Annotated in this window: 59 protein-coding genes and 1 other RNA gene (2 of these 60 running past the window's edge); 24 read left to right on the top strand and 36 right to left on the bottom strand. The window is 64.1% G+C overall.

Annotation, left to right across the window (positions count from 1 at the left end; all coding sequences use genetic code 11):
• The 5 genes from J1C52_RS01660 to J1C52_RS01640 all read right to left on the bottom strand — a co-directional run.
• Positions 1–2004 carry the 5' portion of a sarcosine oxidase subunit alpha family protein gene (locus tag J1C52_RS01660; protein WP_227426176.1) on the bottom strand. 1011 nt of this gene lie to the left of the window's left edge, so only the first 2004 of its 3015 coding nucleotides appear in the window; its start codon is at positions 2002–2004; its stop codon lies off the left edge, out of view.
• The gene (locus J1C52_RS01655) at positions 2001–2324 is read right to left on the bottom strand and encodes a sarcosine oxidase subunit delta (RefSeq protein WP_227426175.1); all 324 of its coding nucleotides are present in this window, start codon (positions 2322–2324) and stop codon (positions 2001–2003) included. The genes J1C52_RS01660 and J1C52_RS01655 overlap by 4 nt, the downstream gene beginning before the upstream one ends.
• A 36-nt stretch (positions 2325–2360) precedes the next feature.
• A complete protein-coding gene (locus J1C52_RS01650; protein ID WP_227426174.1) occupies positions 2361–2549 on the bottom strand; it encodes a hypothetical protein in 189 nt (62 codons plus the stop codon).
• A 112-nt stretch (positions 2550–2661) separates the two neighbouring features.
• Positions 2662–3174: a hypothetical protein gene (locus J1C52_RS01645; protein WP_227426173.1), complete on the bottom strand. Its 513-nt coding sequence runs from the start codon at positions 3172–3174 to the stop codon at positions 2662–2664.
• The gene (locus tag J1C52_RS01640) at positions 3171–4418 is read right to left on the bottom strand and encodes a sarcosine oxidase subunit beta family protein (protein WP_227426172.1); all 1248 of its coding nucleotides are present in this window, start codon (positions 4416–4418) and stop codon (positions 3171–3173) included. The genes J1C52_RS01645 and J1C52_RS01640 overlap by 4 nt, the downstream gene beginning before the upstream one ends.
• Positions 4419–4635: 217 nt before the next feature.
• On the opposite strand from J1C52_RS01640, the gene ccmI reads away from it, so the two are divergent.
• The 3 genes from ccmI (at position 4636) to J1C52_RS01625 (ending at position 6655) form a co-directional block, all read left to right on the top strand.
• A complete protein-coding gene (gene ccmI, locus J1C52_RS01635) occupies positions 4636–5880 on the top strand; it encodes a c-type cytochrome biogenesis protein CcmI (protein WP_227426171.1) in 1245 nt (414 codons plus the stop codon).
• 47 nt (positions 5881–5927) lie between these two features.
• Complete coding sequence (gene ruvX, locus J1C52_RS01630; RefSeq protein ID WP_227426294.1) at positions 5928–6356, top strand: Holliday junction resolvase RuvX; 429 nt, start codon at positions 5928–5930, stop codon at positions 6354–6356.
• A gap of 65 nt (positions 6357–6421) precedes the next feature.
• Complete coding sequence (locus J1C52_RS01625; protein ID WP_227426170.1) at positions 6422–6655, top strand: DUF1289 domain-containing protein; 234 nt, start codon at positions 6422–6424, stop codon at positions 6653–6655.
• Here the strand turns inward: J1C52_RS01625 and J1C52_RS01620 are convergent.
• The 5 genes from J1C52_RS01620 to ectA all read right to left on the bottom strand — a co-directional run bounded on the left by J1C52_RS01620 (position 6652) and on the right by ectA (position 10996).
• A complete protein-coding gene (locus J1C52_RS01620) occupies positions 6652–7149 on the bottom strand; it encodes a DUF523 domain-containing protein (RefSeq protein ID WP_227426169.1) in 498 nt (165 codons plus the stop codon). The two genes, J1C52_RS01625 and J1C52_RS01620, sit on opposite strands and share 4 nt — an antisense overlap.
• Positions 7150–7239: 90 nt before the next feature.
• Positions 7240–8670: an aspartate kinase gene (locus J1C52_RS01615; protein WP_227426168.1), complete on the bottom strand. Its 1431-nt coding sequence runs from the start codon at positions 8668–8670 to the stop codon at positions 7240–7242.
• A 42-nt stretch (positions 8671–8712) separates the two neighbouring features.
• Positions 8713–9099: an ectoine synthase gene (locus J1C52_RS01610; RefSeq protein WP_227426167.1), complete on the bottom strand. Its 387-nt coding sequence runs from the start codon at positions 9097–9099 to the stop codon at positions 8713–8715.
• Between the two features lie 5 nt (positions 9100–9104).
• Positions 9105–10385, bottom strand: a complete 1281-nt coding sequence (gene ectB, locus J1C52_RS01605) for a diaminobutyrate--2-oxoglutarate transaminase (protein WP_227426166.1) — start codon at positions 10383–10385, stop codon at positions 9105–9107.
• A gap of 68 nt (positions 10386–10453) precedes the next feature.
• Positions 10454–10996: a diaminobutyrate acetyltransferase gene (ectA, locus tag J1C52_RS01600; protein ID WP_227426165.1), complete on the bottom strand. Its 543-nt coding sequence runs from the start codon at positions 10994–10996 to the stop codon at positions 10454–10456.
• Between the two features lie 261 nt (positions 10997–11257).
• Here ectA and J1C52_RS01595 point away from each other — a divergent pair, with 261 nt between their 5' ends.
• Positions 11258–11743: a MarR family winged helix-turn-helix transcriptional regulator gene (locus J1C52_RS01595; protein WP_227426164.1), complete on the top strand. Its 486-nt coding sequence runs from the start codon at positions 11258–11260 to the stop codon at positions 11741–11743.
• Between the two features lie 10 nt (positions 11744–11753).
• Here the strand turns inward: J1C52_RS01595 and J1C52_RS01590 are convergent, their stop codons facing one another.
• From J1C52_RS01590 to surE, 3 genes are read right to left on the bottom strand one after another with little or no spacing between them, the layout of a single operon-like run.
• Entirely contained in the window at positions 11754–12890 is a 1137-nt protein-coding gene (locus J1C52_RS01590; protein WP_227426293.1) for a peptidoglycan DD-metalloendopeptidase family protein, read from the bottom strand.
• 56 nt (positions 12891–12946) lie between these two features.
• Complete coding sequence (locus J1C52_RS01585) at positions 12947–13603, bottom strand: protein-L-isoaspartate(D-aspartate) O-methyltransferase (RefSeq protein WP_227426163.1); 657 nt, start codon at positions 13601–13603, stop codon at positions 12947–12949.
• Positions 13600–14385 (bottom strand): 5'/3'-nucleotidase SurE, encoded by a 786-nt coding sequence (gene surE, locus J1C52_RS01580; protein WP_227426162.1) that lies wholly within the window; start codon positions 14383–14385, stop codon positions 13600–13602. Before surE ends, J1C52_RS01585 begins: the two co-directional genes overlap by 4 nt.
• 116 nt (positions 14386–14501) lie before the next feature.
• On the opposite strand from surE, the gene rnpB reads away from it, so the two are divergent.
• An RNA gene (rnpB, locus tag J1C52_RS01575) (RNase P RNA component class A) lies at positions 14502–14897 on the top strand.
• 58 nt (positions 14898–14955) lie between these two features.
• The gene (locus J1C52_RS01570; RefSeq protein ID WP_227426161.1) at positions 14956–16398 is read left to right on the top strand and encodes an exopolysaccharide biosynthesis polyprenyl glycosylphosphotransferase; all 1443 of its coding nucleotides are present in this window, start codon (positions 14956–14958) and stop codon (positions 16396–16398) included.
• Positions 16399–16410: 12 nt separating this feature from the next.
• Here the strand turns inward: J1C52_RS01570 and J1C52_RS01565 are convergent, their stop codons facing one another.
• From J1C52_RS01565 to J1C52_RS01550, 4 genes are all read right to left on the bottom strand, one after another.
• Positions 16411–16707 (bottom strand): FtsB family cell division protein, encoded by a 297-nt coding sequence (locus J1C52_RS01565; RefSeq protein WP_227426160.1) that lies wholly within the window; start codon positions 16705–16707, stop codon positions 16411–16413.
• Positions 16708–16824: 117 nt separating this feature from the next.
• Positions 16825–17040 (bottom strand): hypothetical protein, encoded by a 216-nt coding sequence (locus tag J1C52_RS01560; protein ID WP_227426159.1) that lies wholly within the window; start codon positions 17038–17040, stop codon positions 16825–16827.
• Positions 17041–17043: 3 nt separating this feature from the next.
• Positions 17044–18234 (bottom strand): phosphoglycerate kinase, encoded by a 1191-nt coding sequence (locus J1C52_RS01555; protein ID WP_227426158.1) that lies wholly within the window; start codon positions 18232–18234, stop codon positions 17044–17046.
• Positions 18235–18324: 90 nt separating this feature from the next.
• On the bottom strand, positions 18325–18756 hold the full coding sequence (locus J1C52_RS01550) for a hypothetical protein (protein ID WP_227426157.1): 432 nt from the start codon (positions 18754–18756) through the stop codon (positions 18325–18327).
• A gap of 156 nt (positions 18757–18912) precedes the next feature.
• Here J1C52_RS01550 and J1C52_RS01545 point away from each other — a divergent pair, with 156 nt between their 5' ends.
• Both J1C52_RS01545 and J1C52_RS01540 read left to right on the top strand, forming a co-directional pair.
• Complete coding sequence (locus J1C52_RS01545) at positions 18913–19419, top strand: peptidylprolyl isomerase (protein WP_227426156.1); 507 nt, start codon at positions 18913–18915, stop codon at positions 19417–19419.
• Positions 19412–20029: a peptidylprolyl isomerase gene (locus J1C52_RS01540; protein ID WP_227426155.1), complete on the top strand. Its 618-nt coding sequence runs from the start codon at positions 19412–19414 to the stop codon at positions 20027–20029. The genes J1C52_RS01545 and J1C52_RS01540 overlap by 8 nt, the downstream gene beginning before the upstream one ends.
• Before the next feature lie 61 nt (positions 20030–20090).
• On the opposite strand, the gene J1C52_RS01535 is transcribed toward J1C52_RS01540, so the two are convergent.
• The 6 genes from J1C52_RS01535 to J1C52_RS01510 form a co-directional block, all read right to left on the bottom strand.
• A complete protein-coding gene (locus J1C52_RS01535) occupies positions 20091–20471 on the bottom strand; it encodes a DUF4168 domain-containing protein (protein WP_227426154.1) in 381 nt (126 codons plus the stop codon).
• A gap of 99 nt (positions 20472–20570) precedes the next feature.
• Positions 20571–21752, bottom strand: a complete 1182-nt coding sequence (locus tag J1C52_RS01530; protein WP_227426153.1) for a vWA domain-containing protein — start codon at positions 21750–21752, stop codon at positions 20571–20573.
• Between the two features lie 5 nt (positions 21753–21757).
• Positions 21758–21922 (bottom strand): apolipoprotein acyltransferase, encoded by a 165-nt coding sequence (locus J1C52_RS01525; RefSeq protein ID WP_227426152.1) that lies wholly within the window; start codon positions 21920–21922, stop codon positions 21758–21760.
• Positions 21923–21942: 20 nt separating this feature from the next.
• Positions 21943–23283: a DUF2927 domain-containing protein gene (locus J1C52_RS01520; RefSeq protein ID WP_227426151.1), complete on the bottom strand. Its 1341-nt coding sequence runs from the start codon at positions 23281–23283 to the stop codon at positions 21943–21945.
• Positions 23280–23714: a GNAT family N-acetyltransferase gene (locus J1C52_RS01515; RefSeq protein ID WP_227426150.1), complete on the bottom strand. Its 435-nt coding sequence runs from the start codon at positions 23712–23714 to the stop codon at positions 23280–23282. Before J1C52_RS01515 ends, J1C52_RS01520 begins: the two co-directional genes overlap by 4 nt.
• A gap of 3 nt (positions 23715–23717) precedes the next feature.
• On the bottom strand, positions 23718–24560 hold the full coding sequence (locus tag J1C52_RS01510; protein WP_227426149.1) for an AAA family ATPase: 843 nt from the start codon (positions 24558–24560) through the stop codon (positions 23718–23720).
• 200 nt (positions 24561–24760) lie between these two features.
• Between J1C52_RS01510 and dksA the strand changes: the two genes are divergently transcribed.
• The 6 genes from dksA to J1C52_RS01480 all read left to right on the top strand — a co-directional run bounded on the left by dksA (position 24761) and on the right by J1C52_RS01480 (position 29572).
• Complete coding sequence (gene dksA / locus J1C52_RS01505) at positions 24761–25183, top strand: RNA polymerase-binding protein DksA (RefSeq protein ID WP_227426148.1); 423 nt, start codon at positions 24761–24763, stop codon at positions 25181–25183.
• A gap of 95 nt (positions 25184–25278) precedes the next feature.
• On the top strand, positions 25279–26433 hold the full coding sequence (locus tag J1C52_RS01500) for an FAD-dependent monooxygenase (protein ID WP_227426147.1): 1155 nt from the start codon (positions 25279–25281) through the stop codon (positions 26431–26433).
• On the top strand, positions 26430–27011 hold the full coding sequence (locus J1C52_RS01495) for a retropepsin-like aspartic protease family protein (RefSeq protein ID WP_227426146.1): 582 nt from the start codon (positions 26430–26432) through the stop codon (positions 27009–27011). Before J1C52_RS01500 ends, J1C52_RS01495 begins: the two co-directional genes overlap by 4 nt.
• Before the next feature lie 72 nt (positions 27012–27083).
• The gene (gene trpB, locus J1C52_RS01490) at positions 27084–28310 is read left to right on the top strand and encodes a tryptophan synthase subunit beta (RefSeq protein ID WP_227426145.1); all 1227 of its coding nucleotides are present in this window, start codon (positions 27084–27086) and stop codon (positions 28308–28310) included.
• Between the two features lie 338 nt (positions 28311–28648).
• On the top strand, positions 28649–28996 hold the full coding sequence (locus tag J1C52_RS01485; protein ID WP_227426144.1) for a hypothetical protein: 348 nt from the start codon (positions 28649–28651) through the stop codon (positions 28994–28996).
• A 66-nt stretch (positions 28997–29062) separates the two neighbouring features.
• Positions 29063–29572: a helix-turn-helix transcriptional regulator gene (locus J1C52_RS01480; RefSeq protein WP_227426143.1), complete on the top strand. Its 510-nt coding sequence runs from the start codon at positions 29063–29065 to the stop codon at positions 29570–29572.
• Here the strand turns inward: J1C52_RS01480 and J1C52_RS01475 are convergent.
• Genes J1C52_RS01475 through pth form a run of 3 tightly spaced genes read right to left on the bottom strand, consistent with a single transcriptional unit; the run spans position 29569 to position 31725 of the window.
• Complete coding sequence (locus tag J1C52_RS01475; RefSeq protein ID WP_255618333.1) at positions 29569–29952, bottom strand: DUF2237 family protein; 384 nt, start codon at positions 29950–29952, stop codon at positions 29569–29571. The genes J1C52_RS01480 and J1C52_RS01475 overlap by 4 nt on opposite strands.
• 34 nt (positions 29953–29986) lie before the next feature.
• On the bottom strand, positions 29987–31039 hold the full coding sequence (locus J1C52_RS01470) for a DUF2332 domain-containing protein (protein ID WP_227426142.1): 1053 nt from the start codon (positions 31037–31039) through the stop codon (positions 29987–29989).
• Positions 31036–31725, bottom strand: a complete 690-nt coding sequence (pth, locus tag J1C52_RS01465) for an aminoacyl-tRNA hydrolase (protein ID WP_227426141.1) — start codon at positions 31723–31725, stop codon at positions 31036–31038. The genes J1C52_RS01470 and pth overlap by 4 nt, the downstream gene beginning before the upstream one ends.
• A gap of 120 nt (positions 31726–31845) precedes the next feature.
• Here pth and J1C52_RS01460 point away from each other — a divergent pair, with 120 nt between their 5' ends.
• Positions 31846–32166: an antibiotic biosynthesis monooxygenase family protein gene (locus tag J1C52_RS01460; protein ID WP_227426140.1), complete on the top strand. Its 321-nt coding sequence runs from the start codon at positions 31846–31848 to the stop codon at positions 32164–32166.
• A 57-nt stretch (positions 32167–32223) separates the two neighbouring features.
• Here J1C52_RS01460 and J1C52_RS01455 read toward each other — a convergent pair whose 3' ends face one another.
• The 3 genes from J1C52_RS01455 to J1C52_RS01445 all read right to left on the bottom strand — a co-directional run bounded on the left by J1C52_RS01455 (position 32224) and on the right by J1C52_RS01445 (position 34767).
• Positions 32224–32844: a 50S ribosomal protein L25/general stress protein Ctc gene (locus tag J1C52_RS01455; protein WP_227426139.1), complete on the bottom strand. Its 621-nt coding sequence runs from the start codon at positions 32842–32844 to the stop codon at positions 32224–32226.
• Positions 32845–33009: 165 nt separating this feature from the next.
• Positions 33010–34179 (bottom strand): alpha-hydroxy acid oxidase, encoded by a 1170-nt coding sequence (locus tag J1C52_RS01450; RefSeq protein ID WP_227426138.1) that lies wholly within the window; start codon positions 34177–34179, stop codon positions 33010–33012.
• A gap of 63 nt (positions 34180–34242) precedes the next feature.
• Entirely contained in the window at positions 34243–34767 is a 525-nt protein-coding gene (locus J1C52_RS01445) for a CoxG family protein (RefSeq protein ID WP_227426137.1), read from the bottom strand.
• A 164-nt stretch (positions 34768–34931) separates the two neighbouring features.
• On the opposite strand from J1C52_RS01445, the gene J1C52_RS01440 reads away from it, so the two are divergent.
• The gene (locus tag J1C52_RS01440) at positions 34932–35600 is read left to right on the top strand and encodes a GntR family transcriptional regulator (RefSeq protein WP_227426136.1); all 669 of its coding nucleotides are present in this window, start codon (positions 34932–34934) and stop codon (positions 35598–35600) included.
• Here the strand turns inward: J1C52_RS01440 and J1C52_RS01435 are convergent.
• Genes J1C52_RS01435 through gyrA form a run of 3 tightly spaced genes read right to left on the bottom strand, consistent with a single transcriptional unit; the run spans position 35597 to position 39074 of the window.
• On the bottom strand, positions 35597–35914 hold the full coding sequence (locus J1C52_RS01435) for a hypothetical protein (protein WP_227426135.1): 318 nt from the start codon (positions 35912–35914) through the stop codon (positions 35597–35599). The two genes, J1C52_RS01440 and J1C52_RS01435, sit on opposite strands and share 4 nt — an antisense overlap.
• Entirely contained in the window at positions 35911–36342 is a 432-nt protein-coding gene (locus J1C52_RS01430) for a DoxX family protein (RefSeq protein WP_227426134.1), read from the bottom strand. Before J1C52_RS01430 ends, J1C52_RS01435 begins: the two co-directional genes overlap by 4 nt.
• Positions 36342–39074 (bottom strand): DNA gyrase subunit A, encoded by a 2733-nt coding sequence (gene gyrA, locus J1C52_RS01425; protein WP_227426133.1) that lies wholly within the window; start codon positions 39072–39074, stop codon positions 36342–36344. Before gyrA ends, J1C52_RS01430 begins: the two co-directional genes overlap by 1 nt.
• Before the next feature lie 192 nt (positions 39075–39266).
• On the opposite strand from gyrA, the gene J1C52_RS01420 reads away from it, so the two are divergent.
• Positions 39267–39572 (top strand): usg protein, encoded by a 306-nt coding sequence (locus J1C52_RS01420; RefSeq protein WP_227426132.1) that lies wholly within the window; start codon positions 39267–39269, stop codon positions 39570–39572.
• A 169-nt stretch (positions 39573–39741) separates the two neighbouring features.
• On the opposite strand, the gene J1C52_RS01415 is transcribed toward J1C52_RS01420, so the two are convergent.
• Positions 39742–43383, bottom strand: coding sequence for a vitamin B12-dependent ribonucleotide reductase (locus tag J1C52_RS01415; protein ID WP_227426131.1), 3642 nt, complete (start codon positions 43381–43383; stop codon positions 39742–39744).
• A 463-nt stretch (positions 43384–43846) separates the two neighbouring features.
• Here J1C52_RS01415 and J1C52_RS01410 point away from each other — a divergent pair, with 463 nt between their 5' ends.
• Positions 43847–44848 (top strand): ligase-associated DNA damage response exonuclease, encoded by a 1002-nt coding sequence (locus J1C52_RS01410; protein ID WP_227426130.1) that lies wholly within the window; start codon positions 43847–43849, stop codon positions 44846–44848.
• The gene (locus J1C52_RS01405) at positions 44848–46410 is read left to right on the top strand and encodes a cisplatin damage response ATP-dependent DNA ligase (protein ID WP_227426291.1); all 1563 of its coding nucleotides are present in this window, start codon (positions 44848–44850) and stop codon (positions 46408–46410) included. The genes J1C52_RS01410 and J1C52_RS01405 overlap by 1 nt, the downstream gene beginning before the upstream one ends.
• Before the next feature lie 39 nt (positions 46411–46449).
• Here J1C52_RS01405 and pdeM read toward each other — a convergent pair whose 3' ends face one another.
• Together pdeM and J1C52_RS01395 are read right to left on the bottom strand one after the other, a co-directional pair.
• Positions 46450–47139 carry a ligase-associated DNA damage response endonuclease PdeM gene (gene pdeM / locus J1C52_RS01400; RefSeq protein ID WP_227426129.1) on the bottom strand — a complete coding sequence of 230 codons (690 nt, stop codon included), beginning with the start codon at positions 47137–47139 and terminating at the stop codon, positions 46450–46452.
• The gene (locus J1C52_RS01395; RefSeq protein ID WP_227426128.1) at positions 47136–49556 is read right to left on the bottom strand and encodes a ligase-associated DNA damage response DEXH box helicase; all 2421 of its coding nucleotides are present in this window, start codon (positions 49554–49556) and stop codon (positions 47136–47138) included. Before J1C52_RS01395 ends, pdeM begins: the two co-directional genes overlap by 4 nt.
• 124 nt (positions 49557–49680) lie before the next feature.
• Here J1C52_RS01395 and J1C52_RS01390 point away from each other — a divergent pair, with 124 nt between their 5' ends.
• The 5 genes from J1C52_RS01390 (at position 49681) to J1C52_RS01370 (ending at position 54168) form a co-directional block, all read left to right on the top strand.
• Complete coding sequence (locus tag J1C52_RS01390) at positions 49681–50631, top strand: Bug family tripartite tricarboxylate transporter substrate binding protein (protein WP_227426127.1); 951 nt, start codon at positions 49681–49683, stop codon at positions 50629–50631.
• A 67-nt stretch (positions 50632–50698) separates the two neighbouring features.
• Entirely contained in the window at positions 50699–52198 is a 1500-nt protein-coding gene (locus J1C52_RS01385) for a tripartite tricarboxylate transporter permease (RefSeq protein ID WP_227426126.1), read from the top strand.
• 3 nt (positions 52199–52201) lie between these two features.
• Positions 52202–52654 carry a tripartite tricarboxylate transporter TctB family protein gene (locus J1C52_RS01380; protein WP_227426125.1) on the top strand — a complete coding sequence of 151 codons (453 nt, stop codon included), beginning with the start codon at positions 52202–52204 and terminating at the stop codon, positions 52652–52654.
• A 20-nt stretch (positions 52655–52674) separates the two neighbouring features.
• Positions 52675–53598 carry a hydroxyacid dehydrogenase gene (locus J1C52_RS01375; protein WP_227426124.1) on the top strand — a complete coding sequence of 308 codons (924 nt, stop codon included), beginning with the start codon at positions 52675–52677 and terminating at the stop codon, positions 53596–53598.
• 90 nt (positions 53599–53688) lie between these two features.
• Positions 53689–54168, top strand: coding sequence for a VOC family protein (locus J1C52_RS01370; protein ID WP_227426123.1), 480 nt, complete (start codon positions 53689–53691; stop codon positions 54166–54168).
• A 3-nt stretch (positions 54169–54171) separates the two neighbouring features.
• Here J1C52_RS01370 and J1C52_RS01365 read toward each other — a convergent pair whose 3' ends face one another.
• A protein-coding gene (locus tag J1C52_RS01365; protein WP_227426122.1) for a PaaI family thioesterase crosses the window boundary here: on the bottom strand, positions 54172–54586 show its 3' portion. 2 nt of this gene lie beyond the right edge of the window; the window shows 415 of its 417 coding nt (coding positions 3–417); only part of the start codon is in view: it crosses the right edge, with 1 base visible at position 54586; its stop codon occupies positions 54172–54174.

The raw sequence follows: 54586 nt of genomic DNA, 5'->3' as shown, positions 1-54586 counted from the left end.
CAGCAGCCCGATATTCGTGCGCGCATTGGTGACTTCGCGGTTCACCGCCTTGTGCCGATCCTCGCCCGCGCGGATATAGGTATAGGGGCGGCGCCACTGGCCCACAGGTTCCCAATCGGCCCCGTTTTCCGCGTGCCAGTCGTAAAGCGGCGTGCGGCGCAGGGGCTGGAACACCGGCCCCGTCGCCCCGCCCGCGATCGCGCCGATGGAAATGGGCGTATAAGGCGGGCGGAAGGTGGTGGTGCCAGTCGCGGGGATGGGCTGGCCAAGCGCGTCCGACAGGATTGCCAGGCCGTTGATATTGCTCAGCTTCCCTTGGTCGGTCGCCATGCCAAGCGTGGTGTAGCGCTTGGTGTGTTCGACGCTTTGGTAGCCTTCGCGCGCGGCCAGTTGCACGTCAGAGACTTTGACGTCGTTCTGGTAGTCCAGCCACATCTTCATGCGCAGGTCATATTCGGCGTTGCGCGGCATCATCCAGACGGCATCCATCGGGGCCATGTCGGGCACTTGGTCGGTTGCCGGTGCAGGGGGGGTGCCACTGGCCCCGGTGGCCTTGGCGGCGGCCAGACCCGCCTCATGCGCGCCCATCAGGACCGCACCCATTTCCCCATCGGCGGACCCGCAGGCGCGCACGAAGCCCGCGCCATCTGCGCCCAAGGGCGGGCGGCTGGCATCGGGGCGGAAGAAGTGGTGCGTGTCGTCCCAGACCAGCTTGCCGCCGCAATGCGACCACAGATGCACGACCGGCGACCAGCCACCAGACATGGCAACCGCGTCGCAGTCGAAAACCTCGGTAAAGGCGGTGCCCTTGCTGTCGATGCGGCAGATCTCGACGCCAGTGACCTTTTTGCCGCCCTTGACCTTGCGAATGCCCTTGCCGGTCAGAACGGTAATCCCCGCCGCGCGGGCCTCTGCCACAAGCGGGCCGTTTGCCTCTGCCCGCGCATCTACCACGGCGGGCACGCCCACGCCCGCTTGGCGCAGCGCGATGGCGGTGCGATAGGCGTCGTCATTATTCGTGACGACAACCACGGACTGCCCCGGCGACACGGCGTAATTCACGACATAGTCGCGCACGGCACTGGCCAGCATCACGCCGGGAAGGTCATTGCCAGCAAAAGACAGCGGCCGTTCAATCGCGCCCGTCGCGGTCACGATCTGGCCCGCGCGCATCCGCCACAGGCGGTGGCGGGGGGCGTCGGTGCCGGGCGCGTGGTCCGACACGCGCTCGTAGCCCAGCACATAGCCGTGGTCATGCACCCCCGCACCCATGCAGCGCAGGCGCAGGTGGACGTTGTCCATGGCTTCCAGCTTGGCGATGGTGGCGGCGACCCACGCATCCGCATCCTGCCCGTCGATGGTCACGCCATCCACCGGCGCGCGACCGCCCCAATGCGCGGTCTGCTCCCACAGGGCCACGCGCGCGCCCGTTTCAGCGGCGGAAAGCGCCGCTTGCAGACCGGCGATCCCGCCGCCGATAATCAGCACATCGCAGAACGCGTAAATCTGTTCATAGCTGTCGGGGTCGCGCGCATCTGGGCTGGGTGCTTTGCCCAAGCCAGCAGATTTGCGGATGACCGGTTCATACACATGCTTCCAAAAGGCGCGCGGGCGCAGGAAGGTCTTGTAATAGAACCCCGCTGTCAGGAATTGCGGCACAAGGCTGTTCACCGCCAGCAGGTCGAAATCGAGGCTGGGCCAATGGTTCTGTGTCTCGCAGGTCAGCCCGTCGAACACCTCGGTCGTGGTCACGCGCTGGTTCGGCTCATATCGGTCGCCTTTTCCAAGCCCGACAAGCGCGTTCGGTTCCTCTGCGCCGCTTGCGACAATGCCGCGCGGGCGGTGATATTTGAACGACCGGCCCAGCAGCGTCTGGCCATTGGCCAGAAGCGAGGCCGCCAGCGTCTCGCCGGCAAAGCCCTTCATATGCTTTCCGTTGAAAGTGAATTTCACATCGCGGCTGCGGTCGATCAGGCGACCGCCTGTTTTCAGGCGATGGCTCATGCGAACCCCTCCCATTCCGGGCGTTTGGCTTTGATCGCCGCGACAATCTCGGCGGGCGGTTCAACGGTCTGCGCGGGGTAGGTGCCGAACACTTCCAGCGTCATCGTGCAACGCGCGGCCAGAAACCACTTGCCGCAGCCATAGGCATGCCGCCAGCGCTCGAAATGAACGCCGCGCGGGTTCTTGCGGTTGAACATGTAGGATTCGTAATCGGCATCCGACGACCCCGGTCCGAAGCGCTTCAGATGCGCTTCGCCGCCCGGGGCGAATTCGGTTTCCTCGGCGGTGACGCCGCAGCAGGGGCAGGTCAGCAATAGCATGGCGCGCCTTTCATGGGGCGCGCAGGCCAGCGCGCCTTATTCGACGGGAATGGTGTAGGATTGCGGGGCGCTGGACATATGCGTGTCCGACAACCCGCCGATCTTGGGCGCGAGGACAAGCCCCGCGACCAGAAGCGGAATGATGATCCCAAAGGCAAGGCCCGCCACACGCTGCGGGTTGCGCAGCAGGGCATCGGCAAATCGGGTGATAAAGGCAAAACGCATGGCACTGTCCTCTGTTCCGTCTGGACCAGAGATAGGGACGAGCACCGCGATGTCACCCCCAAGGCGGCGGAATTGCGCGGAAAATGGCCTGCACAGATGATTGCTCGTTCGTTCATCCTGCCACTCCAGTGGTGAAGCATCTGTCACTATCCCAACCGTGAACTGCACAAAACAACCAGTCACCGTAGGAACTTTGCAGCGTGGCGAATGAAACGATCAGCAACTCGGCAATCATAAAAAACGGTGATAAACCATCGTCAACACGACGCAATTCTTGCGCTATCTCTTCGCGTTTCATGAGCGGAGTTTCGTAGACTTGGCCTCTATCATCCATGTAATTCAGCCAACCTTTTTCATCCGCGAAGGTTATCGCTTTGATCTTGGCCTCATTCTCCGGGCTGAGGTCAATCTTGCCCTCAAGCCCTAGTCTCGTGAGTAATAGTAGAGACTTAAGGCCGACGAATGCTAGGAGTGCACAGGCAATCCAATAGCCGCCAAGCCTCTGGAAAGCATCAGAATTGCCGAAAGAGAACGCTACAAGGTTGGCCGCAATAATGGAAACAAAGAAAACCCCAATTGCGAAGTCAAAGTCGTCTCGGATACTGTCAAATGGGTTCTGTTTCAATGCGCCACCCCCGCCGCCACGCTCTCATCTATGAAGCGGCCCTCGCGGAAGCGGAACATGCTGAACGCTTCTGCCAGCGGTCCTGGCTCGCCCTTGGCGACCAGTTCGGCCATCGCATAGCCCGACCCCGGCGTGGCCTTGAACCCGCCCGTGCCCCAGCCGCAATTGATGAAGCAATTGCCCAAGGGCGTCTTGGAAATGATGGGCGAGCGGTCGCCGGTCATGTCCACGATCCCGCCCCATTGGCGCAGCATTTTCAGGCGTGAAATCATCGGGAACGTCTCGACCAGCGCGCGGACGGTTTCCTCTATATGGTGCCAAGACCCGCGCTGGGTGTAGTTGTTGAACCCGTCCGCGCCGCCGCCGATGACCATCTCTCCCTTGTCGGATTGCGACATGTAGCCATGCACGGTGTTGGCCATGACGACCACATCCATGCAGGGCTTGATGGGTTCCGACACCAACGCTTGAAGTGCCACCGATTCCACTGGTAGGCGGAAGCCCGCCATATCGGCCAGCGCGCCCGAATGGCCCGCAACCACGATGCCCAGCTTGTTGCAGCCGATATGGCCCTTGGTGGTGTTCACGCCCGTGACCATGCCGTTTTCGGATGTCACACCCGTGACCGCGCATTGCTCGATCACATGCATCCCCATGGCGGAACAAGCGCGCGCATAGCCCCAAGCCACCGCATCATGCCGGGCGGTGCCGCCGCGCGCTTGCCACAGCGCACCCAGCACCGGGTAGCGCGGGCCGTCCAGGTTGATGATGGGGACCAGCTTTTTCACTTCGGCGGGCGAGATGAAGCGTGTTTCTACCCCTTGCAGGGCATTGGCGCGTTCGGTGCGCAGGTAGCCGCGCTTTTCATGTTCGGTCTGCGCCAGCATCATCACGCCGCGCGGGCTGAACATGACGTTGTAGTTCAGGTCTTGGCTCATTGTCTCATACAAGGAGCGCGATTTCTCGTAGATCGCGGCCGAAGGGTCTTGCAGGTAGTTCGACCGGATGATCGTGGTGTTGCGGCCCGTGTTGCCGCCGCCCAGCCAGCCTTTTTCGATGATCGCGACGTTCTTGATGCCGTAGCGATGGCCGAGGTAGTAGGCCGTGGCCAGGCCATGCCCGCCAGCGCCGACGATGATGACATCGTAGGATTTGCGCGGCTCTGGGCTGGCCCAGGCGCGGCCCCAGCCCGTGTGCTGGCGAAACGCCTCTCTGGCGATGGCGAAGGCGGAATAGTGTTTCATGGACGCGCACTCCAAGGCTATGGCTGACTTCTGGACCAGCCGCGCCTTGGGTTGTTATCCAGAAACGTCATGTTGCGGGCGAAAACCGAAATCGCCCGATTGGCGCGGCGCATGGTCGCAACATGGGGGGCGCTGACGCGGCTGTGACCCGTTTTCGCTTTTTCGCGCCGCTTGGGAAGGTTACAGAACACAGACGCAAACGGGAAGGGCTGCACGAATGACGATTGGCCAGATCGCTGGGTTCGCACTGGTGGTGCTGATGGTGGGCGCGGTGCTGTGGCGCGCGGTCTTGCGCGCGGGCAGGGATGCCGCTGCCGCCAATGGGCAAGAGCGCGCGATGCGCGTCTACCGTGACCAGCTGGCAGAGATCGACCGCGATCTGGCGCGCGGCATCATCCCGGCAGACGAGGCCGAGCGCACCAAGCTGGAAGTGAAGCGGCGTATCCTGGAACTGGACCGCGACGCGCGGGGCGATGTGCAGGCAACCGGTTCTGGCCCGCGCATGGTCATGACGGGAAGTGTCGTTGCGGTCCTGCTGGTGGGCGTGGGCGTGTATTTCTGGGTCGGCGTGCCGAACTATCCCGACATGCCCTTGCTGGAGCGTCATGCACAGGCGCAACAGGCGCGCGCAGACCGCCCTGGTCAGGCAGAGCTGGAGGCAAGCTATGCCGAAGCCTTCCCCGGCCCGTTCAATTTCGAGGGGCGCGACCAGTTGGAGCCGATGGTCGAGCAGTTGCGCGCGGCCCTCGTGTCGCGGCCAGAGGACATTACAGGCTATCGCCTGCTGGCCCAGAACGAAGTGCGCCTTGGCAATTTCCGCGCGGCAATCGAAGCGCAGTTGCGCGTGATAGAGTTGTCGGGCGAGCGTGTGCCGGTGGACGAGCTGGCTTATCTGCTGGACCTGATGGCGCTGGCGACCGGTGGCATCGTCTCACCCGAGCAAGAGGCCGTGATCGAACGCATCCTGCGCAGCGATCCGGAAAACCCGATTGCGCTGTATTATTCCGGCCGGCTCTATGCCCAGACCGGGCGGCCCGACCTGACCTTCCGTCTGTGGCGGCGGCTGCACGATGTCAGCACCCCGGACTCGCCTTGGCTGGAAGAGATCCGCGCGGCCCTGCCGGAACTTGCGCAGATTTCCGGTGCCCCGCGCTACCAATTGCCGCCGCCCCCCGGTGGGCGTGGCCCCTCTGCCGCCGATGTAGAGGCCGCGCAGGACATGACCCCCGAAGAGCGCCAGCAGATGATCGCTGGCATGGTCGACGGGTTGTTGGCGCGGCTGGCAAACGAAGGTGGTCCGCCACAAGACTGGGCGCAGCTTCTGCGCGCCATGGGCGTGCTCGAGCGGCGCGAGCAGGCAAGCGCGATCTTGCAAGAGGCGCGCACGATCTTCGCCGCTGACGCGGCTGCGCTGCAACTTATCAACGACGCGGCTCGCGCGGCGGGGCTGACCGCCGAGTGAGCACGCTTCACGACGACATCGCCGATTTCGCGGCGGCGCTGCCACCCATGCGCGCGGTTGCGGGGCTGGATCTGGGCGACAAGACCATCGGTGTGGCGGTGTCGGACCGGATGTTGTCCATCGCTTCGCCCTTGCAAACCATCCGGCGCAAGAAATTCGGGGTGGATGCGGCGGCCTTGCTGGACATCCTCGCCGCGCGCGAGATTGGTGGCATCATCCTTGGCCTGCCCCGCAACATGGACGGGTCGGAAGGGCCGCGCTGCCAATCGACCCGCGCCTTCGCGCGCAACCTGTCGCGGCTGACGGACCTGCCCATCGGGTTTTGGGACGAACGTCTGTCCACCGTGGCCGCCGAACGCGCGCTGCTGGAAGCCGACACCTCGCGCCGCAAACGGGCCGAGGTGATCGACCATGTCGCGGCCGGCGTGATCCTGCAAGGCGCGCTGGATCGGCTGGCGGTGCTGCGGCGCGGCTAAAGCGGTGGCTTCCTTTCGGGCGAAACCTGTCTTATCTCGGTAGGACGCAGCTTCAGGACCACCCCATGACAGACGAGATTTGGAAACGCCAAGAGGTGGAAAGCCCCTGCGTCAAGATCTGCATCATCCATCCAGAGGCACGGCTGTGCACCGGCTGCCTGCGCAGTCTGGATGAAATTGCCGGATGGTCCCGTATGACCCCGCAAGAACGTCGCGCGATCATGGACGAGCTGCCGTCTCGCGCGCCAGAGCTGAAAAAGCGGCGCGGCGGTCGGGCGCGGGTGCGCTATCTGGACTAAACCCGGTCCTGCGCCAGAATGGCGTCGAGCGCAGCAACGTCCCGCTCTGACCAGACCGTCACACCCGCCGCGCGCAGCGCCGCCGTTGTTGTCCCTTGGCCTGCGACCCGCGTGCCGGAAAACGTGCCGTCATAGATGAACCCCGACCCGCAGGACGGCGAGCCATCGGTCAGCACCGCGTGGCGGCAGCCATGGCGTGCGGCCAGCGCGGCGGTCAACTGCGCAGCGCTTTGAAAGGCTTGGGTCACATCCGCACCGGTTGCGTCCATCACCCGCGCGAGCCCTGACAGGACCATCGCGCCGCCGCCTGTATCCGTGATCTCGGCCGCGGGGCGCGGGGTGGGCAGGCCAGCAGCCAATTCGGGGCAGATGGGCACGATCCGTCCCTCTGCCGTCCAGCGCTGTAGAATGGCGTCGGCGCCAGAAGGTTTGGCGCGGCCATCATAGCGCACGGGCTGGCCCAGCAGGCAGGCGGATACAAGAATGCGCTCCATGCGGGCCAGCATAGCGCTGGCTTGGGCTTGCACCAGAAAAAAGGGCGCGTGGTGATCCACGCGCCCCGCTCAGGTCGATCTGTCGCGGTCTTACGCCGCTTTCAACTTGGTTGCGGGCTTTTTGCTTTCGGCGTCGGTCACGAGGGCGTCGTGCAGGGCCTTGACCGCATCTTCCATCGCGTCGCGCGGCACGATGAACTGCACCTCGACCCGGCGCAGACCCTGCTGCGCGGCCAAGGGGCGCAGCCCGGCGTCGTCCAGCGCTTGCAACCCACGGCCAAGAACCGCCACATCGCTCAGGTCCGATCCGATCACCGCCACCATGGCCAGCGCGCGGGTGCTGATCTCGGCATTCGGATAGGCCTTGAGCACTTCCTGCTCGGCCCGGCGCAGCGCCTTGAGCGAGCCGTCGATGTAATGCGTGATGGTGTTGGCGTTCGACTGTTTCGACACGATCCAAAGGTTGTGACGCGTCAGCGCCTCGAGGATCGTCGCGTCATAGCCTTTCACGCCGACCATGTCGGGTTCGTGCACTTCGAAGGCTTGCACGGGAAGGCCCGTAATCATCTCGACCCGGTTGGGCGCGCCGCCCTCGGGGCCGATCAGCGTGCCGGGGTCATGCGGCTCGAAGGCGTGTTTCACGCGCAGCGGCACATCGGCACGGCGCAGCACGCGTGCGGCATTGGGGTGGATCGCCTCCATGCCAAGGTTCGACAACTGGTCGGCCACGTCGTAGCTGGTGCGGCCGATCTTGCGCACGGCCTCGACGCCCACGATCTTGGGGTCGGCAGAGGACAGGTGGAATTCCTTGTGAATGATCGCTTCTTGTGCGCTGGTCAGCGCCGCCAGATGGGCAAACACCACTTCGGAATAGCCACGGTCATATTCGCGCATCAGCCCCTCGGAGCATTGCGCGTAGCCGGTGACGATGGGCAGCTCGGCCGACAGGTCGATCCCGGCCATGGCCTGTGTCAGGCGGTCTTTCAGCGACGGGTTTTCCTCGTCGCGCCAGCCCGACAGGTCCACGAAACGGGCATTTACCCCGTGGCGTTGCAACATCAGCGTGGTGACGAAGGCGGAATGCGCCTCGCCCATGCCAGACAGCAACTCGCGCAGCGTCATCATCTGTTGGTCGATGCGGAAATGGCCGTAGCTGCCAAGGCGCTGCAAATCCAGCATACAGGCGCGCGCGCCTTCCATGCGGTCGCGCACGAAAGCATCCGCGCGCTCGCGGTCGCCGTCATGGGTCAGAATATCGGCATGGGTCGCGCACATCGCATCGGCAGTGTCGCGCAACGCCTCCACCCACCCCGCGCCGCTGTCGTCATTGGCAAAGCGCGCATAGATGCCGGGAGAGCCGGTTTTCTTGTGTTCCAGCAGCTTGTTCGTGATGCCGCCAAAGGCCGACACGACGAAGATGCGGTTATAGACGGCGTCCTTGTCATGCAGGAACAGCGCATCGACCAGTTCGGGCGCGCGGCTCATGCAGGTGCCGCCGATTTTCTCGACTGTGTGGGTCATGGATATGTCGGCGGGCGGCTTTTCACCCCCGCCACCCTGTTTTCAGGAATTTTCAAGCGCGTAAGAACCGTCTTCGCGGTGCACTTCTTTGCCCGTCACGGGCGGGTTGAAGCAGCAGGCAAAGACCATCTCGGTCTTGCAGCGCAGGGTGTGCTTGTCGTGCTGGTCCAGCGCATACATCACGCCGGGGCGCAATTCGTGCACCTCGCCGGTGGCCAGATCTTCGATGCTACCTTCGCCAGAGACGCAATAGACACTTTCGAAATGGTTCTTGTAGTGGAAAGTATGCTCCGACCCGGCCTCGATCGTGGTGATGTGGAATGAGAACCCCATCCCGTCATCTGCCAACAGAAGGCGCACAGATTCCCAACGCTGCGCGCCAACGCGGCGGTCGGTTTTGCGGGCTTCGTGAAAGTCTCGGATAATCATGCGTGTTACTCCGCTGCGATTTTAGTTGCAGGCGCGTGGACCTGAACGGCGGCTTCCAGCACGTCCAGACCCTTGGCGAATTGCTCTTGCGGGATGGTGAGCGGTGCCAGCACCTTCACCACCTCGTCATGCGCGCCCGAGGTTTCGATAATCAGCCCATGCTGGAAGCAGGTGGCGCAGATGGACGCAGCCATCTCGCCGCTGCCCACGTCGATGCCCTGCATCATGCCGCGCCCCTTGAGTGTAGCACCGGGAACCTGGCTTGCGATTTCGCGCAGGCGCTTGGTCAGGAATTCGGCCTTAGCCTCGGTCTGCTTCTGGAACGCGTCATCGCTCCAGAACTTTTGCAACGCCACGCGGGCGGTAACAAAAGCGTGGTTGTTGCCACGAAAGGTGCCGTTGTGTTCCGCCGGTTTCCACACGTCCAGATCGGGGCGGATCAGCAGGCCCGCCATGGGCAGACCCATGCCCGACAGCGATTTCGCCAGCGGGATCAGGTCGGGCTGCACATCCATCCCTTCAAAGCTGAAGAACGGACCCGTGCGGCCGACACCAGCCTGAATGTCGTCCATGATAACCAGCGCGCCATGCTCGCGGGCCAGTTCTTGCAAGCCGCGCAGGAACTCGGCGCTGGCGGCATTCAGGCCGCCTTCGCCCTGCACGGGTTCGATCAGGAAGGCCGCTGGCGCGTCGATGCCGCTAGAGGGGTTCGACAGCATCTCGCGGATCAGCGCAAGGCTGTCCACGCCCTCCATCGCGCCCTCATAGGGCATACGGACAACGCCCGACAGCGCCATACCGCCGCCTGCGCGTTTGCCGGCATTGCCGGTCGCGGCCAGCGCACCCATGGTCATGCCATGAAAGCCGTTGGTAAAGGCGATGATCGTCTCGCGCCCGGTGGTCTTGCGCGCCAGTTTCATCGCCGCCTCGACGGCATTGGTGCCGGTCGGGCCGGTGAACATGAATTTGTAATCCATGCCGCGCGGTTTCAGGATGATGTCCTCGAACGCGGTCAGGAACGCTTCCTTGGCGGTGGTGTGCATGTCCAGACCATGCGTCACACCATCGGCCATGATGTGGTCAACCAGCGCGGCCTTCATGTCGGCATCGTTATGGCCATAGTTCAGCGACGAGCAGCCCGCCAGGAAATCGGTGTAGTCGCGACCATCCGCGCCCGTCATTGTGGCGTTCTGCGCCTTAGTGAAGCTGACCGGGAAAGAGCGGCAATAGCTGCGGGCTTCAGATTCGCGGCGGGCATAGATATCAATCATGGAACCATGGGTCATGGGACGTCCTTTCAAAAATGTCGTGTTGGAGAGCAAGGCGCGGCGGCGATCGGCCACCTTCGGCTTGCTTAGGCCACCAAACGCAGGCGCTTGCGTGGCAGGTCAATTGAGACCAAATGCTCGGTCGCGTGCTGCCCGTCCAGATGGGCATCGCGTTCATAATGAGGGGCGTCCGACAGGCTTGCGCCACGGTCGCGCGCGAAGCTGCGGAACAAGCCCCAGCTTGCGTCATTGCTGCGGGTGATCGTGGTTTCCAGCTTCGTCACCTGCGCGCAGGCGGGGCGCTGCAAGAGGGCGCGCAACATGCGCTTGCCAAGGCCAAGCCCGCGCGCATCGGAATGCACGGCCACTTGCCACACGAAGATCGTGTTGGGCGCATCGGGCGGGATATGGCCCGAAATCCAGCCCAGAACCTTGTCGCCCTGTTCGGCCAGAACGCAGGTTTCCGCGAAATGGTCGCATTGCACAAGGTTCATATACATCGAGTTCTGGTCAAGCGGCGGACACTCGGACACGAGCTTCCAGACTGCCGCGCCATCCGCCTTTGTAGGCTTGCGCAGATGCAGCAAGTCCTGTGTTGGCGTCGCTTCGGTCAGTATGTCTTTCGCCATGGTTGCTATGGCCCCTCGTTGTTTCGTTGGAGCATTACATATAGTTCGATTATGAAAATTGCAAGACAAAGCAATTTTCTTCCCCGCTTTAGGTAAACTATTGATAAAATGATGTTTAACCGTAGGCGCGGAGAAAATTTCCTTCGATAGGCTAAGTTTTTTGCGGTCAAAATACTTTCAAATACAAATTAATCCGGCGCTTTGGCTTGCCTTTTCGGCAAGCTCTGTGCAAATACAAGAGGTTAGTAGAAGGGGGCTGACATGCTCGAACGCTCATCCGACACCCTGATCGCCCTGCGCCGCATCCTGCACACGCTGGAAGGGAACGAGCGCGCCATGGCGAAGGCATCCAACCTGTCGCAGGCGCAATTGTTGGTGCTGCACAGCCTGCGCCGCAATGGGCAAGAGATGCCGCGCGATATCGCGCGCGCGCTGGGCGTGGGGCAGGCGACGATTTCGGTGCAGATCGACCGGCTGGAAGCGCGCGGGCTGGTGCGCCGCGAGCGCCGTCAAGCCGACCGGCGCGCTGTCTGGGTTATCCTGACCGATGCCGGGCGCGCACTGATCGACCAGACCCCCGACCCGCTGCATGACCGTTTCACCAAGCGGTTCCACCAGCTTGCCCCATGGGAGCAAGCCATGCTTCTGGCCGCGACAGAGCGTTTGTCGATGTTGTTCGACGCGGAAAACACGACCCCGTTTCCGGCAGCCGAGGCAGCGCTTCCAGACACGGCCGCCCGCGCCTAAGGCACGCGGTCTAGTTCAGGTAGCGCATTGGGTCGACGCTTTCCTGCCCGTTGCGCACTTCGAAATGCAGGAAGCTGGGATCCCCCGCTGCAACCTGTGCGATGGATTGCCCCCGCGAGACACGTGCGCCACGCTCGACACTCAGATTGTCGATATTGGCATAGACCGTCAGCAGGTTATTCGCGTGGCTGAGCACAAGGATATTCACGCCCGTCGTGGTCCGCGTAACGGCGGCTACGGTGCCCGATTGCGCCGCGCGCACGGCGGTCCCGGCACTGGCCGCAATCCCGATGCCGTCATTACGGCCGGGCGAATAGGCCCGGATGATCCGCCCATCCACCGGCATGGCAAAAGCCGTCGGGGCAGGGGCCTCGGTGCGTTGCTCTGCCAGCTCGGGCGAGGGCGGACGCGCTTCTTGCGCGCGCTGCTCGGCCACGGCGGCAGGCGGTTCGGGCTCTGGCATGGGCGTGGATGCCGATGGCGGCGGGGGCGTCGGGCTGCCTTCGCCGGGAACGCTGACAGGTTCGGGCATGGGACGGTCCAACTGGGCCGCAACCGGGATCATCAAGACCTGGCCCTCGCGCACTTCCATTTCCGGGTTCAGCCCGTTCCAGTCGGCCAATGCGCGCGGGCTGACATTGTAGAGCCGCGCGATCTGGAAGGCGGTTTCCCCCCGCTCGACCCGGTGCCGGGTTGGTTGTGGCCCATCGACGCGGGCCGCAGGGGCGGCGGTGCCGGCCCCGGTTTCGGCACGGTTGATCGCGGTTTCGGCCAAGGTGGTCACGGAAATCGGGCCGCTGGCCACGCCCGCGTCAATCTTGCGCGGCAGCGCCAACACCTCGCCCGCGCGCAAGGTGGTGTCGGGGGTCAGGGCGTTGTAGCGGGCCAATTCGGTCGCGTCCTGACCCAAACGCTGGGCCACGCTTTGCACCGTGTCGCCACCGCGCGCGACGACCACCTGGTAATCCGGGTAGGTGATGATGCCTTGCGCATCGGGGCGCGGACGGTCGGCGCTGGCCTGTCGCGCGGCTTCGGATGTCGAGAACCCGTTCGCGGAATTGCGCAGGTCCATGTCAAAGCCCGCGCAAGCGCTGAGCCCCAAGGCGGCAACGCCAGACAAAACCAATCCGGGGCGTGTGAATTGCATCATCCTGTTACCTTCTGCTCTGGCGCGGCGGCTCTTCCGGCTCTGTGCGTTCGGGACTAGCCCAACCCTTCGACCAAGGGCACGAAACGCACCGCGCGCAATTCCTCATACTCGAACCCGTCTTCCAGCCTGTGCACGCGGATCAGGTTCTGCACCGTATCCGACTGGCCCACCGGGACCACCATGATACCGCCAATCTTGAGTTGCGCCAAGAGAGGGCCGGGAGGGTCTTCGGCAGCAGCAGTCACGATAATGCGATCAAACGGCGCCTGGTCGGGCAGGCCGAAAGACCCGTCGCCGACGATGGCCGTGATATTCGCCAGCCCCAACGCATCGAACACGCCTTGTGCCTGACGGGCCAGTGCGCGGTGGCGTTCGACCGTGTAGACGCGCCGCGCAAGTTGGCTGAGGATCGCGGCCTGGTATCCAGACCCGGTGCCCACTTCCAGCACCTTGTCGCGCGGGCCGACATCCAGCGCCTCTGTCATCAGCGCCACGACCGAGGGCTGGCTGATCGTCTGCCCGCAGGCAATGGGCAGGGGCGTATCCTCGTAGGCGCGTTCCTGAAAGATGCCGGTCAAAAAGGCCGAACGGTCGATCCGCTCCATCGCCTGCAACACGCGCGTATCCGTCACCCCGCGCGACCGCAACGTGTAGATGAAACGCATCCGCGCTTCCATCGGGTCCGGCAGGTGGTCGGGCGCGTCATTCATTCAAGCGCCTTTCGCACATCGTCCAGCGCGTCATCGGCGGTCAGGTCCGCCCGCATGGGCGTGATAGAGATATAGCCGTCCAGATTGGCCGCCGCATCGGTGCCGGGGGCCGTGGGCATATGCTGCGGGCCACCCTTGATCCACAAGAAGCGCCGGCCGGTGGGGGACATCTGCGGTTCAACCCCGAAGAACGTATCCTTGCGGTAGCCTTGGCGCACGACCTTGCTGCCCTTGACCGCGTTGCGCCCGATGGGCGGGAAATTGACATTGTAGAACAGGCGGTAATCGTCCTGATCCCACGGTGCCTTGTCCAAAAGCGCGCGCACGACAGCCTCGCCATGGCCGATGGCGGCGTCGAAAGGCGTGGGCAGATCTTCGGTTTCCGGCCCCATGAATTGCGACAGCGCGATTGCGGGCAGGCCTTGCAACGCGGCTTCCATCGCGCCGCCGATCGTGCCGGAATAGAGCACGTTTTCAGCCGCGTTATTGCCCCGGTTCACGCCCGACAGCACCAGATCGGGCCGCGCGCCTTGCAGCACATCGTAAAACCCGGCAAGCACACAATCGGCGGGGCTGCCCTCTGCCGCGTAGCGGCGCGGCCCAAGCTTGCTCAGCAACATCGGGTGCGTGTAGCTGATGCAATGGCCGACGCCCGATTGCTCGAAGGCGGGCGCGACGATCCAGACCTCGCCATCCGGCCCGGCGATATTGGTCGCGATCTGTTCCAGAACCTTCAGACCGGGGGCGTTGATCCCATCGTCATTCGTTACCAGAATTCGCATCTTTGCCCCGCATTTGCCTGCACCCTGCTTAGTGCAGGGCGCACAGCGCGGCAAGGGGGGCGCGGGCGCGCAAGCCATTGACCGGGGCGGTCGCGCAGCTTATGCGCAAGGGCGATGCGGATGGCTGGATGACCGCGGGGGCTTTGCGCCGTCGAGGAAAGTCCGGGCTCCATGAAGCGACGGTGCCGGGTAACGCCCGGCCGGGGCAACCCGAGGGAAAGCGCCACAGAGAACAAACCGCCATGCACGCATGGCAAGGGTGAAAAGGTGGGGTAAGAGCCCACCGCGGGACGGGCAACCGGACCGGCATGGCAAGCCCCACCGGGAGCAATGCCGAATAGGGACTTCGCGCGGGTCCGGTCGCCGCAGGGCGATACCGCCGCAGGGCCGCTTCAGCCCGAGGTCCGGGTTGGCAGCTTGACCCCCGCGCGCAAGCACGGGGGCAGATGAATGGTCATCCAAGGGGGTGCAAGCCCCCCGGACAGAACCCGGCTTACAGGCCATCCGCATCTTCACGCAGCTTTAACCGGCATCGCCTAAAGTTCTGGCGAACGGTTTTGGCGGGTGCGAATGCAGCAATCACCGGCACAGTCCTTGGGCCTTGGGGCAGAGCCTCTTGGCATCGCGCGGTGGCGGATCACACCGGCGCGATTGGTCGCGCTTGCGCGGGCGGGCGAATGGGCGGCGGCCTTGGGCGGCCTCTTGGCTTGCGCCTTGTGGCTTGGGCTTTGGGCGCAGCCCTTGCTTGCCATCCTGCCCGCCCTTTCGCTTGCGGCAAGCGGGCTTTGGCTGGGGCTGCTCATGTCGCGGCCAGACAGGGCCGCGCCCTTGGGCGGCTATGACCGTCCGCACGGCATCTGGCTTTGGGCCGCTATCGCGGTGTTTGCCGCGCTGGGCATGGTCCTTGTGCCTTCGCCCGTGCCGGGGCTTGTTTTGCTGGGCTGTTCGGCGGGGTCGGCGGCGCTTTGTCGCTTGGCCCTGCGCTGGCTGACGCGCGCGCTCGTGCGGTGCGGGCGCATCGCGCTTTGCGTGGTGCTGGCCGGTGGCGGCGCGGAGGCGCGCGCGACATTGCAACACTTGCTGGCGCTGCAAGGGCAGGGCGTGCATGTCCTCGGCCTGTTCGACGACCGCGACGGCGCGCGCTCGCCGCCGGTGCAACTGGGTGTGCCGCGTTTGGGGCGCATGGCCGATCTGCCGGCCTTTGTGCGGGCGCAGCCGGTGGACATGATCGTTCTGACCATGCCGCCCCGCGCGGAAGAGCGGATCTTGCAAATCCTTGCGCCGCTTTGGGTGCTGCCGGTCGATATTCGGCTGGCCCCGCATGACAGCAAGCTGGGCCTGCGCCCGCGTAGCTATCGCTGGCTGGGCGACCTGGCGCTTCTCGACCTGTTCGACCGCCCCATGCGGGCGCGCGACGCGCTGTTCAAACGCGGCTTCGACCTGTCGGTCGGGGCGGTTCTGACGCTTTTGGCCCTTCCGCTCATGGCGCTGATCGCGCTGGCTATCCGGCTGGACAGCCCCGGCCCGATCCTGTTTCGCCAGAAGCGCGAAGGCTATGTCGGCGCGCCCTTCACCGCACTCAAATTCCGCAGCCTGCACCACGCGGAGCGCGACGATGGCGCGGTCGTGCCCGTGACAGAGGGTGACCCACGCGTCACGCGGGTTGGCCGTTTCTTGCGGCGCAGCTCGCTCGACGAATTGCCACAGCTATTCAACGTGCTGGCCGGGGATATGTCGCTGGTCGGCCCCCGCCCGCACGCCGTTGGCGCGCGCAATCGCGACATGGAATTCGCCGCCGTTGCCGCCGGATACGCCGCGCGCCACAAGGTCAAACCGGGGCTTACGGGTCTTGCACAGGTGCGCGGGTATCGCGGCGCGGTCACGCAGGCAGAGGATATTCGCCGCCGTTTGGCCTGCGATCTGGACTATATCGATGCATGGTCGCCATGGCTGGACCTGCGCATTCTGGCGCTGACGGTGCCTGCCGTTTTGTCGGGCAAGAATGCGCATTGAAGGGCATTTACCCTAGCGGATGATGACCTCGTCCGGTCGCGCCAGCCCCAGCACGTCGCGGGCGCGCTCATCCAGCAGGTCCAGATCAAGGTAATCGTCCGACAGCCGCTGGGTCTTGTTCTGCAAATTCGCCAGTTCCACCCGCAGCCGGTCGCGGCGCAGTTCCAGCTCGGCATTCTCGGCCTCGACCTGAACGCGGTTGAACAGCCCGAAACTACCCTGCACCGCCGCGAAGGTGAAATACAGCGCCAGCACACTCGCCAGCCCAAAGAAGAACAGCGCGCCGATGGCGGGTCTGGATTTGCGCATGTCGTGACCTGCTCTTTTGCCTGCGGTGCCGGTTAACCCGGCTTGCCCGATGTCATGCCACAGAACCACGCACAGGGGAATCCCCCGCGCGACGCAAAAGCGCGGCCCGTGACGGCGTTACGACAGGAAGATCCCGGCGACCACCATCATCAACCCAAGGGTCGAGATGGCGAGCGCCGCGAAATTGACCAGCACGGCCTTTTGCATCCGGTTGCGCATGGTCGTTTCATCCAATGCCGCGCGGCGCAGCCGCAACACGTAGATGATGCACCACACCAGCCCGATGACCCCTGCCAGCGATACAACCGCCCCGGCCCAGACAAGCATTTCCATCGCTTACACCTCTAGCGCGGCGACGCCGGGCAGGGTCGTGCCTTCCAGCCATTCAAGAAAGGCCCCGCCGGCGGTCGAGACATAGCTGAACTGCTCTGCCACGCCCGCCTTGTTCAGGGCCGCGACCGTGTCGCCACCGCCCGCGACAGAGATGAGGGCGCCCGCTTGGGTATATTTGGCGGCGGCTTGCGCGGCGGCATTGGTCGCCATGTCGAAAGGCGCGATTTCGAACGCACCCAGCGGGCCGTTCCAGACCAGCGTGCGACAGCCCGAGAACAGCTCCGTGATCGCGGCAACGGTTTCCGGCCCTGCATCGAGGATCATCGCATCCGCCGGGCATTGGTCCACCGGCAGCGTTTCCGAGGCCGCACCTTCGGCAAATTCGCGCGCGACCACGATGTCACGCGGCAGGTGAATGGTGCAGCCCGCCTCCGTGGCCTTGGCCATGATGTCGGACGCGGTGTCTGTCATGTCGCGCTCTGCCAGCGATTTGCCGATCTCGACCCCTTGGGCGACAAGGAAGGTGTTCGCCATGCCACCCCCGATGATCAGGTGGTCCACCCGACCGATCAGGTTCGAAAGCAATTCCAGCTTGGTCGAGACCTTGGCCCCGCCCACCACCGCCACGACAGGGCGCTCGGGATTGCCCAAGGCCTTTTCCAGCGCGGTCAGTTCCGCTTCCATCAGGCGGCCCGCGCAGCTTTCCATCAATTCGGCAATGCCGGTGGACGAGGCATGGGCGCGGTGGGCCGCCGAAAACGCGTCGTTGACGAACACATCGCCCAAGGCGGCCATGCCGGCCGCGAGCACCTTGTCGTTCTTTTCCTCGCCCGGATGGAACCGTGTGTTTTCCAACAGCAGGACGCCGCCCGCTTCCAGTTCCGAGACGGCCTTCTTGGCGGGCATTCCCACGCAATCCTCGGCGAAGGCTACCGGCTGGCCCAGCGCCGCTTCCAGCGCGGGGCGCACCTGCGCAAGCGACATTTCCGGCACCCGTTTGCCTTTGGGGCGGTCGAAATGCGCCAGCAGCACGACCTTGCCGCCCGCTTCGGTAATGTGACGGATCGTTGGCAGGATGCGCTCTATCCGCGTGGCGTCGGTCACACGTCCATCAGCCATGGGCACGTTGATGTCCACGCGCACCAGCGCCGTGCGGCCAGCGAAATCTATATCGTCGAGCGTCTTGAAAGCCATGCTTGCCCCCTTGGGTTGCTTGGGGCGTATGTGGCGTGAAAGCGGGCGCGGGGTCAATGCCCTGCGCCCGCCACACAGCCCGGTTGGCTGTTACTTGCCCGTCGCGCGTTCGGTATTGCGGGCGGTCAGCGCCAGATACAGGCCCGCTGCCAGCAGCAAAACGTGGAACTGGTTATAGAGCAGCAATTCCACCGGCGGTGCCCAATAGGCCACGTAAAGCACACCCGCGACGATCAGCGCGGCCCCAAGGCCCGCAAGGCGGGTTATCAGCTCGCCCATCGGGTTGCGCAGGAAGCCGCTGACGATCAGCGCGGCACCCACCGCGATTTCCCCGAACGCGGCCAAGCCCCACAGGAAGAACGGCACGCCAAAGCCTGCGGCCATGTCGGCGCTCAGCGGCACCTTGTCGAACCCCTGTTGCAACAGCACCACTGCAAGAGGGATGCGCAGCAGCCAATCGGCATAGCGTGCATGGGGCAGCGCGCGCTCGGTGCGCTCGAAAACGTCGGATGTGTAAGCCATGTGTCAACTCCTGTTCGCAATTCTGCAACCGATACGCGAGGGTTGGGCTTCGGGATCAGCGGATAGACACCATGTCGCAGGCGAACGCGGTGGGGGCTTCCCCTTGGGCACATCGCACACTAGGTTTGCGCCAGACCTATGTAATTGGAGAGCCCGATGGCCGAGATCAAAGACCCCGAAAACACCATCCTGATGGAGCTGAAAGGCGGCACCGTCGTGATCGAGTTGCTGCCCGATGTCGCACCGGGCCATTGCGCCCGCATGAAGGAACTGGCGCGCGCGGGTAAATATGACAATGTCGTGTTCCACCGCGTGATCGACGGGTTCATGGCCCAGACCGGCGATGTCGCCAATGGCAACACAGAGGTGAACTACAACCCCGGCCGCTGCGGCACCGGCGGGTCCGACCTGCCGAACCTGAAGGCCGAATTCTCTGGTGTGCCGCATGACCGGGGCACCTTGGGGGCAGCGCGGTCGCAAAACCCTGACAGCGCGAACAGCCAGTTCTTCATCAATTTCAACGACAATCATTTCCTGAACCGGCAATACACCGTCTATGGCCGGGTGATTTCCGGCATGGAACATGTCGACGCCATCACCCGTGGCGAGCCGCCGGCAAGCCCCGACAAGATGCTGTCGGTCAAGGTGGCCGCCGATGCGTGACAAGCTTCTGTTCGCGGGACTGTTCGCGGTCGGCTTGGCAATTCTGGGCGCGTCCTGGTGGAACCTGAACGCGGTCAGCGCACAGACAACAGAAGTGCCCGCCGACCATGACGGGCCGGTCATGGTCATAGAGGTCGCGGGCGAAGCGAACGGCACCCTGCGGGTGGCCCTGCGCGACGATCTGGCCCCGAACCATGTGGAGCGCATTGTCACGCTGGCCGAAAGCGGTGCTTATGACGGTGTCGTGTTTCACCGCGTGATCGAAGGCTTCATGGCGCAGACGGGCGATGTCGAACATGGTCGCGCCGATGGGAACCCGCGGTTCTGGGGCATGGGCGGGTCCGACCTGCCCGATCTGGCGGCGGAATTCACGGATGAGGATTTTGCCCGTGGCGTGGTCGGCATGGCCCGCTCGCAGAACCCCAACAGCGCAAACAGCCAGTTCTTCATCATGTTCGCGCCTGCGCCGCATCTGAACGGGCAATACACCGTCGTCGGTCAACTGATCGACGGGTATGACGTGCTGGATGCGATCAAACGCGGCACGGGCGGCAATGGCGCAGTCGTTGGCGAGCCCGACCGCATGGCGCGCGTGACGATCGAACGCTAAAGTAGCGCGAAAATGAAAAAGGCCGGGCGTTCTGCCCGGCCTTTTTGCATGGCGAGCGGGTTTATTCCGCCGCCGCGCGCTCGCGCATCCGGCTTTGCAGGGCAGAGGCCAGTTCCGGGTCGTTGGTCGCCGCTTCGCCAATGGCCACGTATTCCTCGACCGTGATGCCGGGGGTTTGCTCGACAACCTGCAAGATCGCCGCGTTCGCTTCTTCGAGCAGGCTTTGCTGCGCGGCATCGTCCTGCAAGGCCTGAAGCTGTGCGATGTAATCGTTGCGCAGCGCGCTGACCTCAAGCGCGGCCATGACGAAGGACTCGAGCTTGGCGCTGTCCGCAGCCAGTTCCGCGCCGTCAGGCTGGGTTTGGGCCAGCGTGGCAGGGGCGGTGGCAAAGGCCAGACCGGTGGCCAGAAGGGCGGCGCTCATGCTTGTCTTGAAACTCATCCATTCTCCTGTTCTGCGCGGATCGGTCCGCGTCTGCGCAACAGGTAGAGGCTTGGCGCACGGCTCGCAAACCGGAACGGCAAGAAAATGCCGACGCGCCTAGCCCAGCAGCTTCACGCCCCGGCTGATGCCGTCCAGCGTCATCGGCACCATGCGTCCTTCGAAAATCTGGTCGATCATCTGGGTCGATTGCGTATAGCGCCAGTGCTGTTCCGACGCGGGGTTGATCCACAGGTTGTCGGGCCATTGCGCGCGGGCGCGGTGCAGCCAGACCTGGCCGGCTTCCTCGTTCCAATGCTCATTCGCGCCACCGGGCAGGGCGATTTCATAAGGCGACATGGCCGCATCGCCCACGAAGATGCATTTCCAGTCGCTGCCATAGCTGCGCAGCAAATCCCATGTGGGCAGCCGTTCGGTCCAGCGCCGCGCGTTGTTGCGCCAGACGAATTCATAGAGGCAGTTATGGAAGTAGAAATGCTCCATATGCTTGAATTCGGCGCGCGCGGCGCTGAACAGGTCTTCGACCGCCTGCACATGGTCATCCATCGACCCGCCGATATCCAGAAGCAGCAGCACCTTGACCGCGTTGCGCCGCTCTGGCCGGGTTTTCACGTCCAGCCAGCCTTGTTCTGCCGTGGCGCGGATGGTGCCGTCCAGATCCAGCTCTTGCGCGGCCCCATCGCGCGCCCATTTGCGCAAGCCCTTCAGCGCCACTTTGATGTTGCGCGTGCCAAGCTCGCGCTCGCCGTCCAGATCGCGGAATTGCCGCTTATCCCAAACCTTGACCGCGCGGCGGTGGCGCGAGCGGTCCTGACCGATGCGCACGCCTTCGGGGTTGTAGCCATAAGCCCCGAAGGGCGAGGTGCCCGCCGTGCCCACCCATTTATTGCCGCCTTGGTGGCGCGCTTTCTGTTCTTCCAGACGTTTCTTCAACGTCTCCATCAGCTTGTCGAACCCGCCAAGCGCCTCGATCTCGGCCATTTCCTGCGCCGAAAGGGTCTTTTCCGCCAGTTTTTCCAACCAGTCGCGCGGCAGGTCCATGGACTGCACCATGTCGTCGAAGCTGATCGCCTCCAGCCCTTCGAAACTGGCGGCAAAGGCGCGGTCGAACCGGTCGAGGTGGCGTTCATCCTTCACCATGGCAGTGCGGGCCAGATAGTAGAACCCGTCTATGTCATAGGTGGTCAGCCCCGCCAGAACCGCTTCCAGGAAGCCCAGGAATTCGCGCGGGCTGACCGGCACCTGGTGGGCGCGCAGCGACTGGAAGAAGGGCAGGAACATGGGCGTTACAGCACCTTTTCAACCCCGATCGTGGCGAACAGGCCCAGAAGCCCGCCAAGGATAACGCCGACGCCTGCATATTGCGCCTTGTCCATGCGGTTGCCGCCGCGCTTTGCGGCGTTGCGCCAGCCCAATGCGCCCCCAAGGACCATTCCCACGATCACGATCATCCGCGTCTGCCTTTCCGTTCCTATGGCCGCGCCAGCAGCGCGATTTCCGCCTGCCGCGCCTCTGCCGCCTTGTCCGAGCCGAAGCCATGTAGCGCAAAGGGCGCGGCGTCACGGCGCAATGCGTTGGCCGCTTCCATATTGCCCTGGCCCGCCAGCGCCTGCGCGCGCAGCAGCATGAGCGACGACAAAAGCGCCCCGTTTTCCGCCTGCCGCGCCACCGGAATAGCGCGCCCGGTCAGGTCCAGCACGATGCTGAATTGCTGCGCGCCAAGCGCTTGGGCGGCCAGATGCAGGTCGGCATAGGCACGCGGAAGCGCACCGTCAGGCAGCGAGCCGTAAAGCCGCGACGCTTGATAAAGCGCCTCCAGCGCGTCGGCACCGCGCTCGGGCGGGGCGAAACGGGCAAACAGGAACAGGCTGAAGGCAAGCCGCGCATCCTGCCAGCCGGAATTGACCGCGATCCCCAACGCGTCGCGCGCCAGCGCAAAGCTGCGCGCGGGTTGCGGTGCAGATAGCGCGCCCTCGACAGCGCTCACCCAGTCGCGCCCGGTGGGGCTGGCGGGCACCGCGCGCCCACCTTCGCCACGCGGGTTCAGGCTGGCCAGAATGCCGGGCAGGCGGCGCGCGACCTCTGCCTTGGGCATTCCGGCGCGCAGGCTGGGATGGTTCCACGCGCGCAGCACCAGCATGTCATAGCCCGTGACGACGGTCTGGAAATTGTCGTCATTCCAGACCGTGCCCGCAATGCGGTAGAGGTCGTTCAGCGGCCCCAGCGCCTGGCTGATTTCTTCATGCAGGCAGTCGCGCATTTCCTGCACGGTGGCGTCGGCGGGCGCGACCACCAGCACACGCTCTCGGCGCACGATCTCGGCCCAGTTCAGCCCCGGCCCGCGCAGGGTTTCGCGGAATTCATCCCATGACCCCACATCGGGCACGACGAAGCAGCTTGCCTCTGGCACAGAGCGGCGCATGACCGCGCGGGGCACGAATTCCACATTGATATTCGCGGGCTCAGTCTGGCGACGAATGTCCAGCCGGGCCTCGCGGCGCAGGCGGTCCAGCAGGCGGTCGGTTTCCACCACGGCAAGCGGCGGCAGCGCACCGCTCAGCCGCAATGTGACCGGCCCTTCGAACCGCGACAGAACGGGTATGTCGCGCCCGGATTCAAGCCGAAAACCAAGCTCCAGAATATCCTGCACGATCTGTGCATTGGGCACCTGCGTGGGGGCGGCGCGCGGCGCGCCGAACAGCGCGGCCGAACTGATCGCACGGGTCTGCACCGACATGTCCGGTGCTGGCCCCATATCGACCATCGGCGCGCAACCGGCCAGAGCGGCGACAAGGACCAACGCGCGCATCATGCCGGACGCGCGTATTTGATGAAGGGGGTCAACTGGCCAACCCGGTCATAAAGCTGGCGCGCCGTGGTGTTGAAGTCCTGCGTGGTCCAGTAGACCGCCGGGCGCCCGCGCGCATCGGCCAGCGCATAGACCGCTTCTATCAACGCACGGCCCACGCCCTTGCCGCGCGCCTCTGGCAGGGCATACAGGTCTTGCAGGTAGCTGACACCCTCGGGCCGCCAGCAATGTGCGTGAAAGATCACATGCGCGAGGCCAATCAAGCGCCCATCGTCTTCGGCCACCAGCGCGCACATCTCGCGATCCGCCAGCAGCGAAGCGAAGGTCGCGTCGTAAACGCTGCGGGACAGGGTGGTGTCGTAGAATTCCAGATAGGCGTGCCAAAGCGCATTCCATTCTGGCCGGTCGCTGGCGCGCAGGGGGCGTATCTGCATGGCCTAGCGCCCCTGCCGCCGCGCCATGAAGGCGAGGCGTTCAAACAGGTGCACGTCTTGCTCGTTCTTCAAAAGCGCGCCGTGCAGCTTTGGCAGCGCGCTTGCGCCGTCGCGCTTCAGGTCTTCGGGTGACAGGTCTTCGGCCAGAAGCAGCTTCAGCCAATCCAGAACTTCCGATGTGGACGGCTTTTTCTTCAGCCCCGGTGCCTCGCGAATCTCGAAGAACTGCGTCAGCGCGGCTTCCAGCAAGCGCGGTTTGATGTCGGGGAAATGCACCGCCACGATGGATTTCAGCGTCTCCATATCCGGGAACTGGATATAGTGGAAAAAACAGCGCCGCAGGAACGCGTCGGGCAGGTCTTTTTCATTGTTCGAGGTGATGATGACGATGGGCCGATGCTTGGCGCGGATGGTCTCGCCCGTCTCGTAGACGAAGAACTGCATCTGGTCCAATTCCTGAAGCAGATCGTTCGGAAATTCGATATCGGCCTTGTCGATCTCGTCAATCAGCAGGACCACGCGCTCGTCTGCCTCGAACGCTTGCCAGAGCTTGCCCTTGCGGATGTAGTTCGAAACATCTTCGACCCGCGCATCGCCCAACTGGCTGTCGCGCAGGCGTGACACGGCATCGTATTCATACAAGCCCTGTTGCGCGCGGGTGGTGGATTTTATGCCCCATTCGATGATCGGCACGCCAAGACTGGCGGCAATCTGGCGCGCCAATTCGGTTTTGCCCGTGCCCGGCTCGCCCTTGACCAGCAGCGGGCGTTGCAGCGTGATCGCGGCATTGACCGCCATGGTCAGATCATCGCCCGCAATATAGTCCTTGGTCGAAGAAAACCGCATCTGCCACCTGCCTGCCCGTCTTGTGCCTGCAACCTAGCCCGGTGCCGGTGCAGCGGCAAGATCGCAGGTGCCGCGGTTCAGGAAAGCGCGTGACAATCCCAATCGGTTGGGGTATCCGGCCCGCGAGGGCGCGGAATATGGGTGATGTCATGCACGAAGACCTCAAGACCCAGAGTTCCGCTGGCATCGGGGAACAGGGCATGAAAACAGAGATCTTTCTTCCAGAGGATTATCGTCCGGCAGAGGACGAGCCGTTCATGAATGAACGCCAACTGGAGTATTTCCGCCGCAAGCTGCTTGCGTGGAAGGACGACATCATGAAGGGCAGCGCAGAAACGCTGGCAGAACTGGCCAATAGCAGCCGGGCGATTCCCGACATTGCAGACCGCGCATCAGAAGAAACTGACCGCGCGCTGGAATTGCGCACCCGCGACCGCCAGCGCAAGCTGGTCGCCAAGATCGACGCCGCGCTGCGCCGCATCGAAACCGGCGATTTCGGCTATTGCGAAATGACGGGCGAGCGCATTTCGCTCAAGCGGCTGGATGCGCGCCCCATCGCCACCATGACGCTGCAAGCGCAGGAAGCGCATGAGCGCAAAGAGCGGGTGCATCGCGACGACTGACCATTTGCCACGTTGCGTGGCACGGGCGCTTTACGCAAGACAAGGCATCGGGGCGCGTGAAACGCACCGGTGCCTTTGTCGTTGAAAGGGGCTGCATGACACTTGCGGGGAAATCGGTTCTGGTCGTCGGCGGCGGCATTGGCGGTCTGGCTGCCGCGGTCGCGCTGCGCGCGCGCGGCGCCGATGTGACCGTGCTGGAGCAGGCCGGTGCGTTCCGCGAGGTGGGCGCGGGAATCCAGATCAGCCCGAATGGTGCGCGAGTGGTGCAGGCCTTAGGTATTGATCCGGCGCAGATAGGTCAGCGCGCCCAAGGCGTGAGCTTGCGCAACGCCGCCGGCACGCGTGTATTGCACATGGCGCTGCCGAACACGGGCGCGGGGTTCCATCTGGTGCACCGCGCCGATTGCGTGGCCGCCTTGGCCGCGCGGGCAGAGGGTGTTGAGACCCGCTTCAACGCGCAGGTCGTGGCGGTGGATGTGCAGAATGCCCAAGTCACCTTGGCCCATGGCAGCACGCTTGAGGCCGATCTGGTCGTGGGCGCAGATGGGTTGCACTCTGTCCTGCGCCCGGCCCTGAATGGCGCGGCGAAGCCGTTTTTCACCGGCCAGGTTGCGTGGCGCGCGCTGATCCCCGGCAGGCCCGATGACGCAGCTGAAGCGCAGGTGTTCATGGGGCCGGGGCGGCATCTGGTCAGCTACCCGCTGCGCGGCGGTGCGCTGCGCAACATCGTCGCCGTGGAAGAGCGCAAGGCATGGGCCGAGGAGGGCTGGAACCACCCCGACAGCCCCGAGAACCTGCGCCGCGCCTTCGCGGGCTTTGGCGGGCCTGTGCCCGACTGGCTTGCGCAGGTGGACAAGGTCTATCTGTGGGGGCTGTTTCGCCACAAGGTCGCGGCGCAGTGGCATGGCGGGCGCGCGGTGCTTCTGGGCGACGCGGCCCATCCCACGCTGCCCTTCATGGCGCAAGGGGCGAATATGGCGCTGGAGGATGCCTATACCCTTGCGCGCGAACTGGACCACGCGCCGGACCTGCCCACGGGCCTTGCCGCCTATCAGGCCGCGCGCCGCAACCGTGTGGTACGCGTGGTCGAGGCCGCGAATCGCAATGCGCGCAACTACCATCTGCGCGCGCCCCTCGCGCCTTTGGCGCATATGGCGCTGCGCCTGTCGCAGCGCGTGGTGCCGAATGCGCCCTTGCGCCAGTTCGGCTGGATCTATGACCATGACGTCACCCAAGGGGCCAAACCATGAGCACCGATGACGCGATGCAGCTTGTCTATCTGGGCATCTGGGGGGCCGTGCTGGTGGGCTACCTGCTGGTGTCGCGCGCGACCAACTGGGGCACCACGCTGCGCCACGCGGCGCTGTGGGGGCTGATCTTCGTGGGGGTCGCCGCCGCCTATGGGCTGTGGGACAACCTGACCCATCGCCGCCCCACCGTCACCGGCGATGGCGAAATCGTGCTCCGCGCGGGTGGCGACCGCCATTTCAAGCTGGAATTGCAGGTCAATGGCAGCCCGGTCGAATTCATACTCGACACCGGGGCATCCGACATCGTGTTGTCGCAAGAAGATGCCGCGCGCGTGGGCTTTGACCCCGACAGCCTGCCCTATCTGGGCCAAGCCCGCACTGCGAACGGCACGGTCGGGCTGGCGCGGGTGGAACTGACCGAGGTGGTGCTGGCCGAAGGCGGTCTGGAATTTCGCGACACCAACGTGCCCGCCTTCGTCAATGAGGGCGCGCTGGACGTGTCGCTTCTGGGCATGGGGTATCTCTCGCGCTATGCCCGTATCTCCATCGAAGGCGACCGGCTGATCTTGCAACGCTGACAGGCCTTCGGGCTTGTCTGCATTGGGTTGCAGCGCTAGGACATGGGCAAGCCCGAGAAAGGACCAAGCGCCATGCCCGATGATCTGATGAATTCCTACATGACCGGCCCCGACGACCAAGGGCGCTTCGGCATCTATGGCGGGCGCTTCGTGTCGGAAACGCTGATGCCGCTGATCCTGTCGCTGGAAGCGGAATATGAGCGCGCCAAGACCGACCCCAGCTTCTGGGCAGAGATGGACGATCTGTGGAAGCACTACGTGGGCCGCCCCTCGCCCTTGTATTTCGCCGAGCGCCTGACCGAGTATTGCGGTGGCGCAAAGATTTACCTGAAGCGCGACGAGCTGAACCATACCGGCGCGCACAAGATCAACAACGTGCTGGGCCAGATCCTGCTGGCGCGGCGCATGGGTAAAACTCGGATCATCGCCGAAACGGGCGCGGGCCAGCACGGGGTGGCGACCGCCACCGTCTGCGCGCGCTTCGGGTTGAAATGCGTGGTCTATATGGGCGCGCATGATGTCGAACGCCAAGCGCCGAACGTGTTCCGGATGCGTCTGCTGGGGGCCGAAGTGGTGCCCGTCCGCTCTGGCCGCGGCACGCTGAAAGACGCCATGAACGACGCGCTGCGTGACTGGGTCACGAATGTGCGCGACACGTTTTACTGCATTGGCACGGTGGCCGGGCCCCACCCTTACCCGGCCATGGTGCGCGATTTCCAGTCGATCATCGGCAAGGAAACCCGCGAACAGATCATGGAGCGCGAAGGCCGACTGCCCGACACGCTGGTCGCCGCCATCGGTGGCGGGTCGAACGCGATGGGCCTGTTTTACCCGTTCCTCGATGACAAGGATGTCGCTATCATCGGGGTCGAGGCTGGCGGCCACGGCGTCGATGACCGGATGGAGCATTGCGCGTCCCTGACCGGCGGGCGCCCCGGTGTGCTTCACGGGAACCGCACTTACCTGTTGCAGGACGAGGATGGGCAAATCCTTGAAGGTCATTCCATCAGCGCGGGGCTTGATTATCCGGGTATCGGCCCGGAACATGCTTGGCTGAAGGATGTGGGCCGCGCGGAATACGTCAACATCACCGATGACGAGGCTTTGGCCGCGTTCCAGGTGTGCTGTGCGCAAGAAGGCATCATCCCGGCGCTTGAACCCAGCCATGCGCTGGCGCATGTGCTGAAAATTGCTCCCAAGCTGCCCGCCGACCACCTGCTGGTGATGAATATGTGTGGCCGGGGCGACAAGGACATCTTCACCGTTGCCAAGCATCTGGGCTTTGAAATGGGTGCCTAAACTCTGGTTTATAGGCAAAAAATAAACCTCTGCTCGATAGATTGCGCTCGCACCCACGGGCTATAGCAAAGGGGTTCGCACGTTTTTCATGTGCGAACGCTCGTTGTTCTAGGTGTTCAAGGGTGCGCCCTCTGCGCTGTTTTCCGTGGCGGTTTCGTGTGTAACCAAAGTATCGGTGCCCGCCACAATGCCAGTGGTGTATGTGCCGCGCAGAGATGGACCTGTGCCCGAGTGCCAGTGTCTGTAAAGAGTGCTATGCTTAGGGCCGCATTCCGTTCTTGGATCGGGATGCGGTTTTCCTTTGGCAGCGCCTTGCGCTGTCAGGCTGGAATCGTGCGATGAATGGTTTGGTCAAATCCCTGGCACTCGCCGTGTTTGCGCTGCTGTTAGCCGCGCAATCGGCTTTGGCCAGTGATCGCATTACCCCCGAAATGGTCAGCCAGGCGCTGGAAGGGCAGGGCTACACGGTCGAATCCGTCACGCGCACCTTGCTGGGGCGCGTGCGGGTTGTGGCCTCGATGGGGGGGATCTGGCGGGAAATCGTGCTAGATGCGTCGACCGGTCAAATCCTGCGCGATTACGCCGTCGAATTCTCGCCCGGCGAGATGCCAAACCCCGACCCCGGCGATATGCCGCGCGGCGGCGATCTTTTGGAAAACCCGGACCTTTTGACACAGCAGAATTGAGACCCTGAATGACTTTTCCCGACCCGCGCACCGCCTTTTGGCACGCCTTTGCACGAAAGGGCGGATATGCGGCTTAATTATCTGATCCTGTTGATGGTGCTGGTGCAGGCCGTGGGTGCGCTGTTCTTCATTGGCGATATTGCCATGACCGTGCTGGGCATTCCGCGCCAACCCATCGACTGGCAAACCCGCGAGATGCTGGAAATCGGCGCGGCTGTGGCGCTCTTGATCGGGTTGGTGCTGTCGGGGGCGTTGCTGATCCAGTCGCAGCGCCGCCTTGGCCGGGCAGAGGCGCAGCTTCAGCGCGCGTCAGCCGCCTTCATGGACGTCATGGACCAGAATTTCACCCAATGGGGTCTGACCCCGGCAGAGCGCGACGTGGCGTTCTTCGTGCTGAAAGGGTTCTCCACGCAGGAAATCGCGGGCTTTCGCAACACCTCCGAAGGCACGGTCAAGGCGCAGACGAATGCGATTTACCGCAAGGCCGGTGTCAATGGCCGGGGCCAGCTTCTGAGCCTGTTCATCGACGACCTGATCGCCGATTCGCCGCCCTGTTCGGAAAAAGACACAGGCTAGGGCGCGTCGGTCGCATACAGGCGCAAAATGTCCAGCGGCACGACCTGCAAGGCCCGCTCATGCGTCGCGCGCAACGATATCCGCGGGGCCACGCCCTCGTGATGTGCTTGCAGGAAGCGCGCGGCGCACAGGCACCATTTGTCGCCGGGTTTCAGGCCCGGAAAGGCGAGTTCCGGGCGCGGGGTGGACAGGTCATTGCCCAGATATTTCGAATGCGCCAGAAATTCCGCCGTCATCACGGCACAGACCGTGTGGCTGCCGTGATCCTCTGCGCAGGTGTCGCACGACCCGTTGCGGAAAAAGCCCGTCAGCGGCGTGGTCGAACACGGTTCCAGCGTGCCGCCCAGCACGTTCACAGAAGGCAGTTTGACAATGGCCATGGAAACGGTCCCCGTTTGGTTTCCCAATAGGTAGTCAGCCGCGCCGCGCTGTCCATGCCTGCGGGTCCGGGGCTTGCCAATCGACCCACGCGCCATGGAAATCGGCCCGCCCCAGAGCGATCTCGGTGCCTTGGGGCCATAGTGTCAGCGTCAGCCGCGCGCCGGGGCCTTCGCCGTCATCCTCCATCGCGACATGCGCCAGCGGCTCGTTCGGTTGCAGGCGCGTGCGGGCCATGGTGTCGATGATCTCGCGCTGCTGCGCATCGGTCAGGTATTGCCAGAACAGGCTGTGATAGACCATGTGGCAGGCTTGCGGTTGTGGGCGTGACAGGCGGTCGGACAGCCACGCGACGGCGCAGCCTTCGCGGACCGGGGGCTGGAGTTCCGCCGCAAGATCAAGTGCCGTGGCCTGCCGCGCCAGCCGCGCGGGCTGGTCGACCCAGATGTAGCTTTGCAACCTGTCGCGGTCCGCAACCGGGTCCAGCGGGTTGCGGTCCACGCCCGCGCGCGCGCGGATCACCGGGGCAGCCACGGGCGGCACAGCCCCGCGCCAATCCGGCGACAGCGTGAGTGTCGCATCCTCCGGCCCCAGGCGCTGGTCGCCGATTTGCAGTGCATAATGGTCCCAGATCAGGTTCAACCCCGCCGCACAGCCCAGTTCCGACAACACAAGCGGCAGGCCGAACGCGGCGGTCAGCCAATGACCGGCGGCGATGAACACGGCGCTGCGGGCCACTTCATTGGTCTGGGGGGCATTCTCCAGCACGGGCATAATAGCCGCCGCCTTCAAACGCAGAACTGCGTCCAGACTGCGCCAAAGCTGGGGGTCATCAATGTCGCTGCGGCCATAAAAGCGCGCCAGGATCGCGGCCTGCCGGGTCAGCACCAGGTAGTGCAACGCGCCCGCCAGCCGCAGTGCCACGGCGTCGTTGTCCAGCCGCTCGCCGGGCCAGCCCAGCAGCCGGTCGGCCACGGCATGGCCGGGGCGCAGATGGTCGGCCACCAGCCGCAGAATCCGCGCAGTATAGGCAGACCCCAATTCCTCGCAAGCGGCGGCCTGCGCGCGGGCATGGTCACGAAAGCTCATTTGAAGCGGTCCACCAGTTTTTGCAGCGGGCTGCGGGTGTCGTTTTCTTCGGCCGTCGCGGCCTTGGTATCAGGCATGGCGGAAGGGTGCGATGCCGGTTTCTCGGTCTTTGGCTTGGGCGGCGACATGCGCAGGCCGACCGCATTCGAGAATGCAGCGCCGTCGCCCTTGGCCAGCGCGGGCGCGCCATCGGCAATGCCGCGCATCAGGTCGTCCAGCCAATCTTGGTCGGCCTTGGCGAAATCTGACAGCACATAGGCGGCAACGCGATCCTTGTGGCCCGGGTGCCCGATGCCCAACCGCACCCGCGCGTAATCCGGCCCCAAATGCCCGTGGATCGAGCGCAGCCCGTTATGCCCGGCATGACCGCCCCCCTGTTTCAGGCGCAACTTGCCGGGGGCAAGGTCCAACTCGTCGTGAAAGACGACCAGATCAGCAAGGTCCAGTTTGTAAAAGCGCAGCGCTTCGGCGACCGATTGGCCCGAGAGGTTCATGAAGGTATGGGGCTTCAGCAGGATGATCTTTTCTGACCCCAGCCGCCCTTCGCTGACCTCTCCCTGAAACTTGCTGCGCCACGGCGCGAAGCCATGCGCATCGGCAATCGAATCGAGCGCCATGAAGCCGATATTGTGGCGGTTGCCCGCGTATTTCGCGCCCGGATTGCCAAGACCCGCAAAGAGTTTCATGCCTGTTCACCTTGTTTGCCCACGCAGCATAATCGCCCGCGCCGGGCGTGAAAAGCGCAAGCCGCGCTTGAGGCGGCGCGCCGCCGGTCTTACCTATGCGCAAAGCGAAAGGACCAGCGCATGTATCTGACAATCAACCGTTTCAAGGTCGCACCCGGACAGGAAGAGGCGTTCGAGGCAATCTGGCAGAACCGCGAAAGCAAGCTGCCAGAGATGGACGGCTTCGTGGAATTCCACCTGTTCAAGGGGGCAAGCACGGACGAGGCCACGATCTACCTGTCCCATACGCTGTGGCGCGACAAGGCGGCGTTCGAGGGCTGGGCGCGGTCGCAGAATTTCCGCGGCTCGCACAAGGGCGTGCGCGACCACGGGAGCATTTATCTTGGGCCGCCAGAGCTGGAATTCTACGACTCGGTCCAATGCATCCGGGCCGAGGGCTGACACGCAAACGGGGCGCCCGACAGGGGCGCCCCGCGCAAAGCCTGAAACGCGTGCCGATTATTCTTCGGCAGCTGCTTCGGTTTCTTCTTCGTCGTCAGCCGCGGCCAGGGCACGCGGTGCCGCGATATTCGCGATCACGAAGTCGCGGTCGATCGTCGGCTTCGTGCCTTCGGGCAGCGTGACGTCGGAAATGGTGATCGTGTCGCCGATCTTGAAGTTGGTCAGGTCGATGACCAGCTGCTCGGGGATCTCGCCCGCCAGCACGTTCAGTTCCACCTCGGGGCGCACGATGGTCAGCGTGCCGCCGCGCTTCAGGCCAACGCATTTTTCGGCGTTGATGAAGTCGACATGGATGAACAGGTTGATGCGGCTGGTGCGACGCAGGCGCATCAGGTCGACATGGGTCGGCAGACCCTTGACCACGTCGCGCTGCACGCCACGGCAGATTACGCGCACATCTTCCTGACCTTCGACCTTCAGGTTGAAGAGCGTGGACAGGAAACGCCCGGCTTTCAGCTTGGCGATCAGGTAGTGGTAGTTGAAGTTGATCGGCTGCGGGTCGATGCCGCCGCCGTAAACGATACCGGGCACTTTATGCTCACGACGAGCTTGGCGGGCGGCCCCCTTGCCTGTCCCCGCGCGTGCCTCGGCTACAAGATCCGGGATCTCTTTTGCCATTGCTGTGGTTCCTTATGACATATGAAACGGCCCGCCTCCAAGGGTGCGGGCCGCGAGTGGGTTCGCTATAGGGCAGATTCGGGGGGAAGGGAAGGGGGCTTGTCCAGCCCCCTCTTGCGCCTTCGGCGCAATTCACCCCCGGAGGATATTTTTACAAGGATGAAATCAAAGCGGCACGGTCGGGTCGCCGAAGCCCTGCGGCACATAGAGCATATGCGGGCCGACATTGCGGATATCGGTTTCGCCGCACAGCGCCATGGTCACGTCCAGTTCCTTGTGGATGACTTCGAGCGCGCGGGTCACGCCCGCTTCGCCCATCGCGCCCAAGCCATAGGTGAAGGCGCGACCGATATAGGTGCCCTTCGCCCCAAGCGCGACGGCCTTGAGCACGTCCTGCCCCGACCGGATACCGCTGTCGAAATGCACTTCCATCCGGTCGCCCACGGCGTCGATGATCGCGGGCAGCGCGCGGATAGAGCTGACCGCGCCGTCCAGCTGGCGGCCCCCGTGGTTCGAGACGATGATCGCGTCGGCCCCGATGTCAGCCGCGCGGCGGGCATCCTCGGCATCCATGATGCCCTTGACGATCAGCTTGCCGCCCCACCATTTCTTGAACTCGGCGATGCGGTCCCAATCGAGCGAGACATCAAAAGCCTCTGCCGTCCAGGTGGCCAGCGACGACGGATCGCTCACCCCTTTGGCATGGCCCACGATATTGCCGAAAAACCGCCGCTTGGTGCCCAGCATCCCGAGGCCCCATTGCACCTTGGTCATCATGTTGGCCACGGATTTCACCGTCAGCTTGGGCGGGGCGGACAGACCGTTTTTCAGGTCTTTATGCCGCTGGCCCAGCACTTGCAGGTCGACCGTCACCACGATGGCCGAACAATTCGCCGCGCGGGCGCGGTCGAACAGGCGACGCATGAAATCGTCGTCTTTCAGCGTGTAGACCTGGAACCAGAAGGGTTTGGTCGTGTTTTCGGCCACATCCTCGATAGAGCAGATGGACATGGTCGAGAGGGTAAAGGGCACGCCGAATTTCTCGGCGGCGCGGGCGGCCTTGATCTCGCCATCCGCCGATTGCATCCCTGTCAGGCCCACGGGTGCCAGCGCCACCGGCATGGACACGTCTTCGCCGATCATCTGTGTTTTGGTCGAGCGGTTGTCCATATCGACCGCGACGCGCTGCTTCAGCCGGATATGGCGAAAGTCGGAGGTATTTTCGCGAAAGGTCTGTTCGGTCCAGCTGCCCGATTCCGCGTAATCGTAGAACATGCGCGGCGTGCGGCGTTCATAAATGCGGCGCAGATCTTCGATATTGGTGATGACGGGCATGGCGGCCTCCGCTGATTGGTAAGAAATCTTTACCGATAAGCGGGCTGTCAGGCAAGTCTGGCGTCAGGACGAGAAGGTCCGCTTCAGCCAGCCCTTCTTGGGCGCGTCTTCGGGCGCGGCGTCGGCGGTGTCGTCCTCGGGTTTGGGCGGTTCCACCTGTTCCTGAAACCGGGTAAAGAAATCCTGCGCCATCTTGCGCGCGAAGCCATCGACAATGCGGCTGCCAAGCTGGGCCAGTTTGCCGCCGACCTTGGCCTCGACCACGTAGCTTAGCTTGGTGGTGCCGCCATCGCCATCGGCCAGTGACACCCGCGCCTCGCCCTTGGCAAAGCCCGCGGCCCCGCCCTTGCCTTCGCCCACAAGCGTGCAGCTTTCGCCCGCGATCACATCGGTCATGCTGACGCTGCCCTTGAAGGTCGCCTTGACCGGGCCGACCTTTTGCACGACCACGGCGTCGAACCCCTCCTCGGCAGAGCCCGTCAATTCCTGGCAGCCGGGCACGCAGGCTTTCAGCACCTCCGGGTCGAACAGGGCGGCCCAGACAGTGTCGCGCGGCGCGTCGATGATGCGGTCTTCGGTCAGTTCCATGATCTGCCTCCCCTTCGGATATGTGGTGCAGCTTAGGCGATCGGCGGCGCGGGTGCGACCGAGGCTTTCGTCGCATGGACCAAGGTGTCATGGGGCCAAGTGCGATGGGGCCGAGCGCTACAGGGTCGATTGACTGGTTCGGGCAAATGTGATCACAGTGCGTCATGCCCGATACGCTGACCCGATTGCCCTCTGCCCAGCCCGACGCCCCGGTTCAGGCGGCGCATGACCGGGTGTATCGGGGGCTGCGCCAGCAGATCATGCATGGCGAATTGCCGCCGGGGCATGCGCTGACGCTGCGTGGCATCGGCAAGGCGTTCGAGGTCAGCATGACACCCGCGCGCGAAGCGGTGCGGCGCTTGTCGGCCGAAGGGGCGCTGACGCTGTCGGCCTCTGGACGCGTGACCACGCCGGAACTGAGCAATGACCGGATCGAGGAACTGGCGCAAATCCGCGCCCTGCTGGAGCCGGAACTGGGCAGCCGTGCCTTGCGGCGCGCGCATCTGGCGCTGATCGACCGCATGGAGGCGATCAACGAGTCGAACGCGCGCGCGGTCAACCTGCACGACCCGGTGAACTACATTCGCACCAACCTGGAATTTCACCGCACGCTGTACCTGCGCGCGCAAAGCCCTGCGATCCTTGGGCTGCTGGAAACGGTCTGGCTGCAATTGGGGCCGACGATGCGCGTGCTGTATACCCGGCTGCGCCGCACGACGCCGCCGCCCTATCACAGGCATATTCTGGAAGCGCTGCGCGCGGGCGATGACGCGGCCTTGCGGCTGGCCATTCGCACCGATGTGACGCAAGGGCTGAAGCATCTGCAAAACTAGGATGTGCTGTCGAAAAGCGCGGCGATCTGGCGGTGATGGAACGCGGCCGGGTCATCGACATCGTGACCCAGCGCGCGCGCCTTGTCGAAAAAGCCGCGTGCGGGCAGGCCGTTGCTGGCGCGCCCAGTGACCAAGGCCGCGCGCAGCGCTTGGCCCTTGGCGCTGTCCTGCTCCATCAGCCCTTCCAGCGCGCTGGTCAGCCGCGCGATGCGACCCGGCCCTATCAGCCCAAGCTGTGCTGCCAAGGCGCCATAGGTCGTTGTGCAGCGATCCTTGGCCAGCGTGGCAAGTGCCTCTTCCAGCTTGGGGATCATGTGTCGAACTTGGTGCGCCACGCGTCTATGGACCAGCGGCCGGGGCCGTGCAGCGCCAGCATCAGATACCCGCCGGTCAGCGCGATGTTCTTCAGCAGCATGACCATGTCGGTGGGTTGCGCCAGATCGCTATAGGCCAACAGCCCCGACAGCAGGCTGAAGCCCGCCATGGCCAGTGCCGTGGGGCGGGTCAAAACGCCAAGGATCAGGAACAGGCCCGACAGGATCAGGAACCAGAACACCAGCCCGCCCAGCACGATGGGCACCCCGTCCGCGGCGAGCGTTTCGGCAAAGCCGCGCACATCGCCCGCATTCGACAGCCCCGCCAACAGGAACAGCACCGCCATCAGCACCCGCGCCGCCAGCGACAGTGGCGCGTCGAACCGTTCGGCCAAGCGGACGGCTATGCCGCTGTCGGCCGGGGGCATCAGCTTTCCCCGGCCTCTGGGGTGTCGTCCTCTTCGGCCTCGACAATGCGCGCGACTGACACGACCTGTTCGCCCGCGCCGGTGTTGAAGACCTTCACCCCCCCGCCGGTGCGGCGCAGGAAGCGGATACCTTCGACGGGCACGCGGATGGACTGGCCCTTGGACGTGGCCAGAATGACCTGATCCGACATCTCGACCGGGAAGAGCGCGACCAGCGCGCCGCCGCGCATGGCCTTGTCGGTTGCGCCCACACCTTGCCCGCCGCGCGTGGTGATGCGGTAGTCGTGGCTGGAGGTCAGCTTGCCCAAGCCATTCGCTGTGATCGTCAGCAGCAGGTCTTCGGCAGCGGACATTTCAGCATAACGTTCGGTCGAAAGCTGGCCCGCTTCAACGGTTTCATCTGGCTCGTCCGTGTCATCCTCGGTCACGCCCGCGATCAGGCGGCGCTGGCGGATGAACGCCTCGCGCTCCTCGGGTGTCGTCTCGAAATGGCGGATCACGGCCATGGAGACGACGCTGTCCTCCTCGCCCAGTTTCACGCCGCGCACGCCCGTGGAATCGCGCCCTTTGAAGACACGCACATCGGTGGTCGGGAAGCGGATGGCGCGCCCGGAAGAGGTGACAAGCATCACGTCGTCATTCTCGTCGCAGATGCGCGCATTCACCAGCGTCACGCCCTCGGGCAGCTTCATGGCGATTTTGCCATTGCGCATGACATTGGTGAAATCCGACAGCGCGTTGCGCCGCACATCGCCCGCCGAGGTCGCGAAGACGATTTGCAAATCTTCCCATTCCTCTTCCGGGCGGTCGACCGGCAGAATGGCGGCAATGCTGACACCATTGGCAATGGGCAGGATATTGACCATCGCCTTGCCGCGCGCATTGCGGCCCGCCAAGGGCAGGCGCCATGTCTTCAGCTTGTAGACCATGCCATCGGTGGTGAAGAACAGAAGCTGCGTGTGGGTATTGGCCACGAACAGCGTTGTGACAACATCATCATCCTTGGTCGCCATGCCCGACAGCCCCTTGCCGCCCCGGCGCTGGGCGCGGAAATCGGCCAAGGGCGTGCGCTTGATATAGCCGCCAGAGGTGATGGTCACGACCATATCCTCGCGCTCGATCAGGTCTTCGTCGTCCATATCGCCGGACCAGTCGACGATCTCGGTGCGGCGCGGCACGGCGAAAGCCTCGCGCACTTCGGTCAACTCGTCCGAGATGATGCTCATCACCCGCGCGCGCGACCGCAGGATGTCGAGATAGTCCTTGATCTTGGCGGCGAGGGCTTCCAGCTCGTCCGTCACTTCCTTCACGCCCATCGCGGTCAGGCGTTGCAGGCGCAATTCCAGAATGGCGCGGGCCTGCGTTTCGGACAGGTTATAGGTGCCATCGTCATTCATGGTGTGGCTGGGGTCGTCGATCAGCCGGATATACTGGGCGATATCGCCCGCAGGCCAGCGCCGCGTCATCAGCTTCTCGCGCGCTTCCGCCGGGTCGGCCGAAGCGCGGATGGTGGCGACAACCTCGTCCACATTCGACACGGCCACGGCCAGACCGCACAGGATATGGCTGCGCTCGCGCGCCTTGTTCAACTCGAACGCGGTGCGGCGGGTGACGACCTCTTCGCGGAAGGTGATGAAGGCGGTCAGGAAATCACGCAGCGTCAACTGCTCGGGGCGGCCCCCGTTCAGCGCCAGCATGTTGCAGCCGAAACTGGTCTGCATGGGCGTGAAACGGAAGAGCTGGTTCAGGACCACTTCGGGCGTGGCGTCGCGCTTCAGCTCGATCACGACGCGCACACCCACGCGGTCGGATTCGTCGGCGACACCCGAAATCCCTTCGATCCGCTTGTCGCGCACAGCCTCGGCGATCTTCTCAACCATGGTCGATTTGTTCACCTGGTAGGGGATCTCATCCACGATGATGGCGTAGCGGTCCTTGCGGATTTCCTCGACATGGGTTTTCGCGCGGATGATGACCGACCCGCGCCCTTCCAGATACGCCTTGCGCGCGCCGGAGCGACCGAGGATCAGCGCGCCCGTCGGGAAATCGGGGGCGGGGACATACTCCATCAGGTCGGAACTGGTCAGGTCGGGGTTCTCGATCAGGGCCAGAGTGGCATCGACCACTTCGCCCAAATTGTGCGGCGGAATATTCGTGGCCATACCCACGGCAATCCCGCCCGCGCCATTGACCAGCATGTTCGGGAAGCGCGCGGGCAGAACGGTCGGTTCACGGTCGCGCCCGTCGTAATTGTCCTGAAAATTGACCGTGTCCTTGTCGATATCGGCCAGAAGCGATTGCGCAGCCTTGTCCATGCGCACTTCGGTGTAGCGCATGGCCGCCGGGTTATCGCCATCCATGGAGCCGAAATTGCCTTGCCCATCCAGCAGCTTCAGCGACATGGAAAACGGCTGCGCCATGCGCACCAGCGCGTCATAGATCGCGCTGTCGCCATGCGGGTGATACTTGCCCATCACGTCGCCCACCGGGCGGGCGGATTTGCGATAGGGCTTGTCATGGCTGTTGCCGGATTCGTGCATTGCGTAAAGAATGCGCCGATGCACAGGTTTTAACCCGTCGCGCAGATCGGGGATCGCGCGGCTGACAATCACGCTCATCGCGTAGTCAAGATACGACGTGCGCATCTCCTGCTCGATCGAGATGGTCGGGCCGCTGGGGGCCGCAGGCGGCATTTCGTCAGTGTTTTCAGGGGTTTCGGGCGTGTCGCTCACTGGACCCTCTTTATCTGTTCGGGCAATCAATATCTGGTTGGGGGCACAGTATCAGATGCACGATATGGGGTGCAATGGCCCGCGCCCGGCCATTTTGGCAGTCACGGGCGCAGGTGGCTAACAATATGTTTTCATTGAAAATTATATTTCCTTTGGCATCATTTTTTCATCAGTGATTGCAAGAGGCTGACAATGACCGCATCCCCCACCGAACTGATGCTGAAAGGCTACGGGCTGACCACGGCGGAAATGATCTACCGAATGCCCGACCATACCCATGTGCTGAACACGTTTCTGTGGCAGGAGTATGATCTGGCCCCCGACTATCCGCGCCTGTTCCAGTTCATCGAATTCTGGCACGAAAAGATCGACGGCCCGCTGCATTCGGTGCGGTTCTCGCACCGCAAGCGGCTGGCGGCGGGCGAGTGGCGGCATGTGGTGGGAGAGTTCGAAATCGGCGGCCGCCGCGCGCGGGATTTGCGGTTGCGGTTGCAGTAATGCGCCATAGTCGCGCCTAAGCGCGACAACCCGCGACCGCCCGCCCCTAGGCGGGCGCGGGTTCCCCACGCCCCCCTCGGTCGGACGCGGGTTGACGCTTTCCAAAGGCTGCACGCAAAGAAAAACCCGGCCAAGACGGCCGGGTTTTCAAGTTTGACTTGGAGGTCGCTTAGCTACACCCGCTCGTCCCGCCGCAGGTGTTGCACTTCATGCAAGTCCCATTGCGCACCAGCGTGTAGTTGCCGCATTCGCCGCACGGGTCGCCCTCGTAGCCCTGCATCTTGGCCTTGGTGCGGGCGTCCATCGAGGTGACGGTCACGCTTTCGACCTCGCGGGTCTGGTAGGCCACGGCAGCCGACCCATCGGAAGCAAACCCCGTCGCTTGACCGCCTTGCAGCACCGTCAGTTCCTGCGGCAGGCGCTTGCGCAGATACCCGGTGGACGAGATCTGGCGCAGCACTTCCAACGACCGCGAGGCCGCGTCATCCGACGGCTCGGCAATGTTGCGCCCTTCATTCTCGCCCGCGCCCAGATCGTCGAACGCGGTGCCCGAGGGCTTCACATGCGCCAGATCGGTGCGGTCCAGGTAGCTGACCGCCAGTTCGCGGAAGATGTAGTCCAGAATGGACGTCGCGTTCTTGATGCTGTCATTGCCCTGCACCATGCCCGCTGGTTCAAACCGGGTGAAGGTGAAGGCATCGACGAACTCTTCCAGCGGCACACCGTATTGCAGGCCGACCGAGACCGCGATGGCGAAGTTGTTCATCATCGCACGGAAGCCAGCGCCTTCCTTGTGCATGTCGATGAAGATCTCGCCCAGCTTGCCGTCTTCGTATTCGCCCGTGCGCAGATAGACCTTGTGCCCACCGACAACCGCCTTCTGGGTGTAGCCCTTGCGGCGTTCCGGCAGCTTCTCGCGGTTCGAGCGGACGATTTCCTTGATGATGACCTTCTCGACGATCTTCTCGGCCAGAACCTTGGCCTTTTCCTGCGTCGAGCCGCTTTCAAGGATTTCTTCCGCTTCCTCGTCATCCTCGATCAGCGCAGCGGCCAGAGGCTGCGACAGTTTCGACCCGTCGCGGTAAAGCGCGTTCGCCTTGATGCCCAGCGACCAAGACAGTTCGTAGGCCGCCAGCGTTTCCTCGATCGTGGCCGAGTTCGGCATGTTGATCGTCTTGGAAATCGCGCCCGAGATGAAGCTCTGCGCCGCTGCCATCATGTGGATATGGCTGTCCACCGACAAGAAACGCTTGCCCTTTTTACCGCAGGGGTTGGCGCAATCGAACACGCCCAGATGCTCGGGTTTCAGATGCGGGGCACCTTCCACCGTCATCGTGCCGCAGACATGGTCATTGGCGGCCTCGATCTGTGCCTTGGTAAAGCCCAGATGGCGCAGCAGGTCGAAGCTGGGATCGTTCAGTTCTGCCGCCGGAATGCCCAGCGTCTCGCGGCAGAATTCCTCGCCCAGCGTCCACTGGTTGAACACGAAGCGAATGTCGAAGGCCGAGGGGAGGGCGGCTTCGATCTTCTTGATCTCTGCCTCACCAAATCCGTGGCCGATCAGGCTGGTGTGGTTGATGCCGGGTGCTTGGCCAAGGCTGCCATGGCCGACGGCATAGGCGATGATCTCGGCAATTTCCGATTCCTTGTAGTCCAGCTTGCGCAGACCAGCGGGCACCGACTGGTTGATGATCTTGAAATAACCACCCCCGGCCAGTTTCTTGAACTTCACCAGCGCGAAGTCGGGCTCGATGCCGGTGGTGTCGCAATCCATGACCAGACCGATGGTGCCGGTGGGCGCGATGACGGTGGCTTGGGCGTTACGGTAGCCGTGCTCCTCGCCCAAGGACAGCGCCTCGTCCCAAGCCGCGCGGGCCAGATCGACCAGACGCGCGTCGGGGCAGCCCTCTGCGTCGAGTGCCACGGGGGCGACGTTCACGCCCTCATAATCGGTTGCCCCATGCGCCGCGCGGCGATGGTTGCGGATCACGCGCAGCATGTGGTCGGCGTTTTTCTTGTAGCCGGGGAAAGCGCCCAGTTCTGCCGCCATCTCGGCCGAGGTCGCATAGCTGACGCCGGTCATGATAGCGGTCAGCGCGCCGGTCAGCGCGCGGCCCTCGCGGCTGTCATAGCCATAGCCCATATTCATCAGCAGACCGCCGATATTGGCATAGCCCAGACCCAGCGTGCGGAACTCATAGGACCGCTGCGCGATCTCTTTCGACGGGAATTGGGCCATCATGACGCTGATCTCCAGCGTGATCGTCCACAGGCGCGAGGCGTGCATATACGCCTCTGCGTCGAAGCGCGTGCCGTCGTAGAATTTCAGCAGGTTCATCGACGCAAGGTTGCAGGCCGTGTCATCGAGGAACATGTATTCCGAGCAGGGGTTCGAACCGCGGATCGCACCATCGGCGGGGCAGGTGTGCCACGCATTCACCGTGTCATGGAACTGGATGCCGGGATCGGCGCAGGCCCATGCGGCATGACCAACCTGGTCCCACAGCTCGCGCGCCTTGACGGTCTTGGCGACCTTGCCATCGGTGCGGCGCAGCAATTCCCAATCGGCATCATCCTTGACCGCCTGCAAGAAAGCGTCGGTCACGCGCACCGAGTTGTTCGAGTTCTGGCCCGACACGGTGACATAGGCTTCCGAATCCCAGTCGGTGTCATAGGTCGGGAATTCGATGCTGTCATAGCCTTGGCGCGCATATTGCAGAACGCGCGCGGTATAGGTTTCCGGGATCATGGCTTTCTTCGCGGCCTTGATCGCGGCTTTCAGGCTGGGGTTCTTTGCCGGGTCGACGGCATCCTCCGTGCTGCCATCCCATGCCCGGATCGCGCCGAAAATATCGTTCAGGCGCGCTTCGTGCAGTTTGGAGCCGGCAACAAGAGAGGCGACCTTTTGTTCTTCGATCACCTTCCAGTTGATGAATTCCTCGATATCGGGATGGTCCATATCGCAAATGACCATCTTTGCCGCGCGGCGCGTGGTCCCGCCCGACTTGATCGCGCCAGCGGCACGATCCCCGATTTTCAGGAAGCCCATCAACCCGGAGGATTTACCGCCGCCCGACAGTTTCTCACCTTCACCACGCAGTGAGCTGAAATTGGTCCCGGTGCCGGAGCCATACTTGAACAGGCGCGCCTCGCGCACCCAAAGATCCATGATGCCGCCGTCATTGACCAGATCATCCGAGACAGACTGGATGAAGCAGGCATGAGGCTGCGGATGTTCATAGCTGGATTTCGATTTCACCAGCTTGTGGGTGAACGGGTCGACATAGAAGTGACCTTGGCTCGGGCCGTCGATGCCATACGCCCAATGCAGCCCGGTGTTGAACCACTGAGGGCTGTTGGGCGCGGCCATTTGCGCGGCTAGCATGAAGCGCATCTCGTCGAAATAGGCGCGGGCGTCTTCTTCGGTGGCGAAATAGCCGCCTTTCCAGCCCCAGTAGCACCATGCGCCGGCCAAGCGATCGAACACCTGCTTCGCGCTTGATTCGCCGACATAGCGCTCGTCCTCGGGCAACTCTGCCAGCGCGTCGGTGTCGGCCTCGGACCGCCACAGGAACTGCGGCACGCCATCTTCGGCGACGGGCTTCAGGCGGGCGGGCACACCCGCCTTGCGGAAGTATTTCTGCGCGATCACGTCGCTGGCGACCTGGCTCCAGCCCTTGGGCACTTCGACCGCGTCATTGCGGAAGACGACCGTGCCGTCGGGGTTGCGAATTTCCGAGACGGTCGTGGTAAATTCCAGCGCCGCGTATGCGTCCGCCGATGCCGTGGTGAAATGCCGTTCGATCTTCATGTGCCTGTCGCCCCTGACTGCGTTAATCTTGCGCCCGTGGGGCGCGGTCGAATGTCGGCTGAACAGGGCACGCGCCATCGGCTGCTGAATGCAGGCATCCCGCGCGGTCGCACAGGCTGGTTTCCGTGATGTTCGATCCCTGTCCCGATACCCATCTGCGCTTCGCGTCGCTTACTAGATGTAGTGGGCACCGTGCTGACTGCACACAAACTGACGTATTTCGGCGGGGCGCGTCAACGGAAAAATTACGGTTCCGTGAAGCTATTTTCGCTTGACGCCCATGGCCCCGTGCAGGGTGTTGGAAAGACTCAGGATTTTCCATGCCTTGCCCTGCACCCTGCCTGTTGCGTTGCTGCACAAACGCCCGTGGTGGTGGTGCGAAGGCCACATTCGCACAATATCTGGGCGTGGCGGACTTGCGTGCTACTCTCTTCATCAGAACCCAAGTCAGGTGCAGGGGGCCATGGCCGACACACCGCTCATCACCCGGCCCGAGGGCTTGTATTGCCCGGCGGGGGATTTCTACATCGACCCGCTGCGCCCCGTCGCGCGGGCGCTTGTCACGCATGGCCATGCCGATCATGCGCGCGCGGGCCATGGCGCGGTGCTGGCCACGGCGCAGACGCTCGACATCATGGCGCTGCGCTATGGCGAGGGGTTTTGCCAAACAAGGCAGGTCGCCGAGGGGCGGATGCGAATCGGAGATTCGACTGTCAGCTTTCACCCGGCGGGGCATGTGCTTGGCTCTGCCCAGATCAAGGTGAAAAGTGCAGGGCCAAGCGTGGTGGTGACGGGCGACTATGCCCGCACGCCGAACCCTGCCTGCGCGCCTTGGGAAGCTGTGCCCTGCGACATCTTCGTGACAGAGGCGACCTTTGCCCTGCCGGTCTTTCGCCACCCCGACCCGGCGTTGGAAATCGGCAAATTGCTGGCATCTGTCGCGGCCTTCCCCGATCGCGCGCATTTGGTGGGCGCTTATGCGCTGGGCAAGGCACAACGCGTTATCATGCTGTTGCGCCAAGCAGGCTATGACGCGCCGATCTATATTCACGGCGCGTTGCAAAAGCTCTGCGACTATCACTTGTCACAAGGGGTGCCCTTGGGCGAGTTGCGCCCGGCCACGGTGGCGCGCGGCAATAAGGGCGATTTCGCGGGCACGATCATCATCGCGCCGCCATCGGCCTTTGCCGCGACATGGGCACAACGCTTCCCCGACCCGGTTATCTGTTTCGCCAGCGGCTGGATGATGGTGCGCGCGCGGGCGCGGCAGCGGGGGGTGGAACTGCCGCTGGTCATATCGGACCATGTCGATTGGCCGGAACTGACCGCGACCATCACCGAGTTGAACCCGGCAGAGACATGGGTCACGCATGGCCGCGAGGATGCGATCTTGCGCTGGTGCGCCATGCAGGGGCGGGCCGCAAAGCCCTTGCGGCTGGTCGGATACGAGGATGAACCGGAATGATCGGCGCGTTTGCGGACTTGCTCGAGCGGTTGGCCTTCACCCCCCAGCGCTTGCGCAAGCTGGACCATTTGCGCCAGTTCTTCGCCGCCCAACCCGATCCCGAGCGCGGGCTGGCGCTGGCGGCGCTGACGGACGATCTGGGGCTCAGGGCGGTCACGCCGTCTATGCTGCGCGGGCTGGCGAGTGACCGGCTGGACCCGGAACTTTTCGCGATCAGCTACGATTTCGTGGGCGATCTGGCCGAAACCATCGCGCTGGCCTGGCCCGATGCGGTGCCGGGGCCAGAGGTGGCCTTGTCTGAGCTGGTGGCGGAACTGCGCGAGACGCCGAAAACCCGGCTGCCACAGGCGATCGCGGCACGGCTGGATGCGCTTGGCCCGTCGCAACGCTATGCCTATCTGAAGCTGGCCACGGGCGGCCTGCGGGTGGGCGTGTCGGCCCGCTTGGCGCGGCAGGCGGTGGCCGATTTCGGCGGGCTGGCGCTGGCAGAGGTCGAGGAGCTCTGGCACGGGCTGAAACCGCCCTATGCCGACCTCTTTGCTTGGGCCGAAGGGGGCGCGAAACCCGTCTCTGCCGCGCGCGCGCCGTTCCGACCGGTGATGCTGTCCACGCCCACCGATGCAACGGCCCTCGCCGATCTGGACCCCGCGCAGTTCATCGCCGAATGGAAATGGGACGGCATTCGCGTGCAAGCCGTTTCGGACCATGGCACGAGGCGGCTGTATTCCCGCACGGGCGACGATATTTCTGGCGCATTCCCCGACCTGTTGGCCGCGCTTGATTTCGACGGGGTGATCGACGGCGAATTGCTGGTGCGCCGGGGCGATCACGTCGCGCCTTTCAACGATCTGCAAACCCGGCTTGGCCGCAAAGCCCCCAGCGCCAAGCTGCAAGCCAGCCACCCGGCGGCGCTGCGCGCCTATGACTTGCTTCTGTGGCAGGGGCAGGATTTGCGCAGCCAGCCATTTGACACCCGCCGCGCGGCCTTGGAGCAGGCTGTGGCGGTTCTGGACCCGGTGCGGGTGGACATCTCTGCGCTGCTAGCTTTCACGACATGGGACGATCTGGCCCGCCTGCGCGCCGACCCGCCCGAGGCGGTGATCGAGGGGGTGATGATAAAGCACCGCGACAGCCCCTATTTGGGCGGGCGCATCAAGGGGCATTGGTTCAAGTGGAAGCGCGACCCTATGCTGGTCGATGCCGTGCTGCTTTACGCCCAACGCGGGCATGGCAAACGCTCTGGCTATTACAGCGATTTCACCTTCGGCGTCTGGGACGGCGATGCGCTGGTGCCGGTGGGCAAGGCCTATTTCGGCTTTACCGATGCCGAATTGAAAGAGCTGGCCCGGTTCGTGCGCGGCAACACGATCGAGCGGTTCGGACCGGTGCGTGCGGTGGCACCCAATATGGTGGTAGAGGTGGCTTTTGAGGGGTTGAACCTGTCACCGCGCCACAAGTCGGGCGTCGCGATGCGGTTCCCGCGCATCTCGCGCATCAGGTTCGACAAGCCAGCGTCCGAGGCCGACACGCTTGCGAGTTTGCGCGCGTTCCTGCCTGAGTGATTCAGCGGAGCGCGCGTTCCGCGCGCACGGCAATTTTTGTTATTGGGGGGCGTTGCCCCCCGAGCGCTGCCGCGCTCGCCCCCCAGGATATTTATGCAAGGATGAACCACGCGGCAGTGGCACCATGCGCGTGCGTTTGCCAGTGAGAATGGCGCAGCCATCGGGGATAAGGGTGGCCAGCGCCGGATGACCGGCATCGAGCCCGCCGGTATACGCGCCGTAGGCCGGCAGGATCAGATGTTGCGCGCCGACCAGGAAGGCAGGCAGGCGGCGGCCCGCCAGCGTGAGTTTGGGGTGGTAGTGGCCCGATATGTCGGGGCCGGGCGGGGCCGCGATATGGCGCAGGGTCAGGCCATGCAGCGTGATCTCTGCCACGGCTTGCGATTTCGGGTCATGGTTGCCGCTGATCCAGAGCGTTTCCTGCCGCGCCGCGATCTGGTCCAGAAGGGTTTGCGCGGCAGGCGGCAGCGCGGTTTGCGCGGCGTCATCGTCGAAACTGTCACCCAGCGCGATCAGGCAGCGCGCCCCGGTGGCGCGCAGGTCGTCAGTCAAGCGGGTGAGTGTTGCCTGAACCTCGTAAGGTGGCAGCAGGGGGCCGCCGCGCCGGGCCGTGCGTTCGGATTTGCCTAGATGCAGGTCGGCCACGAGAAGCGCGTCTTGCGCAGGCCAATGCAGCGCGCCCGAGGGTAGCGCGGTGAAAGCATGGCCGTGGAAGGTGAACGCGGTCATGCGCCGGTTTTGGCGCGATCGTCATCCATCTGCAAGCCCGCCTCTGCCATCATGCGGGCGGCTTCCTCGTCGAGCAGGCGCTCGGAGCCTGCCCCGCGTATGGGAATGCGGCCCGCTTCCAGCATGAGGGGGGCTGCAAAAGGTGTGACATGCGGCGGCAGGGAATGCACGATATGGGGCCGCGCGCGCAGCATTTCCTCTATCCGGCCGAAATCGGCCAGCCCGCGCAGGGATTCCTGCCTGGTGATGCGCAAGAGCAGGTGGTCGGGGTCGAATTTGCGCAGCGTGTCATAGAGGATATCGCTGGAAAACGTGGCTTGTTTGCCGGATTTGCGTTGTCCCGGCAGGTTACGTTGCAGCAGGCCGGAGATGGTCGCGACCGCGCGGAAGGTGCGTTTCATCACGGCATTCTCGGCAAGCCACGTTTCCATCCCGTCACGCAGGCCGTCTGGGTCCAGAAGCGGCGCGGGGTCGCGCACCGGCTCGAGCGACCAGATGAGGAGCGCGTAATCGGTGGCGACAAAGCCCAAGGGGGCGAGGCCCGCCTGTTCCATGCGGTGTGTCAGCAACAGCCCCAGTGTCTGGTTGGCATTGCGCCCGGCGAATGAATAGAGCGCGAAATACCACCGCCCGCCGCGCAGGAAGGTCTCGCAGGTCATGGTGCCGGGGGTGGGCAGAGTTGCGACCTCTGCCTGAAGGGCCAGCCATTCGGCGGTATGCGCGGGCAGAGTGTCCCAAGCGGCGCGGTCGCCGATCAGGTCCAGCACACGGGCCGAAAGTTCGGTCGAGGTGGCCATTTTCAACCCGTTGAACACGGCGATCTTTGGCTCTCGGGTGGGCTGGGGTGTAACCTCGACCACCATGTCGCGCAGGCGGTCATAGCGCACGGTTTGCCCGCCGATCAGGAAGGTGTCGCCGGGCGACAGGCTGGCGGCGAAGCTTTCCTCGATCTCTCCCAACGGCGCGCCGCCGCGCGGGCCACGGCGGACCGACAGAAGTTCGGGCGCGACGATGGTGCCGATATTCATGCGGATGTCGCGCGCCGCGCGCGGGTCACGGAGCTGCCATTGGCCACCCCGTTCCATCAGCCGTTGCCAGCGGTCATAGGCGCGCAGCGCGTAGCCGCCGGTTGCGACGAAATCCAGACAATCGTCGAATTGCGCGCGGCTCAGGCCCGCATAGGGGCCCGCGCGGCGGATTTCATGGAACAGCGTTTCGGCCTTGAACGGTCCGGCGCAAGCCAGCGTCAGGATGTGTTGGCACAGCACATCCAAGCCGCCGACCGGGGGTAGGCCATCGCCGTCAAGCTCTCCTGCCTGCACCGCTTGCAGCGCGGCCACGCATTCCAGCACCTCAAAGCGGTTCGCGGGCACGATGCGGGCGCGTGACGGCGCGTCGAACCGATGGTTCGCGCGGCCGATGCGCTGGACCAGCCGCTTGATGTTCTTGGGCGCGCCGATCTGGATGACCAGATCGACATCGCCCCAGTCCAGCCCCAGATCAAGCGATCCGGTCGCCACCACGGCGCGCAGCGCGCCTTGTGCCATCGCGGCCTCGACCTTGTGGCGGGCGTCGCGCGACAGGCTGCCATGGTGCAGGCCAATGGGCAGGTTCTCGTCATTCACGGCCCAGAGCGCCTGAAAAAACACCTCTGCCTGCGCACGGGTGTTGATGAAAACCAGCGTCAGGCGGGCATCGCGGATCGCGGCCAGCACATCGCGCGCGGCATAGGCACCACCTGCGCCCGACCATGGGGGCGTGGCGGTGGTGGGCAGCATGGCAATATCGGGGGGCGGGCCGGGATCGGCCAGAACCACCTCTGCCCCGCCCATGAATTGCGCCAGCGCCGCCGGGTTTTCGACCGTGGCCGACAGGCCCGCCATGCGCAGCCCCGGCGCAAGGGTCATAAGCCGCGACAGCCCCAACGCCAGTTGGTCGCCGCGTTTGGATTCGGCCAGTGCGTGGATCTCGTCGATCACCACGCGCTTTAGCCCTGCAAAGATTCGCGGCGCTTCGGGGTAGGATAGCATCAGCGCAAGGCTTTCGGGTGTGGTCAGCAGCACATGCGGCGGGTCTACGCGTTGGCGGGCGCGGCGGGCGGCTGCGGTATCGCCCGTGCGGTCCTCTATGCGTAGCTTTAGCCCCAGCTCGGCCACGGGCCGCGACAGATTGCGCGCAATGTCATGCGTCAGCGCCTTCAGCGGCGAGACGTAGAGCGTGTGCATCCCGTCGCCCATCGTGCCGGTGCAGGCATCGGCCAAGGTGGGCAGGAAGCCCGCCAATGTCTTGCCGCCGCCGGTGGGTGCGATCAGCAGCGCATGGCCGGGGGCGCGCAGCATCTCCAGCTGGTGGCGGTGGGGCTGCCAGCCTTGCGCGTGAAACCAATCGGTCAGGACGGTGGGAAGTGTCTGCGTCATATCCTGCCGCGAGATAGGGCACGTGCCGGGCAGGGGAAGCGCGGGGCGCAATGTATAAACTTTATAGTATACATGTGTAATTTGCCCTGTTAGGCTTTGCCCACATCACTAGGGAGGATGGACAATGACAAAGACCAAACTGACACCTTTTGCCAGCCTTTTGGGCGCTGTTGCCGGCTTGGCCCTTGCCGTGCCCGCAGTCGCGCAGGATTTTCCAAGCCGGGCGATCGAATACATCATTCCGTTCAATCCGGGCGGCGAATCCGACATCACCGCGCGGATGCAGGAACCCATGATGGAAGAAGCGCTGGGCGTGTCCGTCAATGTGCGCCACCAGCCGGGTGGTGGCGGCGCGGTCGCTTGGGCCGAATTCCAAGGCAATGCCGAACCCGACGGGCATGAGATTATCGGCATCAACCTGCCGCATATCGTCGGCCAGCCCATCCAGCGCACGGACGCGGGCTATACGACCGAAGGGTTCGATATCATCACGTGGTTCCACTTCACCCCGCATGTGCTGGTAGTGCGTGCCGACAGCCCCTTCCAGTCGCTTGACGACCTTGTCAACTTCGCCAAGGAAAACCCGCAATCGCTGACCGTGGGCGGGTCTGGCACCTTCTCTGGCAACCACCTGGAAACGCTGCGGATGGAGCAGCTGACCGAAGCGGATGTGACCTATATTCCCTTTACCGGCACCGGGCCGTTGCCCGCCGCCATTCTGGGTGGTCATGTGGGCGCGGTGATCTCGAACTCTACGCTCGGCGTGCAGATGGGCGACGATGTGCGCGTGCTGGCCGTGGCATCCGAGGAACGTCTGGACGTGCTGCCGGACACGCCCACCTTCCGCGAGCTGGGCTATGATATTGTCGGCGGCACCTATCGCGGTGTGGCAGCGCCCAAGGGCACCCCGCCCGAGCGGATCGAGATGCTGGCCAACCTGTTCACCGAAATGAACACCACCATGGCAGAGCGGCAGGTGCCGATGGGCTTCCAGATGACCGATATTCGCGGTCAGGCCGCCATCGACCTGCTGGCGCGCCTGCGCGACCAGTATGGTGATTTCCTGACGCAATAATCGCCTTGTCCCCGGTGGGTTCAGCCCGCCGGGGGTCTGTCGGAACTTCAACCCGTAGGGAACGATCATGGATGTCCTGATCGCGGCGGCCTTGGCCGTGTTGCAACCGCATATGCTGCTGATCGTGCTGCTGGGGGTCACGGCGGGGCTGTTTGTCGGCGCGCTGCCGGGGCTGACGGCCACGATGGCGCTGGCGCTCATGCTGCCCTTCACCTTCACCATGGACGCGCTCGAAGGGCTGGTTGCCCTTGGCGCCGTCTACATGGGCACCATCTATGGCGGGGCATTCACCGCGATCTTGATAAACACGCCCGGCACGCCGTCCTCGATTGCCACGACCTTCGACGGCCATCCGATGGCCAAGCAGGGCCGCGCGCTGGAGGCGATCAGCATCGCAACGATTGCCTCGGTCATTGGCGGTGTTGTGGGCGTTCTGTTCTTGCTGGTGGCCGCGCCGCCGCTGGCGCAACTGGCGCTGAAATTCGGCCCGTCAGAGATGTTCTGGGTCGCCATCCTTGGCCTGACGCTGATCGGGTCTTTGGGGACAGGATCGGTGCTGAAAGGGCTATTGGGCGGCGCAATCGGGTTGCTGATCGGCACGATCGGCATTTCGCCCATCGGCGGCGAATCGCGCTTCACTTTCGGCTGGCCACCATTGCAGGCCGGGATCTCGCTGATTGTCGCGCTGATCGGGCTGTTCGTGATCCCCGAACTTCTTAACATGATGCGCCAAGGCCGCGCCGCGCTGGATGCCGACACCGGGCTGGGCAATAGCGGCTTTCGTTTTGGCGCGGCAATGACCACCGTGCTGAGCAAGCCCGTGAATCTGATCCGGTCCTGCCTGATCGGCCAGATCATCGCGATCATTCCGGGCGCGGGCGGGTCCATCACCTCGCTCGTGGCCTATAACGAGGCCAAGCGCGGGTCCGACGACCCCGACAGTTTCGGCAAGGGCAACCCGGAAGGGCTGGTCGCGTCCGAATCCAGCAATAACGTGATGGTCGCGGGGTCTATGGTGCCGCTGCTGACGCTGGGCATTCCCGGTGCGCCGCCCGATGCGGTCATCCTTGGCGTGATGCTGCTGCACGGTCTGCGGCCCGGTCTGGACCTGTTTGCCGAAACGGGGGTTCTGGCCAATGGCTTCATCATATCGATGGGCCTTGCCGCGCTGATGCTGATCCCGGTGGGCTTGCTGGGCGGGCGGCTGATCTACCAGGTCATCAAGCGCACGCCGCATTACTTTTTGGTGCCGACCATTCTGGTCATCACCATGCTTGGCACCTACGCGCTGCGCAACAACCTTGTCGATGTGGCGCTGATGCTGGGTCTTGGCATGGTGGGGTTTGTCATTCGCGGGCTGGGGCTGGATGCCGCGCCCATCGTGCTGGGCCTGATCCTGGGCACGATTGCCGAACAAGGCTATGTGCAGACCATTCTGGGCGGCATGGCGATGGATATTCCGCAATTGCGGCTATTGGAAAACACGCTCAGCCAGATCCTGATCGTGCTGACCGTGGCGGTCATCGGCTGGACAGCATGGCCCAAACGCACACGGAAACGGGAGTAGACCATGCGCATCCGGCTGAACACCGAATTGCTGAGCGGCCTCTTCGGCCTTGCGCTCGCGGCACTGTTCTTCCTGAACCGGGGGCAGGTCGGCTTTCTGAGCGCGGTCTTTCCCAATACCGTGCTGGTCATCCTGACAGTGATCTCGGTGGCCCTTGTCGCGCGCGGGCTGCTGGCCGGAGAGCCTTCGACCCTTAATTTGGAAGGGGGCGGGTCGGTGTTGATCGGCATCGGGGTGATGGTGCTGTGGTGGGTGGGTATCCGCTACGTGGGGTTCGTCACCACCTCTGTGCCCTTGTTCGCCGCGCTGGCGCTGGCCATGAAACGCCGCGCAGGCCCGCTTGCGTCGAAGGACTACCTGATCGCGGTCGCGGTGGCGCTGGTCGTGGTCGGCGGCTTTTTCTGGGTGTTTTCCGAAGTGCTAGGTATCCGGCCCTTCCGCGCGCCCTGGCTGTAACAAGACCCGAAGGAACCCCGATGGCCCGCGTTGTCATTTCCGAATTCATGGACGAACCGGCGGTCGACTGGCTGGCCGCGCGCCACGAGGTGACATACGACCCCTCGCTGGTCGATGACCCGGCCCGCCTGCGCAGCGCCTGCGCCGATGCGGGTGCCTTGATCGTGCGCAACCGCACGCAGGTGGATGCCGCGCTGATGGAGGCCGCCCCCGGCCTGCGCGCCATTGGCCGCTTGGGCGTGGGCTTGGACAATATCGACACCGAAACCGCCAAGGCGCGCGGGGTGGCGGTTTTTCCGGCCACGGGCGGCAATGTCACTTCTGTCGCGGAATACGTCATTACGGCTGTCATGGTGCTGCGCCGGGGCGCGTGGCTGGGCAGCGCCGATGTGCTGTCGGGCGCATGGCCGCGCCAGCGCATGATGGGGCTCGAGGTCGAGGGCGCGACCCTTGGCCTTGTGGGCTTTGGCGCGATTGCACAGGCCACCGCGATGCGCGCGCGGGCCTTGGGCATGACGATTGCCACCTATGACCCCTACCTGCCTGCTGACGCGCCCGCTTGGGACGGGGTCGCACGGTTCGACGATCTGGATGCGCTGGTCGCCCATGCCGACGCGCTCAGCCTGCATGTGCCGCTGACCGACGCCACGCGCGGGTTGTTCGGGGCTGACCGCTTGGCGCGGATGAAACCGGGGGCGGTGCTAATAAATACCGCGCGCGGGCATATCGTGGACGAAGCGGCCTTGGCCCAAGCGCTGCAATCGGGCCATCTGGCCGGTGCCGCGGTGGATGTTTTCGCGGCAGAGCCGTTGGGCGCAGGCAGCGCGCTTGCGACAGCGCCGAACCTGATCGCGACCCCGCATATCGCCGGTGTGACGGTCGAATCGAACACCCGCATCAGCTGGATCACCGCGCGAAATGTCGATGGGGCGCTGACCGGGTAGCCGGTTGCACAGCCGATGTGCGCGCGTCCCCAATTGCGTAAGGGTGCGGGTGGCGTCATGTGTTGGTGGCAACCAGACCAGAGGCCAGCCATGGACATGATGACCAAACCCTGCATCGGGCATACCCACCTGAAAGTCGCCGATCTAGACCGCGCCATCGCCTTTTGGCGCGACGTGATGGGCATGGACCTTGTGCAGCGCTACGGCGATCAGGCCGCGTTTCTGTCTTGGGGCGGCTATCACCACCATATCGGGCTGAATACATGGCATAGCAAAGGCGGCACGCCGCCCGCGCCCCATCATACCGGGCTTTACCATGTCGCGCTTCTCTACCCCACGCGGCAGGCTCTGGCCGTGGCCACCAAGCGCGCGCTGGATGCGGGCGTGCAATTGCAGGGTTATGCCGATCACGGCGTGTCGCTTGCGGTCTATTTCGAAGACCCGGACGGCAACGGGATAGAGATCTACTGGGACAAGCCGGAACAGGACTGGCCGCGCGGGGCCGATGGCAGCCTGAAAATGGGCAATGCCGCGTTTGATCTGCGCGCGCTTCTGGCAGAGGCGGGCTAGCCGCTAGCCCTTCGGCGGGATCGAATAGGTCAGCGAGGCGCGCGCCACGGGGCGCGCGTCGCCCTCGCTGAAGATCAGCGCATCCGCCACAGCCAGCGCGCGGCCAAGCTTCAGAAGCCGCGTCTCGCACAGCAGGTCTACCCCGGCTGCGGGCTTGCGCATGAAATCCATGCTCGCATTGGTGGTCACGGTCAGCGCCTTGGGACCGATCTGGCTGAGGATGGTCAGATAGACCGCGACATCGGCCAGCGCGAACATGGCCGGGCCGGACACGGTGCCTCCGGGGCGCAGCAATTCGGGGCTGCTTGTCATGCGCAGGGTCAGCGTATCCGTGCCGACTGCTTCGACCGTGAACATGTCTTTGACCTGCGGGAAATCGCTGTCCAGAAAGGCGGCCAGCGCGGCCTTGTCCATTTTC

Origin of the sequence: Roseibaca sp. Y0-43 (assembly GCF_020667835.1) — a bacterium.
Classification (GTDB): Bacteria; Pseudomonadota; Alphaproteobacteria; order Rhodobacterales; family Rhodobacteraceae; genus Roseinatronobacter.
This window is presented reverse-complemented; position numbering and strand designations above follow the sequence as displayed.

Bases quoted from the DNA above. Each gene is read 5' to 3' on its own strand.
- J1C52_RS01655 (WP_227426175.1), bottom strand. From the start codon at position 2,324: ATGCTATTGCTGACCTGCCCCTGCTGCGGCGTCACCGCCGAGGAAACC.
- J1C52_RS01650 (WP_227426174.1), bottom strand. From the start codon at position 2,549: ATGCGTTTTGCCTTTATCACCCGATTTGCCGATGCCCTGCTGCGCAAC.
- J1C52_RS01640 (WP_227426172.1), bottom strand. From the start codon at position 4,418: ATGAAACACTATTCCGCCTTCGCCATCGCCAGAGAGGCGTTTCGCCAG.
- ccmI (WP_227426171.1), top strand. From the start codon at position 4,636: ATGACGATTGGCCAGATCGCTGGGTTCGCACTGGTGGTGCTGATGGTG.
- ruvX (WP_227426294.1), top strand. From the start codon at position 5,928: ATGCGCGCGGTTGCGGGGCTGGATCTGGGCGACAAGACCATCGGTGTG.
- J1C52_RS01625 (WP_227426170.1), top strand. From the start codon at position 6,422: ATGACAGACGAGATTTGGAAACGCCAAGAGGTGGAAAGCCCCTGCGTC.
- J1C52_RS01620 (WP_227426169.1), bottom strand. From the start codon at position 7,149: ATGGAGCGCATTCTTGTATCCGCCTGCCTGCTGGGCCAGCCCGTGCGC.
- J1C52_RS01615 (WP_227426168.1), bottom strand. From the start codon at position 8,670: ATGACCCACACAGTCGAGAAAATCGGCGGCACCTGCATGAGCCGCGCG.
- J1C52_RS01610 (WP_227426167.1), bottom strand. From the start codon at position 9,099: ATGATTATCCGAGACTTTCACGAAGCCCGCAAAACCGACCGCCGCGTT.
- ectB (WP_227426166.1), bottom strand. From the start codon at position 10,385: ATGACCCATGGTTCCATGATTGATATCTATGCCCGCCGCGAATCTGAA.
- ectA (WP_227426165.1), bottom strand. From the start codon at position 10,996: ATGGCGAAAGACATACTGACCGAAGCGACGCCAACACAGGACTTGCTG.
- J1C52_RS01595 (WP_227426164.1), top strand. From the start codon at position 11,258: ATGCTCGAACGCTCATCCGACACCCTGATCGCCCTGCGCCGCATCCTG.
- J1C52_RS01590 (WP_227426293.1), bottom strand. From the start codon at position 12,890: ATGCAATTCACACGCCCCGGATTGGTTTTGTCTGGCGTTGCCGCCTTG.
- J1C52_RS01585 (WP_227426163.1), bottom strand. From the start codon at position 13,603: ATGAATGACGCGCCCGACCACCTGCCGGACCCGATGGAAGCGCGGATG.
- surE (WP_227426162.1), bottom strand. From the start codon at position 14,385: ATGCGAATTCTGGTAACGAATGACGATGGGATCAACGCCCCCGGTCTG.
- J1C52_RS01570 (WP_227426161.1), top strand. From the start codon at position 14,956: ATGCAGCAATCACCGGCACAGTCCTTGGGCCTTGGGGCAGAGCCTCTT.
- J1C52_RS01565 (WP_227426160.1), bottom strand. From the start codon at position 16,707: ATGCGCAAATCCAGACCCGCCATCGGCGCGCTGTTCTTCTTTGGGCTG.
- J1C52_RS01560 (WP_227426159.1), bottom strand. From the start codon at position 17,040: ATGGAAATGCTTGTCTGGGCCGGGGCGGTTGTATCGCTGGCAGGGGTC.
- J1C52_RS01555 (WP_227426158.1), bottom strand. From the start codon at position 18,234: ATGGCTTTCAAGACGCTCGACGATATAGATTTCGCTGGCCGCACGGCG.
- J1C52_RS01550 (WP_227426157.1), bottom strand. From the start codon at position 18,756: ATGGCTTACACATCCGACGTTTTCGAGCGCACCGAGCGCGCGCTGCCC.
- J1C52_RS01545 (WP_227426156.1), top strand. From the start codon at position 18,913: ATGGCCGAGATCAAAGACCCCGAAAACACCATCCTGATGGAGCTGAAA.
- J1C52_RS01540 (WP_227426155.1), top strand. From the start codon at position 19,412: ATGCGTGACAAGCTTCTGTTCGCGGGACTGTTCGCGGTCGGCTTGGCA.
- J1C52_RS01535 (WP_227426154.1), bottom strand. From the start codon at position 20,471: ATGAGTTTCAAGACAAGCATGAGCGCCGCCCTTCTGGCCACCGGTCTG.
- J1C52_RS01530 (WP_227426153.1), bottom strand. From the start codon at position 21,752: ATGTTCCTGCCCTTCTTCCAGTCGCTGCGCGCCCACCAGGTGCCGGTC.
- J1C52_RS01525 (WP_227426152.1), bottom strand. From the start codon at position 21,922: ATGATCGTGATCGTGGGAATGGTCCTTGGGGGCGCATTGGGCTGGCGC.
- J1C52_RS01520 (WP_227426151.1), bottom strand. From the start codon at position 23,283: ATGATGCGCGCGTTGGTCCTTGTCGCCGCTCTGGCCGGTTGCGCGCCG.
- J1C52_RS01515 (WP_227426150.1), bottom strand. From the start codon at position 23,714: ATGCAGATACGCCCCCTGCGCGCCAGCGACCGGCCAGAATGGAATGCG.
- J1C52_RS01510 (WP_227426149.1), bottom strand. From the start codon at position 24,560: ATGCGGTTTTCTTCGACCAAGGACTATATTGCGGGCGATGATCTGACC.
- dksA (WP_227426148.1), top strand. From the start codon at position 24,761: ATGAAAACAGAGATCTTTCTTCCAGAGGATTATCGTCCGGCAGAGGAC.
- J1C52_RS01500 (WP_227426147.1), top strand. From the start codon at position 25,279: ATGACACTTGCGGGGAAATCGGTTCTGGTCGTCGGCGGCGGCATTGGC.
- J1C52_RS01495 (WP_227426146.1), top strand. From the start codon at position 26,430: ATGAGCACCGATGACGCGATGCAGCTTGTCTATCTGGGCATCTGGGGG.
- trpB (WP_227426145.1), top strand. From the start codon at position 27,084: ATGCCCGATGATCTGATGAATTCCTACATGACCGGCCCCGACGACCAA.
- J1C52_RS01485 (WP_227426144.1), top strand. From the start codon at position 28,649: ATGAATGGTTTGGTCAAATCCCTGGCACTCGCCGTGTTTGCGCTGCTG.
- J1C52_RS01480 (WP_227426143.1), top strand. From the start codon at position 29,063: ATGCGGCTTAATTATCTGATCCTGTTGATGGTGCTGGTGCAGGCCGTG.
- J1C52_RS01475 (WP_255618333.1), bottom strand. From the start codon at position 29,952: ATGGCCATTGTCAAACTGCCTTCTGTGAACGTGCTGGGCGGCACGCTG.
- J1C52_RS01470 (WP_227426142.1), bottom strand. From the start codon at position 31,039: ATGAGCTTTCGTGACCATGCCCGCGCGCAGGCCGCCGCTTGCGAGGAA.
- pth (WP_227426141.1), bottom strand. From the start codon at position 31,725: ATGAAACTCTTTGCGGGTCTTGGCAATCCGGGCGCGAAATACGCGGGC.
- J1C52_RS01460 (WP_227426140.1), top strand. From the start codon at position 31,846: ATGTATCTGACAATCAACCGTTTCAAGGTCGCACCCGGACAGGAAGAG.
- J1C52_RS01455 (WP_227426139.1), bottom strand. From the start codon at position 32,844: ATGGCAAAAGAGATCCCGGATCTTGTAGCCGAGGCACGCGCGGGGACA.
- J1C52_RS01450 (WP_227426138.1), bottom strand. From the start codon at position 34,179: ATGCCCGTCATCACCAATATCGAAGATCTGCGCCGCATTTATGAACGC.
- J1C52_RS01445 (WP_227426137.1), bottom strand. From the start codon at position 34,767: ATGGAACTGACCGAAGACCGCATCATCGACGCGCCGCGCGACACTGTC.
- J1C52_RS01440 (WP_227426136.1), top strand. From the start codon at position 34,932: ATGCCCGATACGCTGACCCGATTGCCCTCTGCCCAGCCCGACGCCCCG.
- J1C52_RS01435 (WP_227426135.1), bottom strand. From the start codon at position 35,914: ATGATCCCCAAGCTGGAAGAGGCACTTGCCACGCTGGCCAAGGATCGC.
- J1C52_RS01430 (WP_227426134.1), bottom strand. From the start codon at position 36,342: ATGCCCCCGGCCGACAGCGGCATAGCCGTCCGCTTGGCCGAACGGTTC.
- J1C52_RS01420 (WP_227426132.1), top strand. From the start codon at position 39,267: ATGACCGCATCCCCCACCGAACTGATGCTGAAAGGCTACGGGCTGACC.
- J1C52_RS01415 (WP_227426131.1), bottom strand. From the start codon at position 43,383: ATGAAGATCGAACGGCATTTCACCACGGCATCGGCGGACGCATACGCG.
- J1C52_RS01410 (WP_227426130.1), top strand. From the start codon at position 43,847: ATGGCCGACACACCGCTCATCACCCGGCCCGAGGGCTTGTATTGCCCG.
- pdeM (WP_227426129.1), bottom strand. From the start codon at position 47,139: ATGACCGCGTTCACCTTCCACGGCCATGCTTTCACCGCGCTACCCTCG.
- J1C52_RS01395 (WP_227426128.1), bottom strand. From the start codon at position 49,556: ATGACGCAGACACTTCCCACCGTCCTGACCGATTGGTTTCACGCGCAA.
- J1C52_RS01390 (WP_227426127.1), top strand. From the start codon at position 49,681: ATGACAAAGACCAAACTGACACCTTTTGCCAGCCTTTTGGGCGCTGTT.
- J1C52_RS01385 (WP_227426126.1), top strand. From the start codon at position 50,699: ATGGATGTCCTGATCGCGGCGGCCTTGGCCGTGTTGCAACCGCATATG.
- J1C52_RS01380 (WP_227426125.1), top strand. From the start codon at position 52,202: ATGCGCATCCGGCTGAACACCGAATTGCTGAGCGGCCTCTTCGGCCTT.
- J1C52_RS01375 (WP_227426124.1), top strand. From the start codon at position 52,675: ATGGCCCGCGTTGTCATTTCCGAATTCATGGACGAACCGGCGGTCGAC.
- J1C52_RS01370 (WP_227426123.1), top strand. From the start codon at position 53,689: ATGGACATGATGACCAAACCCTGCATCGGGCATACCCACCTGAAAGTC.